At 65.6% G+C, this 57,671-nt stretch carries 44 protein-coding genes and 3 tRNA genes (1 of these 47 running past the window's edge); 30 read left to right on the top strand and 17 right to left on the bottom strand.

What is annotated here, in order from left to right; genetic code table 11:
* Positions 1-132: the 3' end of a peptidoglycan DD-metalloendopeptidase family protein gene (locus XnspCFBP7698_RS08005; RefSeq protein ID WP_199680118.1), read on the top strand. Its footprint begins 648 nt before the window's first position; 132 of the gene's 780 nt are visible here — the last part of the coding sequence; its start codon lies beyond the left edge, outside the window; its stop codon occupies positions 130-132.
* Positions 133-310: 178 nt separating this feature from the next.
* On the opposite strand, the gene XnspCFBP7698_RS08000 is transcribed toward XnspCFBP7698_RS08005, so the two are convergent.
* Both XnspCFBP7698_RS08000 and yhbY read right to left on the bottom strand, forming a co-directional pair.
* Complete coding sequence (locus tag XnspCFBP7698_RS08000; protein WP_104580127.1) at positions 311-685, bottom strand: Mth938-like domain-containing protein; 375 nt, start codon at positions 683-685, stop codon at positions 311-313.
* 16 nt (positions 686-701) lie between these two features.
* Complete coding sequence (gene yhbY / locus XnspCFBP7698_RS07995; protein WP_055844291.1) at positions 702-1,007, bottom strand: ribosome assembly RNA-binding protein YhbY; 306 nt, start codon at positions 1,005-1,007, stop codon at positions 702-704.
* Positions 1,008-1,072: 65 nt separating this feature from the next.
* Here yhbY and rlmE point away from each other — a divergent pair, with 65 nt between their 5' ends.
* The 16 genes from rlmE to XnspCFBP7698_RS07915 all read left to right on the top strand — a co-directional run bounded on the left by rlmE (position 1,073) and on the right by XnspCFBP7698_RS07915 (position 22,087).
* Positions 1,073-1,705 carry a 23S rRNA (uridine(2552)-2'-O)-methyltransferase RlmE gene (gene rlmE, locus XnspCFBP7698_RS07990; protein ID WP_047694093.1) on the top strand — a complete coding sequence of 211 codons (633 nt, stop codon included), beginning with the start codon at positions 1,073-1,075 and terminating at the stop codon, positions 1,703-1,705.
* Positions 1,706-1,763: 58 nt separating this feature from the next.
* On the top strand, positions 1,764-3,704 hold the full coding sequence (ftsH, locus tag XnspCFBP7698_RS07985; protein WP_047694095.1) for an ATP-dependent zinc metalloprotease FtsH: 1,941 nt from the start codon (positions 1,764-1,766) through the stop codon (positions 3,702-3,704).
* 128 nt (positions 3,705-3,832) lie between these two features.
* Positions 3,833-4,735 (top strand): dihydropteroate synthase, encoded by a 903-nt coding sequence (folP, locus tag XnspCFBP7698_RS07980; RefSeq protein WP_104580128.1) that lies wholly within the window; start codon positions 3,833-3,835, stop codon positions 4,733-4,735.
* Positions 4,735-5,718 (top strand): tRNA (adenosine(37)-N6)-dimethylallyltransferase MiaA, encoded by a 984-nt coding sequence (gene miaA / locus XnspCFBP7698_RS07975; RefSeq protein ID WP_104580129.1) that lies wholly within the window; start codon positions 4,735-4,737, stop codon positions 5,716-5,718. The genes folP and miaA overlap by 1 nt, the downstream gene beginning before the upstream one ends.
* Before the next feature lie 77 nt (positions 5,719-5,795).
* Positions 5,796-6,074, top strand: coding sequence for an RNA chaperone Hfq (gene hfq, locus XnspCFBP7698_RS07970; RefSeq protein WP_005915027.1), 279 nt, complete (start codon positions 5,796-5,798; stop codon positions 6,072-6,074).
* Positions 6,075-6,085: 11 nt separating this feature from the next.
* Positions 6,086-7,405, top strand: coding sequence for a ribosome rescue GTPase HflX (hflX, locus tag XnspCFBP7698_RS07965; protein ID WP_104580130.1), 1,320 nt, complete (start codon positions 6,086-6,088; stop codon positions 7,403-7,405).
* Positions 7,406-7,775: 370 nt separating this feature from the next.
* Positions 7,776-8,270, top strand: a complete 495-nt coding sequence (locus XnspCFBP7698_RS07960) for a CinA family protein (protein WP_039404219.1) — start codon at positions 7,776-7,778, stop codon at positions 8,268-8,270.
* Between the two features lie 265 nt (positions 8,271-8,535).
* Positions 8,536-11,058, top strand: coding sequence for a TonB-dependent receptor (locus XnspCFBP7698_RS07955; protein WP_104580131.1), 2,523 nt, complete (start codon positions 8,536-8,538; stop codon positions 11,056-11,058).
* A 577-nt stretch (positions 11,059-11,635) separates the two neighbouring features.
* Positions 11,636-13,312: a 2-polyprenylphenol 6-hydroxylase gene (gene ubiB / locus XnspCFBP7698_RS07950; RefSeq protein ID WP_047694107.1), complete on the top strand. Its 1,677-nt coding sequence runs from the start codon at positions 11,636-11,638 to the stop codon at positions 13,310-13,312.
* A gap of 78 nt (positions 13,313-13,390) precedes the next feature.
* Positions 13,391-14,020, top strand: a complete 630-nt coding sequence (gene lexA / locus XnspCFBP7698_RS07945) for a transcriptional repressor LexA (protein WP_104580132.1) — start codon at positions 13,391-13,393, stop codon at positions 14,018-14,020.
* A gap of 172 nt (positions 14,021-14,192) precedes the next feature.
* A complete protein-coding gene (recA, locus tag XnspCFBP7698_RS07940) occupies positions 14,193-15,227 on the top strand; it encodes a recombinase RecA (protein WP_039404226.1) in 1,035 nt (344 codons plus the stop codon).
* A gap of 250 nt (positions 15,228-15,477) precedes the next feature.
* Positions 15,478-15,966: a recombination regulator RecX gene (gene recX / locus XnspCFBP7698_RS07935; RefSeq protein WP_039563830.1), complete on the top strand. Its 489-nt coding sequence runs from the start codon at positions 15,478-15,480 to the stop codon at positions 15,964-15,966.
* Positions 15,967-16,067: 101 nt separating this feature from the next.
* Positions 16,068-18,716, top strand: a complete 2,649-nt coding sequence (alaS, locus tag XnspCFBP7698_RS07930; RefSeq protein WP_104580133.1) for an alanine--tRNA ligase — start codon at positions 16,068-16,070, stop codon at positions 18,714-18,716.
* A gap of 139 nt (positions 18,717-18,855) precedes the next feature.
* Positions 18,856-19,068 (top strand): carbon storage regulator CsrA, encoded by a 213-nt coding sequence (gene csrA / locus XnspCFBP7698_RS07925; RefSeq protein ID WP_003481884.1) that lies wholly within the window; start codon positions 18,856-18,858, stop codon positions 19,066-19,068.
* Positions 19,069-19,151: 83 nt separating this feature from the next.
* Positions 19,152-19,244 (top strand) — tRNA-Ser (locus XnspCFBP7698_RS07920).
* Between the two features lie 899 nt (positions 19,245-20,143).
* Positions 20,144-22,087, top strand: coding sequence for a methyl-accepting chemotaxis protein (locus XnspCFBP7698_RS07915; RefSeq protein ID WP_233548975.1), 1,944 nt, complete (start codon positions 20,144-20,146; stop codon positions 22,085-22,087).
* Positions 22,088-22,273: 186 nt separating this feature from the next.
* Here the strand turns inward: XnspCFBP7698_RS07915 and XnspCFBP7698_RS07910 are convergent, their stop codons facing one another.
* On the bottom strand, positions 22,274-22,975 hold the full coding sequence (locus XnspCFBP7698_RS07910) for a pirin family protein (protein WP_039563828.1): 702 nt from the start codon (positions 22,973-22,975) through the stop codon (positions 22,274-22,276).
* 136 nt (positions 22,976-23,111) lie between these two features.
* Here XnspCFBP7698_RS07910 and XnspCFBP7698_RS07905 point away from each other — a divergent pair, with 136 nt between their 5' ends.
* A complete protein-coding gene (locus XnspCFBP7698_RS07905; protein WP_104580134.1) occupies positions 23,112-24,056 on the top strand; it encodes a LysR substrate-binding domain-containing protein in 945 nt (314 codons plus the stop codon).
* Between the two features lie 44 nt (positions 24,057-24,100).
* The gene (locus XnspCFBP7698_RS07900) at positions 24,101-25,093 is read left to right on the top strand and encodes a DedA family protein/thiosulfate sulfurtransferase GlpE (protein ID WP_104580135.1); all 993 of its coding nucleotides are present in this window, start codon (positions 24,101-24,103) and stop codon (positions 25,091-25,093) included.
* Positions 25,094-25,338: 245 nt separating this feature from the next.
* On the opposite strand, the gene XnspCFBP7698_RS07895 is transcribed toward XnspCFBP7698_RS07900, so the two are convergent.
* The 9 genes from XnspCFBP7698_RS07895 to XnspCFBP7698_RS07855 all read right to left on the bottom strand — a co-directional run bounded on the left by XnspCFBP7698_RS07895 (position 25,339) and on the right by XnspCFBP7698_RS07855 (position 30,890).
* Positions 25,339-25,415: transfer RNA gene (locus XnspCFBP7698_RS07895), tRNA-Arg, on the bottom strand.
* 94 nt (positions 25,416-25,509) lie between these two features.
* Positions 25,510-25,586 (bottom strand) — tRNA-Arg (locus XnspCFBP7698_RS07890).
* Between the two features lie 40 nt (positions 25,587-25,626).
* A complete protein-coding gene (locus XnspCFBP7698_RS07885) occupies positions 25,627-26,526 on the bottom strand; it encodes an alpha/beta hydrolase (protein ID WP_104580136.1) in 900 nt (299 codons plus the stop codon).
* Positions 26,523-27,332, bottom strand: a complete 810-nt coding sequence (thiD, locus tag XnspCFBP7698_RS07880) for a bifunctional hydroxymethylpyrimidine kinase/phosphomethylpyrimidine kinase (RefSeq protein WP_184387129.1) — start codon at positions 27,330-27,332, stop codon at positions 26,523-26,525. Before thiD ends, XnspCFBP7698_RS07885 begins: the two co-directional genes overlap by 4 nt.
* Positions 27,333-27,415: 83 nt before the next feature.
* Positions 27,416-27,901, bottom strand: a complete 486-nt coding sequence (locus XnspCFBP7698_RS07875; protein WP_047694131.1) for a hypothetical protein — start codon at positions 27,899-27,901, stop codon at positions 27,416-27,418.
* Positions 27,901-29,298, bottom strand: coding sequence for a PhoH family protein (locus XnspCFBP7698_RS07870; RefSeq protein ID WP_104580138.1), 1,398 nt, complete (start codon positions 29,296-29,298; stop codon positions 27,901-27,903). The genes XnspCFBP7698_RS07875 and XnspCFBP7698_RS07870 overlap by 1 nt, the downstream gene beginning before the upstream one ends.
* An 82-nt stretch (positions 29,299-29,380) precedes the next feature.
* On the bottom strand, positions 29,381-29,863 hold the full coding sequence (locus XnspCFBP7698_RS07865; protein ID WP_104580139.1) for a peroxiredoxin: 483 nt from the start codon (positions 29,861-29,863) through the stop codon (positions 29,381-29,383).
* A gap of 37 nt (positions 29,864-29,900) precedes the next feature.
* Positions 29,901-30,251, bottom strand: coding sequence for a ribonuclease E inhibitor RraB (locus XnspCFBP7698_RS07860; protein WP_104580140.1), 351 nt, complete (start codon positions 30,249-30,251; stop codon positions 29,901-29,903).
* A gap of 12 nt (positions 30,252-30,263) precedes the next feature.
* On the bottom strand, positions 30,264-30,890 hold the full coding sequence (locus XnspCFBP7698_RS07855) for a glycine cleavage system protein R (protein ID WP_081419256.1): 627 nt from the start codon (positions 30,888-30,890) through the stop codon (positions 30,264-30,266).
* A 92-nt stretch (positions 30,891-30,982) separates the two neighbouring features.
* Here XnspCFBP7698_RS07855 and dapA point away from each other — a divergent pair, with 92 nt between their 5' ends.
* Together dapA and XnspCFBP7698_RS07845 are read left to right on the top strand one after the other, a co-directional pair.
* Positions 30,983-31,891 (top strand): 4-hydroxy-tetrahydrodipicolinate synthase, encoded by a 909-nt coding sequence (dapA, locus tag XnspCFBP7698_RS07850; protein WP_104580141.1) that lies wholly within the window; start codon positions 30,983-30,985, stop codon positions 31,889-31,891.
* A 16-nt stretch (positions 31,892-31,907) separates the two neighbouring features.
* The gene (locus XnspCFBP7698_RS07845; RefSeq protein WP_047694141.1) at positions 31,908-32,426 is read left to right on the top strand and encodes a hypothetical protein; all 519 of its coding nucleotides are present in this window, start codon (positions 31,908-31,910) and stop codon (positions 32,424-32,426) included.
* 113 nt (positions 32,427-32,539) lie between these two features.
* On the opposite strand, the gene fdxA is transcribed toward XnspCFBP7698_RS07845, so the two are convergent.
* From fdxA to XnspCFBP7698_RS07820, 5 genes are all read right to left on the bottom strand, one after another.
* A complete protein-coding gene (fdxA, locus tag XnspCFBP7698_RS07840; protein WP_039404267.1) occupies positions 32,540-32,863 on the bottom strand; it encodes a ferredoxin FdxA in 324 nt (107 codons plus the stop codon).
* 263 nt (positions 32,864-33,126) lie between these two features.
* The gene (locus tag XnspCFBP7698_RS07835) at positions 33,127-34,005 is read right to left on the bottom strand and encodes a 2-dehydro-3-deoxygalactonokinase (RefSeq protein ID WP_104580142.1); all 879 of its coding nucleotides are present in this window, start codon (positions 34,003-34,005) and stop codon (positions 33,127-33,129) included.
* Positions 34,002-34,913 (bottom strand): SMP-30/gluconolactonase/LRE family protein, encoded by a 912-nt coding sequence (locus XnspCFBP7698_RS07830; protein WP_104580143.1) that lies wholly within the window; start codon positions 34,911-34,913, stop codon positions 34,002-34,004. The genes XnspCFBP7698_RS07835 and XnspCFBP7698_RS07830 overlap by 4 nt, the downstream gene beginning before the upstream one ends.
* Positions 34,907-36,055: a galactonate dehydratase gene (gene dgoD, locus XnspCFBP7698_RS07825; RefSeq protein ID WP_039404273.1), complete on the bottom strand. Its 1,149-nt coding sequence runs from the start codon at positions 36,053-36,055 to the stop codon at positions 34,907-34,909. Before dgoD ends, XnspCFBP7698_RS07830 begins: the two co-directional genes overlap by 7 nt.
* The gene (locus tag XnspCFBP7698_RS07820) at positions 36,052-36,684 is read right to left on the bottom strand and encodes a 2-dehydro-3-deoxy-6-phosphogalactonate aldolase (protein ID WP_104580144.1); all 633 of its coding nucleotides are present in this window, start codon (positions 36,682-36,684) and stop codon (positions 36,052-36,054) included. The genes dgoD and XnspCFBP7698_RS07820 overlap by 4 nt, the downstream gene beginning before the upstream one ends.
* Before the next feature lie 415 nt (positions 36,685-37,099).
* Here XnspCFBP7698_RS07820 and XnspCFBP7698_RS07805 point away from each other — a divergent pair, with 415 nt between their 5' ends.
* The 9 genes from XnspCFBP7698_RS07805 (at position 37,100) to xylB (ending at position 57,514) form a co-directional block, all read left to right on the top strand.
* A complete protein-coding gene (locus tag XnspCFBP7698_RS07805; RefSeq protein ID WP_104580147.1) occupies positions 37,100-38,071 on the top strand; it encodes a LysR family transcriptional regulator in 972 nt (323 codons plus the stop codon).
* Between the two features lie 256 nt (positions 38,072-38,327).
* Complete coding sequence (locus XnspCFBP7698_RS07800) at positions 38,328-41,261, top strand: TonB-dependent receptor (protein WP_104580148.1); 2,934 nt, start codon at positions 38,328-38,330, stop codon at positions 41,259-41,261.
* 333 nt (positions 41,262-41,594) lie between these two features.
* Complete coding sequence (locus tag XnspCFBP7698_RS07795) at positions 41,595-44,318, top strand: TonB-dependent receptor (protein WP_104580149.1); 2,724 nt, start codon at positions 41,595-41,597, stop codon at positions 44,316-44,318.
* A 111-nt stretch (positions 44,319-44,429) separates the two neighbouring features.
* Positions 44,430-46,688: a cellulase gene (locus tag XnspCFBP7698_RS07790; protein WP_104580150.1), complete on the top strand. Its 2,259-nt coding sequence runs from the start codon at positions 44,430-44,432 to the stop codon at positions 46,686-46,688.
* A gap of 106 nt (positions 46,689-46,794) precedes the next feature.
* Positions 46,795-48,711 carry a sialate O-acetylesterase gene (locus XnspCFBP7698_RS07785; protein ID WP_104580151.1) on the top strand — a complete coding sequence of 639 codons (1,917 nt, stop codon included), beginning with the start codon at positions 46,795-46,797 and terminating at the stop codon, positions 48,709-48,711.
* Positions 48,712-48,722: 11 nt separating this feature from the next.
* On the top strand, positions 48,723-50,465 hold the full coding sequence (galD, locus tag XnspCFBP7698_RS07780) for a GH35 family beta-galactosidase GalD (protein WP_199680117.1): 1,743 nt from the start codon (positions 48,723-48,725) through the stop codon (positions 50,463-50,465).
* Positions 50,466-50,656: 191 nt separating this feature from the next.
* A complete protein-coding gene (locus XnspCFBP7698_RS07775) occupies positions 50,657-53,560 on the top strand; it encodes a TIM-barrel domain-containing protein (protein ID WP_104580152.1) in 2,904 nt (967 codons plus the stop codon).
* A 91-nt stretch (positions 53,561-53,651) separates the two neighbouring features.
* Positions 53,652-56,024, top strand: coding sequence for a glycoside hydrolase family 95 protein (locus XnspCFBP7698_RS07770; RefSeq protein WP_199680115.1), 2,373 nt, complete (start codon positions 53,652-53,654; stop codon positions 56,022-56,024).
* The gene (gene xylB / locus XnspCFBP7698_RS07765; RefSeq protein WP_104580154.1) at positions 56,021-57,514 is read left to right on the top strand and encodes a xylulokinase; all 1,494 of its coding nucleotides are present in this window, start codon (positions 56,021-56,023) and stop codon (positions 57,512-57,514) included. Before XnspCFBP7698_RS07770 ends, xylB begins: the two co-directional genes overlap by 4 nt.
* Positions 57,515-57,671 lie beyond the last annotated feature (157 nt).

Genomic DNA, 57,671 nt, shown 5'->3' with positions numbered 1-57,671 from the left:
GGCCAGAGCGTCAAGGCCGGCCAGCAGATCGCCGAAATGGGCCGCAGCGGCGCCGCCCGCGACATGCTGCACTTCGAGATCCGCTACAACGGCAAGCCGGTGGATCCGTTGCTGTATCTGCCGAAGAAGTGAATTGGGAGTAGGGAATAGGGAATCGCAACAGCGTTTGGCTGGGGCTTCGTCGGGGTAGTTTTGACGGCCGGCAACTACCGCATCTGAGAATTGGTCGAACGTTTGTTTGACAGTAAAAGCCTAGCCTGGCCCGCTGTTTCCGATTCCCGATTCCCGATTCCCGATTCCCGATTCCCGATTAGCCCGGCAACACCATCGCCAACGCCACCCGGCGGCCTTCGCTGGCCAGCACGTTATAGGTGCGCGCGGCGGCGGCGTTGGTCATCGCTTCCAGCCCGATGCCGCGGGTCAGGCAGGCGGCCAGCACCTGCGCGTCGGGGAAGCGTTGCTGATCGCCGGTGCCCAGCAGGATCACGGCGGGGTTCATTGCCAGCACCGCCTCCATGTGGCTGACCTGTAGCTGCGCCAGGTCCTGTACCGGCCAGCGCTCCACCAGCGCATCGGGCATCAGGATGAAGCTCTGCTGCAGGATCTGGTCGTTGACCTTGGCATGGCGGCCATCGGCCGCGCGCAGCGCATAGGCGTAATCGGGATGTTCCTGGCTCAGGGGCATAACGAACTCGTCTGGCTCAGCCGCGCGGCAGCACGATCTGGCGCTTTTCCTTGCTGGGGCGATACAGGATGGCAACGTGGCCGATCCGCTGCACCAGGGCACTGCCGGTCTGCCCGACCAGCTCGGCGATCAATGCATCGCGCGTCTCACGATCCTCGGAGGCGACCTTCACCTTGATCAGTTCATGCCGCTCGAGCACTTCCTCGAGTTCGGCCAGAAATGCCGGTGTGACCCCTTTGCCGCCAGTCTGCAGCAGTGCTTTGAGATCGTGGGCCTGGCCGCGCAGGAAACGGTTCTGGGCGGAGGTGAGAACAATGGACATGCAGGATCGAAGGGAAGCAAAGGGTGTTCAGGGTATCATGGCGACCCGTTCGGACCCCTTTGCCAATGCCTTCCCGCAGTAAAAGCAGCCAGCGCTGGCTCAAGGAACACTTCGCCGACCCTTACGTGAAGAAGGCCCAGGCCGAAGGCATGCGCTCGCGCGCGGCCTACAAGCTGGAAGAGCTGCTGCAGCGCGACCGGCTGCTCAAGCCGGGCATGGTTGTGGTCGATCTGGGCGCCGCGCCCGGCGGCTGGTCGCAGCAGGTGCGCAAGTCCATGGGCGACAGCGGCCGGGTGCTGGCGCTGGACATCCTGGATATGCCGGCGCTGGCCGGGGTGGACTTCCTTCACGGCGACTTCAGGGAGCAGGCCGTCCTATCGCAATTCGAAGCGATGTTGGGCGATGTGCCGGTGGACCTTGTTCTGTCCGACATGGCCCCCAATAAGAGTGGCATGGATGCGGTCGACCAACCGCGGATGATGCACCTGGCGGAACTGGCGATGGACTTTGCCGACACCCACCTCAAACCGGGCGGGGCGTTCCTGATCAAGCTGTTCCAGGGTGTGGGGTCCGACGACTACATTCGCGAGCTTCGCCGCCGCTATGACAAGGTGACGATCCGCAAGCCGGCGGCCTCGCGCAAGCGCTCCCCGGAAGTTTATGCGCTCGGTCAGGGCAAGCGTGTCCAGATCAAGTAAGCTGCCAATGACCACCGTATTTCAAGCATAAGAGTAGAGGGCACCGGAGCCAATGAGGATGAACGACTTGACCAAGAATCTGCTGCTGTGGGTGGTCGTCGCAGTTGTGCTGATGGTTGTCTTCCAGAGCTTCTCGCCGCGGATGGCGGGTGGCGTCGGTGCCGACTCGATCACCTACACCCAGTTTCTGAAAGAAGTTGACTCCGGGCGCGTCAAGTCGGTGGACTACACCGACGAGACCAATCTCGCCGTCAATGCGATCCGCTTCAAGCGCACCGACGGCAGCGAAGCCACCGTGTACGGTCCGCGCGACGACAAGCTGGTCGACGTGCTCTACAGCAAGAACATTGAAATGACCCGTCAGAAGCCGTCCACCGGGCCGGGCTTCTGGTCGCTGGTGCTCAATTTCCTGCCGGTCATTCTCATCATCGGCTTCTGGCTGTTCATCATGCGCCAGATGCAGGGCGGCGGTGGTGGTGCCAAGGGCGCGATGAGCTTCGGCAAGTCGCGCGCCAAGCTGCAGGGCGAAGACCAGATCAAGATCACCTTTGCCGACGTTGCCGGTTGCGACGAAGCCAAGGAAGAGGTCGGCGAGCTGGTGGACTTCCTGCGCGACCCGACCAAGTTCACCAAGCTGGGCGGCAAGATTCCGCGTGGCGTGCTGATGGTGGGCCCGCCGGGTACCGGCAAGACGCTGCTTGCCAAGGCGATTGCCGGCGAGGCCAAGGTGCCGTTCTTCAGCATCTCCGGCTCCGATTTTGTCGAAATGTTCGTCGGCGTCGGCGCCAGCCGCGTGCGCGACATGTTCGAGCAGGCCAAGAAGCACGCGCCGTGCATCATCTTCATCGACGAAATCGATGCAGTGGGCCGTCATCGCGGTGCTGGCCTGGGTGGCGGCCACGACGAGCGCGAGCAGACCTTGAACCAGTTGCTGGTCGAGATGGATGGCTTCGAGGGCGGCGAAGGCGTCATCGTGATCGCGGCCACCAACCGCCCCGACGTGCTGGACCCGGCGCTGCTGCGCCCGGGCCGCTTCGACCGCCAGGTCGTGGTCGGTTTGCCGGACGTCAAGGGTCGCGAGCAGATCCTGCGCGTGCACATGCGCAAGCTGCCGCTGGCCGACGACGTGGTGCCGATGGTCATCGCACGCGGCACCCCGGGGTTCTCCGGCGCCGATCTGGCCAACCTGTGCAACGAAGCGGCGCTGTTTGCCGCGCGCGGCAGCGAGAAGGAAGTCCGTATGGACCACTTCGACCGTGCCCGCGACAAGATCCTGATGGGCGCCGAACGTCGTTCGATGGCCATGAGCGAAGACGAAAAGACGCTCACCGCGTATCACGAGGCGGGCCACGCCATCGTCGGGCGCCTGGTGCCGGAGCACGACCCGGTCTACAAGGTCACGATCATTCCGCGCGGCCGCGCACTCGGCGTGACCATGTATCTGCCGGAAGGCGACCGTTACTCGATGAACCGTGTCGCCATCGAATCGCAGCTGTGCTCGCTGTACGGCGGTCGCGTTGCCGAAGAGCTGATTTTCGGCGGCGATAAGGTCACCACCGGTGCGTCCAACGACATCGAGCGGGCCACCAAGATGGCGCGCAACATGGTCACCAAGTGGGGCCTGTCCGACGAGCTTGGCCCGGTGGCCTACGGCGAGGAAGAGGACGAGGTATTCCTGGGTCGTTCGGTGACGCAGCACAAGAACGTCTCCGACGAGACCGCGCGCAAGATCGATGAAGTTGTGCGTTCGATCCTGGACAAGGCCTACAGCAAGACCAAGACCATCCTCACCGAGAATCTGGACAAGCTGCATGCCATGTCGCAGTTGCTGCTGCAGTACGAGACCATCGACGTGCCGCAGATCGACGCCATCATGGAAGGCCGCGAGCCGCCGCCGCCGGCCGGTTGGGGCAAGTCCGACAAGGACGGTGGCAACAACAACGACAAGGGCAGCCCGCGTCCGTTGCCACCGATCGCCGGACCCGCCGAGCAGATCTAAGCCAGTCAAACGCCGATCTGCAGATGCATCCATCAAGGCCGGGAAGCGATTCCCGGCCTTGATGCGTTATCAGGCTGCATCAAGGCCCATGTGCGAGCGATCGCAGCCACCCCAGGAGACACCGCCCGATGTTCGATACCGCCCTCAAACTGGATTGCGCCGGCCGCAGCCTGCGACTGGATGCGCCGCAGGTGATGGGGATCGTCAATGTCACGCCCGACTCGTTCTCCGACGGCGGCCAGCATGCGACCTGCGAAGCGGCAATCGCGCATGGGCTGTTGCTGGTGGAACAGGGCGCTGCGGTGCTGGATATCGGCGGCGAATCCACCCGCCCGGGTGCTACAGCGGTGTCGGTGGAAGAGGAGCTGCAGCGGGTGATTCCGGTGATCGAGGCGCTGGCGCAGCGCTCCGGCGTGCCGATCAGCGTGGACACCTTCAAACCGGAGGTCATGCGCGCAGCAGTCGCGGCCGGCGCCGGCATGATCAACGACGTCCATGCGTTGCGTTCGCCCGGAGCATTGGAAGCGGCCTCGGACCTGCGCGTCCCTGTGGTGCTGATGCATGCGCGCAGCGCGCCACATGCGATGCAGGACGCGCCGCACTATGACGATGTGGTCGGTGAGGTGCACCGGTTTCTGGCCGAACGCATCTTCGCCGCCGAGATGGCCGGCATCGACAAGCGCCGGCTGATCCTGGACCCGGGTTTCGGCTTCGACAAGACCACCACGCATAACCTCACCTTGCTGGCGCAGCTACAGCGACTGCAGGAATTCGGCCTGCCGGTGCTGGCGGGGCTGTCGCGCAAGCGCAGCATCGGCGAGTTGACCGGGCGCGAGATCGCCGCCGAACGCATCCACGGCTCGGTGGCGGCACATCTGATCGCCGCACAGCACGGTGCGCTGCTGCTGCGCGTGCACGATGTGGCGGCGACCGTGGATGCGTTGAAGGTGTGGAGCGCAATGGCGGCCATTCCCGTCCCGCGCGTCATTGCACCGGCCGCGCCGACGATCCGTTGGCCGGACGAGGACTGATGCCTGCCGACCGACGCCCGCTCGCGATTGCCCTGATGGGCCCTACTGCCAGCGGCAAGACTGCGCTGGCGCTGGAAGCTGCACAGTGCTGGGATGGGGAGATCGTCAGCGTCGATTCGGCCCTGGTGTACCGCGGGCTGGACATCGGCGCGGCCAAGCCCGATGCCGGCATGCGGGCAGCGGTGCCGCATCACCTGATCGATCTGCGTGATCCCTGGCAGGTCTATTCGGCCGCCGAATTTGCCGCCGATGCGCGCAAGGCGATCGACGACATCGTGGCGCGCGGCAAGTTGCCGATTCTCGCCGGTGGCACCGGGCTGTATTTCCGTGCGTTGCTGGAAGGCCTGTCGCAATTGCCCGAGGCCGACCCGGCGGTGCGCGCGTCCATCGCGGCCGAGGCCGAGCAGCTTGGTTGGGCCGGCTTGCACGCGCAGCTGGCACACGTGGACCCGGTTGCGGCGGCACGCATCCACGCCACCGACCCGCAGCGGATCCAGCGGGCGCTGGAGGTCTACCGCGTCAGCGGGCGGCCCATCAGTTATTGGCAGGCGCTACCGCCGGGTCCGCGGCTGCCGGTTCGGGTGCTGAAGGTGGTGCTGGCGCCATGCGAGCGTGCGGTGCTGCATGCACGCATCGAACACCGCCTGGACGCGATGCTGGCGCAGGATTTTCTGGCAGAGGTGCGGCAGCTGCGGGCGTTACCACAGATGCAGGCGGTGGCCGCACCGCTGGATCTGCCCGCAGTGCGCGCGGTGGGCTATCGCCAGGCCTGGGAGTATCTGGATGGGGCCGGCAGCCTGGCCGAGTTCCGTGACAAGGCGGTGCAGGCGACCCGACAGCTCGCCAAGCGGCAGCTCACCTGGCTACGTGGCGAGCTCGACGCGCGCTGGTTCGACCCGGAGCGTGATCGACATCAATTGGATGACGCACTTGTCGGCTTCCTCGCTCATCGTCCCGCTGTGCAGTCGCCTTCAGGCGTGTAACATCCCGTTTCCGGGGCCGGCTGGGGATGGCGGGTGTCGACCGGGACAATAAGAACAAGAACGACGAGGAGTTTTCGATGGCTAAGGGGCAATCTTTACAGGATCCATTCCTCAATGCGCTGCGGCGCGAGCGAGTGCCGGTTTCTGTGTATCTGGTCAACGGCATCAAGCTGCAGGGCACGATCGAATCGTTCGATCAATTCGTGGTCCTGTTGCGCAACACGGTGAGTCAGATGGTCTACAAGCACGCCATCTCCACGGTCGTGCCGGCGCGCAATGTGCGCGTGGGGCCGGGTGGTGGGTACGTGCAATCCAATGAAGGTAATCAAGCGGAAGATGACGACGTCGAGCAGTAATGGAGTAGTGCGTGTTTGATCGCTCACGCAAGGGTGAACACGCGCTGTTGATTCAGACCCATTCCGGTGGGCCTGCCGAGGACGATGTGCTGGAGGAGTTCGCCGACCTTGCAAAGTCGGCGGGCGCCACGGTGGCGGCAACGCTCACCGCGCGCATCGACAAACCCAGCCCGTCGACCTTGATCGGCAGTGGCAAGCTGGAAGAGGTCAAGGCGGCGGCCGAGGCCACCGGCGCGGATCTGGTGCTGGTCAACCACACCTTGTCGCCCGGCCAGGAGCGCAACCTGGAGCGCTACCTGGAGCGGCGGGTGATCGACCGCACCGGGCTGATCCTGGATATCTTCGCGCAGCGTGCGCGCAGCCACGAAGGCAAGCTGCAGGTGGAGCTGGCGCAGCTGCGCCACATGGCCACCCGGCTGGTGCGCGGCTGGACCCACCTTGAGCGCCAGCGCGGTGGTGCGATCGGCCTGCGTGGCCCCGGCGAAACCCAGCTGGAAACCGACCGCCGCCTGCTGCAGAAGCGCGTGGAGCAGTTGCAGAAGCGGCTGGAAAAGGTCGAGGTGCAGCGCAATCAGATGCGCCGCGCGCGTCTGCGCAGCGAATTGCCGCGCATCGCACTGGTGGGCTACACCAATGCCGGCAAGTCGACGCTGTTCAATGCCCTGACCGGCGCCGACGCCTACGCGGCCGACCAGTTGTTCGCGACCCTGGACCCCACCGTGCGCCGCATTGCGTTGCCGGGCGGCAGTGCGATCCTGGCCGATACGGTCGGCTTCGTGCGCGATCTGCCGCATGAACTGGTGGCTGCGTTCCGCTCGACCCTGTCGGAGGCGCGCGAGGCCGATCTGCTGCTGCATATCGTCGATGCGGCCGACCCGCTGCGCGAAGAGCGCATCCTGCAGGTCGACGAAGTGCTGCATGCCGTGGGTGCGGGCGATCTGCCGCAGCTGCTGGTGTTCAACAAGATCGACAGGATCGACGGCGCCGAAGTGCGCCACGACGCGCAGGACGGGATTCCCGACCCGGCGCGCCGCGAGCGCGTGTGGATCTCCGCGCGCGACGGCCGCGGTCTGGAAGAGCTGCAGCACGCGCTCGGCCAACGCCTGGATCTGCGTCATGTGACCGGGCAACTGCGGCTGCCGCCGTCGGCCGGCCGCCTGCGTTCCAAGCTGCACCAGCTGGAAGTGGTCCGCGGCGAGCAGGCTGACGAGGACGGCTGGTTGCTCGACGTCGACCTGCCGATGGTCGAAGCCGAGCGGCTTGCCGCAGGCGACGATGGCGCGCCGCTGCGCGCGATGCTGCCGGACCGCCGGGAAGACTGGGAAACCTAGGTCCTTCGTGTACGGCGGCCTGCGCAAGCCGCCTTGCCAGGTCATCGCCCGTGCGCTGATGGGCGAGCTGCGCACCAGTCTCCGCCGGCGCGGCTGCGGATCACCCGTGGTGGGCTGCAGCGGCGGTGCAAGCTGGAGCAGGGCGGTCTGGAAAGGATTGGCGTGGCGGCGGCGGATGGACGTCATATCGCCGCAGCGGCAGCGCAGTGAGCGAGCGCCGTTGTGCACGCCATGCCCTCGCTTCCGCTGCCAGGCAACACAGTGCGACTGAATCGCGGCTACGCCGCCGGGGCCGGCGCGCCGGGCCAGCCGCAGACAGGGGCGGCGAATTGGGCTAAAACGTCCGCTGCCTTCCTTCATCGCCGTGCCCATGTCCTTGTCCGCCGATTCCGAGTTGCAGCAGCTGGCCGAAACCCTGGGTCAGCAACTGCTTGCTGCGCGCGAGCGACTGGTCACGGCCGAGAGCTGCACCGGCGGCTGGATCGCCAAGGCAGTGACCGATGTTGCCGGCTCGTCGCACTGGTTCGATTGCGGCATGGCCGCCTACAGCTACGAGGCCAAGCAGGCCTTGCTGGGCGTGCGACCGCAGACGCTGGAAGTGCACGGTGCGGTCAGCCGCGAAACCGTGATCGAAATGGTCTCCGGCGCGCTGGTCAACTCCGGTGCAAGCATCGCAGTCGCGGTGACCGGCATCGCCGGGCCGGGCGGCGGTAGCGACGACAAGCCGGTCGGCACGGTGTGGATCGGCTGGAAGCGGCGCGGCGGCTACGCCACGGCGCAGCTGTTCCAGTTCGCTGGCGATCGCGATGCGGTACGGCGCCAGACCGTGGTGGCCGCGTTGCGTGGGCTGAGTGCACTGCTTTGATTCTGCGGGCGGGCATCTCGCGCGGCGGATCGCCGGCATTTCGATTTTAGTGTGAGCGTGGGCACTGCCGTTCTCCATTGCCGATGAGTCCTGCCGCTGGCGGCGCATGGCTTGCATGCATCCTGCGTGCGGCCCGCGTTCGTCGGGCGCTCCGCGCATTCCGCTGGTGGCACGCGACAGGGCGTCGAACCCGGTAAGGTGGCACCGCGCGCATAGCTGCGGTACTGGCTGCAGGCAGCGCACGCGATCTCGTCGGGGGACACTCATGGATATGCAACGGCACCACCGCACCGTGCTGGCGCTTGCCCTGTTGGCAGCGCTGCCCGCACAGCCTCTCTCGGCGCAGACCGCGCCTGATGAGCCGGCGACCCTGGCTGCGCTCAAGGTGACCGCGCAAAAGCGCGAGGAATCGCTGCAGGATGTGCCGGTGGTCGTGTCGGTCTTGCCCGAACAACTGCTGCAGGACAGCGGCGTGCACGACATCAAGGAACTGCAGGTGCTGGTGCCGGGCTTGATCGTGACCAGCAGCCAGAGCGCAGCGCAGACCACTGCACGCATCCGCGGCATCGGCACGGTGGGCGACAACGCAGGGCTCGAATCTTCGGTCGGCGTGGTCATCGACGGGGTGGCGCGTGCACGCAATGGCGTGAGCTTCGCCGACCTGGGCGAGCTGGAACGCATCGAAGTGCTGAAAGGACCGCAGGGCACCGTCTTCGGCAAGAACACCTCTGCCGGCGTCATCAACGTGGTCACACGTCGCCCCAGTTTCACCCGCAGTGCCGATGCCGAGATCACCGCGGGCAATTACGGTGCGCTCGGCGTGGCGGGCGCGTTCAACGACGCGCTGGGCGAGACCAGTGCGTTGCGCGTATATGCAGCCAGACGTCGTCGCGATGGCTTCGACCAGGTGGTGACCGGGGCCGGCCCACGTACCGCAACCGATGATGGCGACCAGAATTTGCGTACTGCGCGGGTGCAGTGGTTGTGGGAGCCCAGCGATGATCTGGACATCAATCTTGCCGCCGATGCCACCAGCCGCAAGGAAAACTGCTGCGTCACCGTGACCACCGAGCGTGGTCCCACCGCCGCCCTGATCGACGCGCTGGCGCCTGGCGGTCAGGGCACCAGCCCGCGTGCGGAGCCGCAACGCAGGCGCGCCTACAGCAACCGCAGCACGGCGCAGGACATCCGTGACAAGGGCGTGTCGGCGCAGGTCGACTGGACCACGCCCTGGCTGAACGATGCAGTGCTGACCTCGATCACCGCACTGCGCGACTGGAAGTCGGTCAACGGCCTGGATTTCGACTATGGCGCTGCCGATATCCTCTACCGCCAGGCGCGCGAGAACGAGATGCTCACCAAGTTCAGGACCTTCAGCCAGGAAATGCGCCTGGCTGGGTCCACCGAGCGCGTCGACTGGCTGGTCGGCGCGTTTTATGCCGACGAAACCCTGCACCGTAACGAGTCCTACCGGTTTGGCAGCGCCTACGAGCCCTACCTATCCAGCGTGCTGCTTGCACGCATCAATCCGGCATTGGCAGCACGCCCCGACGCAACGCGTTTTCTCGCAGATACGACCGGCCTGCCCGCCGGCAGCCTGTTTCGCGGGCAGGGCAGCCAGGACCGGTTTCGGCAGGACGGCACCAGCGCCGCGTTGTTCACCAACAACACCTGGCATGCCACCGATGCGCTGGATGTGGTGGTCGGCCTGCGCTACACCTACGAGCACAAGGCCTTGCGCTCGGCGTTTGAAAACCCCGATGGGAGCCCGGCCTGCGCGAGTTATTTTGCCGCCGACGGGCAGGTGAATCCGGCCGCGTTGCGGCGCATCGGCGCTGCGCTCGTCTCGCGCGGCGTGCCCGCAGCTGCAGTGCCTTCCATTGCGCCGCAGGTCATCGGCTTCAGCTGTCTGCCCTGGACCAATATCGCGCACGCCGGCCGCCTGACCGAACAGCGCCGCACCGAACGCGAGTGGTCCGGCACCGCCAAGCTGGCGTATCGCTGGAACGCATCACTGATGACCTACGCGTCGGCGGCGCGCGGCTACAAGGCCGGTGGTTTCAATCTCGACCGCGTGCAATCTTCCGACGGCCTGTCCAGCGGCGTGCAAGGCATCCTGCCGGTAGACGACACCTCGTTTCCGGGCGAATTCGTCGACAGCTACGAACTCGGCGCCAAGACCACCTGGCTCGGCGGCAACCTGCTGGTGAACGCAGCGCTGTTCTACCAGGACTTCAGCGACTTCCAGCTCAACAATTTTCTCGGCACCAGTTTCGTGGTTCGCGCCATTCCCACCGTGGTGTCGCGCGGCATCGATACCGAAGTGCTCTGGCAGGGCGCCTTGCCCGGGCTGATGGTGCAGGGCGGGCTCAGCTATGCAGACACCACCTATGGCGATGATGTGTTGCCCGATGCAGAGCTGGCGTTGCTGCCCGGCAGCCGAGCGAGCTTTGCACCGCGCTGGTCGGCCAACCTGTCGGTGACCTACGAGCATGCGTTGGGCAACCGCTTGACCGGTCGCGCCAACGTCGGAGCCAAATACAGCTCCGAGTACAACGCCGGCTCCGATCTGGATCCGCAAAAAGCGCAACCCGGTTACACCTTGCTCAATGCGCGGGTGGGCATCGGTGCAGACGACAAGCGTTGGCTGCTGGAAGCCTGGGCGGAGAATCTGGGCAACGAAACCTATCGACAGATCGTCATCGATACACCGTTGCAGGCCGGCTCCTGGAACGCGTTCCTGGGCGCGCCGCGGACCTATGGGGTGACCTTGCGGCTGCGTTATTGAGCGCATCGCAACACCGCGCCACTGCCCGCACGCGGTAGTCGGTGCACACGCGCAGTCCTGCCTGCCCGGAGCGACAGCAGGCCGCTGTGTTGCCGTCGAGCGGGCGCGGGCGCGGCCCCGAATGGGCCGAACCGGTTGCATCCGGCGGTCTGCGCTGTCCAGATCCGCCTGGCTGCTGCCTGCCGCGGTTTGTGAGTCGCGCCAAACCTGGCTCGGCCAAAGACGCGACAGCGTCGCCGAGATCGGCTACAAACAGGGTCTGCCTGCCGACCTGCGTGCCGATGTTGCTGCTGCTTTCCACTGCCGTTCCTGATGCGTGGCCGTCCGTTTTTTCTGGCGGCTGTGCCGCCGCTGCGGTGTGTTCTGCTGCGTTGCACGCACGCGGATGCAGCGGCCGTTCCGTTGTCGCCCTGCAGGCATGCGTTTCTGACGCGCGCTGCGTGCGTCCAGCGCCGGCGGAGACATGCTGGCGATGGCATCCAGCGCAGGCGAATAGACCGGATGCCCGCAGGTCGCCTGCACCGCCGCCGTTCCGCGCGCACGGTTACGCAGGCCGCTACATGCAGGCGGTGCACTGATGTGGGAAGCGCTGGGCACCGTCCGTGACCTCGGGCGTCTGCAGGAAATCGCCGCGGTCCTGATCCGGTATGGCTTCGGCGATGTGGTGCGCCGGATCGGACTGGCCGATGTGCTCGAACGTGCCGGCCGGTTGCTGCACTGGAACAACGCCGAAGGTCGCTTGCGCATGTCTGCGGCGGTGCGCGTACGGCGCGCACTGGAAGAACTCGGGCCCACCTTCGTCAAGCTAGGCCAGGTGCTGGCCACGCGCGTGGACCTGTTGCCGCCGGAGTGGATCGACGAGCTGAGCGAGCTGCAGAACGCGGTGCCCGCATTGCCGTTCGAGCAGGTCCGCCCCCAGCTGGTGGCCGCGCTGGGCGCCGAACCGGACACCGTCTTCGCGCGCCTGGACGAACACCCGCTGGCCGCCGCATCGCTGGCGCAGACCCACCGCGCCTGGTTGGCCGATGGCACGCCGGTGGTGTTGAAGATCCGTCGCCCCGGCATCGGCGACACCATCGATGCGGATCTGCGCCTGCTCGCGCGACTGGCCGATATCGTCGAGACACGCGCACCGGATCTCAAGCGCTATCGCCCGACCGAAGTGGTGCAGCAGTTCACCGTGTCACTGCGGCGCGAGCTCGACTTCGCCGCCGAGTGCCGTAATGCCGAGCGCATCGCCGCCAACTTCGCGCACGACCCGCAGGTGGTGGTACCGGCGGTGTACTGGCAGTGGACCTGCGAGTCGCTCAATGTGCAGGAATTCATCGACGGCATCCCCGGGCGCGACCTGCAGGCGGTCGATGCGGCGGGACTGGACCGCCGTGCGCTGGCGCGGGCCGGCGCCGGCATCGTGCTCAAGATGGTGCTGCAGCACGGCTGCTTCCACGCCGACCCGCATCCGGGCAACATTTTCTACCTGCGCGATGGCCGGATCGCGGTCATCGATTTCGGCATGGTCGGGCGGGTGTCCGAGCAGCGTCGGTTTCAGGTCGCACAGCTGCTGCATGGCATGGTCAGCTACGACGCCGACGCGGTCATCGACGTGTTACTGGAGTGGGCAGGGACCAGTCTGGATATCGACGAGGCGCGTTTGCAGCAGGACATCGGAGCCTTCGTCGACGAGTACCGCGGCGTGCCGCTCAAGGAGTTGCGCATCGGCGCGATGCTGGGCGACGTCACCGCGATCCTGCGAGATCATGGCCTGACGCTGCCGTCGGATCTAGCGCTGATGATCAAGGCCTTCCTCACCCTCGAAGGCATGGGGCGCCAGCTCGACCCGGACTTCGACATGGCCACCGAAGCGCGGCCCTATCTGGAGCGTGTGGTGTTGCAGCGTTATGCACCACGCGCCATGTTGCGGCGCAGCCGTCGCACCGTGACTGGCGCGATCGACCTGATCGGTGATCTCCCGCGCGATCTCAAGCGGCTGATCCAGGCCGCGCGGCGCGGCAAGCTGCAGTTGCAGGTGGAAACGCGCGCCTTGCGCGAGTTCGGCGACCAGGTCGACCGCGCTGCCAATCGCCTCACCATGGGCATCGTCACCGCCGCGCTGGTGATCGGCTCGTCGATCGTCATGAACAGCGTCGGCGGTAGCGCCAGCCGCTGGCTGCTCGGGCTGGGCGTCGGTGGGTTCATCGGTGCCGGCCTGTGCGGCATCTGGATCCTGTTCTCGATCTGGCGCAGCCGGCGATAGCAGAGCCGGTCATCGCAGCCGAACGACCGCAGCTTCTGGGTATTGCGTCGCGTGTCGTTAGTAGTAATACTACTAACCATGGACCTGACCGATACCCAGCAAGCCATCCTGGCCTTGATCGCCGAGCGCATCGAGACCGACGGCGTTCCGCCCTCGCAGACCGAAATCGCCCGCGCTTTCGGCTTCAAGGGCGTGCGCGCCGCGCAATATCACCTAGAGGCCCTGGAGCAGGCCGGGGCAATCCGCCGCGTGCCGGGACAGGCGCGCGGGATTCGGCTTGCCGGGCAGGGCGCGCAGCCGCGCACGCCGCCGGCGCGCGACGACGTGCTGCGCTTGCCCGTCCTGGGCCGCGTGGCGGCGGGCTTGCCGATTGGTGCCGATATCGGCTCGGACGACTTCGTCGTGCTCGACCGGGTGTTCTTCTCGCCCTCACCGGACTATCTGCTCAAGGTACAGGGCGACTCCATGCGCGACGAAGGCATTTTCGACGGCGACCTGATTGGCGTGCACCGCACCCGCGACGCCCGCTCCGGGCAGATCGTGGTGGCCCGGATCGAAGAAGAGATCACGGTCAAATTGCTCAAGATCGGCAAGGACCGGATCCGTCTGCTGCCGCGCAACCCGGACTATGCGCCGATCGAAGTGCTGCCGGATCAGGATTTCGCCATCGAAGGCCTGTATTGCGGGCTGCTGAGGCCCAATCGCTAAGGATTGCGCCGATGTGCGCTCTGGCTTTTTTCTCAGCCGGTAGCGCAGGATTCACCGCTGCCAGCGCAGGGTCTGCATCGTTAATCTGAGTGTGTCGCCGCCAGTCTCAGCCTGTGCGATACACCGCCGCTACATTAGCTCCACACCGAAATCACTGACAAGGATCACCCAGATGGATGAGAACAAGAAGCGCGCCCTTTCCGCCGCACTGAGCCAGATCGAAAAGCAATTCGGCAAGGGCTCCGTGATGCGCATGGGCGACCGCGTGATCGAGGCGGTCGAGATCATTCCGACCGGTTCGTTGATGTTGGACATCGCACTGGGGATCGGCGGCCTGCCGAAGGGCCGCGTCGTGGAAATCTACGGCCCCGAATCCTCGGGCAAGACCACGCTGACCCTGCAGGCCATTGCCGAGTGCCAGAAGAAGGGCGGGACGGCTGCCTTCATCGATGCCGAACACGCGCTGGATCCGATTTATGCCGCCAAGCTGGGCGTCAACGTCGACGACCTGCTGCTGTCGCAGCCCGATACCGGTGAGCAGGCGCTGGAAATCGCCGACATGCTGGTGCGCTCGGGCTCGGTGGACATCGTGGTGGTCGACTCGGTGGCCGCACTGACCCCGAAGGCGGAAATCGAAGGCGAAATGGGCGACCAGTTGCCGGGCCTGCAGGCGCGCCTGATGAGCCAGGCCCTGCGCAAGCTGACCGGCAACATCAAGCGATCCAACACATTGGTGGTCTTCATCAACCAGCTGCGCATGAAGATCGGCGTGATGATGCCGGGCCAGAGCCCGGAAGTGACCACCGGCGGTAACGCATTGAAGTTCTACGCCTCCGTGCGCCTGGACATCCGTCGTATCGGCGCGATCAAGAAGGGTGACGAGATCATCGGCAACCAGACCAAGATCAAGGTGGTCAAGAACAAGCTGGCACCTCCGTTCAAGCAGATCGTGACCGAAATCCTTTACGGCGAAGGCATCAGCCGCGAAGGCGAACTGATCGACATGGGTGTGGAAGCCAAGCTGGTGGACAAGGCAGGTGCCTGGTACAGCTACGGCGACGAGCGTATCGGTCAGGGCAAGGACAATGCGCGTGGCTACCTGCGCGACAACCCGCAGGTCGCTGCCAAGCTCGAAGCAGAGCTGCGCGAGAAGTTCCAGCCCGCCGAAGCGCCCCGCGAAGCAGGCGACGACGCCGAGAAGGAATAAGCGCAACCGCTGGCGGCCGGCTGCGACTGGTGCGTTGGCACTGCAGACGGCCCGTCGGGTTCGGTGATGGACTCGGCGGACTCAAGCGCTATCGATCGCTTTGTTGGCCAGCTGCAGGTGACGCGCCAAGTTTTTCTATCGCGAGGACGGCGGAGTCAGTGCCGTTGCTTCTCGCGGTAGATCTATCGAAGGCCAGGAGGGCAGGCGCCACGGAGGGCGCATTGATTCAGCGTTAGGGGGACACGTCACGATGGACGAGCAAGAACCCGCACCAAAGCGGGGACGCCGGTTCAAGGAGCAGACGCCGGTCCAGCGCGCACTCGGCCTGCTGGTGCGACGCGAGCATTCACGCAAGGAATTGAACCGAAAGCTACTGGCGCGCGGGATCGAGCCGGAGGCCGCACAGGCCGCGGTCGAGCGGCTCGCGGGCGAAGGTTGGCAGGATGACGCCCGGTTTGCCGCGGCGGTGGTCCGTAACCGCGCCGGGTCGGGCTATGGCCCGCTGCACATCCGTGCCGAACTGGGAACTCATGGCCTGGATAGCGATGCCGTCAGTGCTGCCATGGCCACATTTGAAGGCGATTGGATCGAGAACGCACGCGATCTGATCCGGCGCCGGTTTGGTGAAGAAGGGCCGGTCGATCTGCCGCAGCGGCGCAAGGCCGCCGATCTATTGGCCAGGCGCGGTTTCGACGGCGACTGTATTCGTCGCGCCACCCGCTTCGACCTTGAGGACTGAGGGCGTCAGGCCTGCTACCCTTCGTGGTTTCAGGTTGTTCCGCTCCTCTGCGCCCACATTTCATTGGGTGACCGGGACTGCCGCCCGCCCAATGCCAGCTCATGAACGCACCTGCCAAATTCAGCACTTCCCAGATCCGTAGTGACTTCCTCGCGTTTTTCGAGGGGAAGGGCCACACCATCGTGCCATCCGCGCCGCTGGTGCCGGGTAACGACCCGACCTTGCTGTTCACCAACTCCGGCATGGTCCAGTTCAAGGACGTCTTCCTTGGCGCGGAAAAGCGCAGCTATGTGCGCGCCGCGGACGTCCAGCGCTGCCTGCGCGCCGGCGGCAAGCACAACGACCTGGACTCGGTGGGCTATACCGCGCGCCACCACACCTTCTTCGAAATGCTGGGCAACTGGTCGTTCGGCGACTACTTCAAGAAGGACGCCATCGCCTGGGCGTGGGAGCTGTTGACCCAGGTCTGGAAGCTGCCGGCCGACCGCCTGTTGGTCACGGTGTATCACACCGACGAAGAGGCATTCGCCCTGTGGCGCGACATGATCGGCATTCCGGAAAGCCGCATCGTGCGCATCGGCGACAACAAGGGTGCGCCGTACGCGTCGGATAACTTCTGGCAGATGGCCGACACCGGTCCGTGCGGTCCGTGTACCGAGATCTTCTTCGACCACGGCGATCACATCGCCGGCGGCCCGCCCGGCTCGCCCGACGAAGATGGCGACCGCTTCATCGAGATCTGGAACCTGGTCTTCATGCAGTTCGACCGCCAGCCCGACGGCACCCTGGTGCCGCTGCCGGCGCCGTGCGTGGACACCGGCATGGGGTTGGAGCGTCTGGCCGCGATCCTGCAGCACGTCCATACCAATTACGAGATCGATCTGTTCCAGGCCTTGATCGGCAAGGCCAGCGCGCTGACCGGCATCACCGATCTTGAAAACAAGTCGTTGCGTGTGATCGCCGATCACATCCGCGCCTGTTCGTTCCTGATCGTCGATGGCGTGCTGCCTTCCAACGAAGGGCGCGGCTATGTGCTGCGGCGGATCATCCGGCGTGCGCTGCGCCATGGCTGGATGCTGGGTGTGCGCCAGCCGTTCTTCAGCAAGATGGTGCCGACGCTGGTCGAGCTGATGGGCGAGGCCTACCCGGAGTTGGCCGCCGCGCAGGAAACCGTGGCACGCGCCCTGTTGGCGGAAGAGGAACGTTTTGCCGAGACGCTGGACGCCGGCATGAAGATCTTCGACGACGTGGCGGCACGCTCGCAGGAGGTCATTCCCGGCGCCGATGCCTTCCGTCTGTACGACACCTACGGGTTCCCGGTCGACCTGACCGCCGACATCGCACGTGAGCGCGGCATGCGGGTCGATATGGAGGGTTTCGAGTTTGCGATGGAGCGGCAGCGCGAAACCGCGCGCGCGGCAGGCAAGTTCGGCGGCGGCGTCGCGCTACCCGCCGATCTGGTCGCCACCATGTCGCCGACCGTGTTCCTGGGTTATGAGGCGCACGACGCCGACGCGCTCAAGGTTGTCGCGCTGCTCAAGCAGGGCCGTCCGGTCGAGCGTGCCGAGGTTGGTGATGAGGTCATCGTGTTCACCGACCGTACCCCGTTCTATGCAGAATCCGGTGGACAGGTCGGCGATAGCGGGCAGTTGAGCAATACCGATGTATCGATCGAGGTTGCTGACACTCAGAAATTTGCCGGCCAGTTCCACGGCCATGTGGGACGCATTACCGAAGGCTCGCTCGCGCTGGGCGATGTGCTGGCCGGAGGCATCGACGTGCAACGCCGCGGCAAGACCATCCTCAACCATTCGGCGACGCACCTGCTGCACGCCGCGCTGCGCGAAGTACTGGGCACGCATGTACAGCAGAAGGGTTCGCTGGTGGCGCCCGATCGCCTGCGTTTCGACTTTTCGCACTTCCAGCCCATTACCGCGGAAGAACTCGCGGTAATCGAGCGCAAGGTCAACGCCGAAGTGCGTACCAACCACAGCGTCGAAGTGCACAACATGGCCATGCAGGAGGCACTGGATTTCGGCGCGATGGCCTTGTTCGGCGAGAAGTATGGCGAGAACGTGCGCGTCCTGAAGATGGGCGGCTATTCCACCGAATTGTGTGGCGGCACCCATGTCACCCGCACCGGTGACATCGGTCTGTTCAAGATCACCTCCGAGGGCGGCGTGTCCTCTGGCGTGCGCCGCATCGAGGCGGTGACCGGGCAGGGTGCCCTGGACTACGTGGCCGACGAAGAGCGCCGTTTGTCCGACGCGGCTAGTCTGCTCGGCGGCAACACCACCGAGGTGGTCGACAAGGTGCGCGCGCTGACCGAGCGTCAGAAGCGCCTTGAGCGCGAGCTGGAATCGCTCAAGGCCAAGCTGGCCTCCGGCGCGACGGCCGACCTCGGTGCCGGTGCGATCGACGTTGCCGGGGTCAAGGTGGTTGCCGCGCGCCTGGAAGGTTTCGACGCGAAGGCACTGCGCGATGCGATGGACCGTTTGAAGCAGCAGCTGGGCGATTCGGTGATCGTGTTGGCCGGTGCATCGGCCGGCAAGGTTGCGCTCGTTGCCGGCGTGAATGGCAGCCCAACTGGCAAGGTGAAGGCGGGGGAACTCCTCGGCCATATCGCCAGTCAGATCGGGGGCAAGGGCGGTGGCCGTCCGGATCTCGCCCAGGGTGGTGGCGAGGACGGGCCCGCCCTTGCGACCGCACTCGACGGTGTGCCCTCCTGGGTCAAGCAACACTTGGGCTGAACACTTGTCCTGCTATGCCTTGATGGCTGGCAGGATGTCCCGCTACCATTTCTGGTCTATTCCCTTTACCTAGGGCGCGTCTCACTCAGGAGGCCGTCGATGCTGGTGGGAAACCCACCGGTTCCAGGAGATTTGCAAAATGTTGATCCTCACTCGCCGGGTAGGCGAAACCTTGATGATCGGCGACTCGGTCACTGTTACCGTGCTCGGCGTCAAGGGTAATCAGGTGCGTATCGGTATCACCGCACCGAAAGATGTGGCTGTGCATCGCGAAGAGATCTATCAGCGCATCCAACGTGGGGACGAGCCGGTCGCCTCTGGCGCGCATCACGGCGACGATTCTTCGAATTGATCGTCATAAAGGGTTTACGTTAGCCCCTGTTACCCGGTATTCTTCGCGGCCTGCCACGGAAATCGCGGCAGGACGCAAAAACTGGAGCGATGCCCGAGCGGCTGAAGGGGCTCCCCTGCTAAGGGAGTATAGGGTCAAAAGCTCTATCGAGGGTTCGAATCCCTCTCGCTCCGCCAGTGTTCCGAACGCCTGCAAATCATTGATTTGCAGGCGTTTTTGTTTCTGGTCTGGGTGAAGCGCGTTCCGGCGTGCGATTGTCTGCGAAGCAGCACGTGGTAAAGCGGCGAATGGCAGATCGCGGATGAAGGCGCATCGATTTCGTTCTGCGTCCCGTCCAATTGGGCATCCCCAATCGATTCCCGTTGCCTTGGGCCTGCAACGCGGACTGCGTGGCGGTCATCGCAGCGAATGCATGATCTGGTCATCCGGGGTATCACTTTCCTCACTACTGCCATGCCGAACGCCGATCGCGCACAGCGACGACGTGCATTGCACTCACGTGTCGTTCTTGTGCGCCCCCCCGATGCGTGAGCACGCAATGCGCAGCTGTGCTGCGAAAAGCGCAGTCACGTCGCCGGGCGTGCAGGCGGCCTGCGCCTGGAAGTGACGGCCAACCAGTGATCCCAGGTGCCGGGTATCGACCGATGTGAGCTTTACTGCGGCTGGGTGCGGCAAACCCACTCCGTGTGTGCGCAGTGCTCATCGCTGGGATGCGTGCAACTCAGGCAATGGCTGATCTGACACGGCGACCTGCCCCTGCGCACATGCAGTGCATCCGAGATCCAGCTCGTGGGCTCGATCGCATCTGGATCCGGAGTTCATGGCATCGCCCATACAGCCCACGCTGTTGAAGCACGTCTACTTATCGATTGAGGCAGTGACGCCGGCAGCCAAGACGGCCGTCTGATGTCCCTCACGGTGAACCTGCCTGGCTGTGGTCGGCTCGCAGCTTGGCTGCATCTGAACCGCGCGAGACGCCGGTTGCAATTGCGATCAAGTAACCGGCACGCAGGTCGTTAAGGGGGTGACCCATATCTCGGATGTCGATGTGATGCGCCTATCGTTGCTTGGACGCCTGTTCTCTTCCTGGAGCCGTGGGCTGCAGCACAAGGCCAATGCGGTGGACCGGGTGATGGCGGTGATCGAATTCGATCTGGATGGCCGCATTCTCGAAGCCAACCAGAACTTCCTGTCGTTGATGGGGTACCGGCGCGAAGAGGTCGTCGGCCAGCATCACCGCATGTTCGTGACCAAGAGCGATCGCGACAGCGAGAGCTATCGCCAGTTCTGGGCGGCGCTGCGGCGCGGCGATTTCAACGCAGGGCGTTTCTGCCGTCTGGACAAGCACGGCCGCGAGGTCTGGATCAATGCCTCCTACAATCCGTTGCTGGACCGAGCGGGCAAGGCCTACCGCGTGGTGAAGTACGCCACCGACATCACCGAGCAGGTGCGGCAGACCGCCGATTTCGAAGGGCGGATCGACGCGATCGACAAGGTCATGGCAGTCATCGAATTTTCGCTGGATGGCACGGTGCTCGATGCCAACCAGAACTTCCTGCAGGTGATGGGCTATCGGCTCGATGAGATCCGTGGCAAACACCACGGCATGTTCGTGGATGCGCAAACGCGTCAGTCGGCTGCCTATCGTGCGTTCTGGGGCGCGCTTGGTCGCGGGGAATTCGACGCCGGTCGCTACAAGCGCATCGGCAAGGACGGTGCCGATGTATGGATCCAGGCGTCCTACAACCCCGTCCTCGATGCACTGGGTCGCCCATACAAGGTCGTCAAGTACGCCACCGATGTGACGCGCCAGGTGATCGATTCTGCCGATGCGGATGGCCGCATGCGCGCCATCGACAAGGTGATGGGGGTCATCGAGTTCGATCTCGACGGCCGCGTGCTGGCTGCCAACGACAACTTTCTGGCGATTCTCGGGTATGCGGCGGAAGAGGCGATCGGCAAGCACCATGGCGTATTTGTCGACGCCGCCTACCGTGCATCCGATGAGTACCGCCACTTCTGGGCGAAGCTGGCGCGCGGCCAGTTCGATGTGGGCCGGTATCGCCGCCTGCACAAGGACGGCAGTGCGGTGTGGATCCAGGCGTCCTACAACCCGATCCTGGATGTGTCCGGACGCCCGTACAAGGTGGTCAAGTACGCCACCGACGTGACCGACCAGGTGCGCTCGGCCGAACGCATGCGTGACCTCATGCGGCAGACCATGAGCATCGCGCAGAACGTGCAGCGCGAGTCGCATCATATTTCCGCCAGCAACCAGGACCTGGTCAACCGCGTGTCCACGCAGTCCAGCGCGGTGGCGCAGACGTCCGGCACGATCGACCAGCTGGCCGCGACGGTGCGCGCCAATTCCGACAATGCCGGCTCGGCACGACGCATGGCCGAGGAGTCGGCTGCCGTGGCGCGGCGCGGTGCGGACGTGATTGCCGACGTGGTCAAGACCACGGCCGGCATCCGTTCGGCCACCGACCGGATCGGCCAGATCATCGAGGTCATCGACGGCATCGCCTTCCAGACCAATATCCTGGCGCTCAATGCGGCAGTGGAAGCGGCGCGGGCGGGCGAGCAGGGCCGTGGCTTTGCCGTAGTGGCGACCGAAGTGCGCAGTCTGGCGCAGCGCTGCAGCGTTTCGGCCAAGGAAATCCGCTCGCTGATCGACAACGCGACCGACCAGGTCGGCGATGGCTCGCGTCTGGCCGAACAGGCTGGTGTCGTGATGCAGGATGTGGTGACCTCGGTGCTGCGCGTCACCGCGACCGTGGAGCAGATCGCGGCGGCCAGCCAGGAGCAGGCGCAGGACATTTCGACCGCCAACACGGCGCTGCAATCGATCGGCGTGCAGGCGCGCGACCAGGCACAGATGGTTGATGATCTGGCGCGATCGGCGCGCGTGCTGGAAGCCGATGCCGACGCGTTGTTCGCGCTGGTCAATGGTGACGACCCCGGCGCTGCGGCAGCCGGCGCACCGGCCGCTGCGGACATGAAGCCGCAGGCGGCCTAGGCACAAGGCGGTACATGGAGGCATCAGCGCGGCATGATGTCTGCCAGGGGCGTCAGACGTGGATGACAGGGCGAGCACACCCGCATACGACACAAAGCCCGCAGACGCGGGCTTTGTGTTTTGACGTGTGCCCCCCGCTCGATGCGGGCCGCGCAAGCCTGCGCGTGCCGCAGTGGCGTATGGCACTTACTTGGGTAGATCGAAGACCAGCACTTCTGCATCGCGGGCATCGGCCAGCACGATCTCCGGCTCACCGATGATCTGCACCGCATCGCCGGCCGACAACGCCTGCCCATTGATGCTCAGGCTGCCGCGCGCCACCTGCACGTAGCCGATACGCCCTTCGGCCAGCGGTTGTTGCAGGCGTGCGTCGCCGTCCAGGATCGAGGCATACAGGCGTGCATCCTGGTGCAAGCGGAGCGAACCGTCTTCGCCGCCGGGCGAGGCAATCAGGCGCAGCTGGTTGCGCTTGCTGTCGGCATCGAAGTGCTTTTCTTCGTAGCTCGGTTCGATGCCGTTGCGCTCGGGCATCACCCAGATCTGCAGGAAGTGTACCGGCTCGCTGGACGAGTGATTGAACTCGCTATGGGTCACGCCGCTGCCCGCGCTCATGCGCTGCACGTCGCCGTAGTGCAGCACCGAACCGGTGCCCATGCTGTCCTTGTGCTCCAGCGCTCCGCCCAGGACGTAGGAAATGATCTCCATGTCGCGGTGGGCGTGGGTGCCGAAGCCTTCGCCCGGGACCACCTTGTCTTCGTTGATCACTCGCAGCGGGCCGATGCCCATATGGCGCGGATCGTGGTAGCTGGCGAAGGAGAAGGTATGGCGCGAGGACAGCCAGCCATGTTCGGCGCGGCCACGGGTTTCGCTCTTGCGGACATTCAACATGATGCTGCTCCTTGAAAGATTCGAATTGGCGCTGGGGGCTGAATCGCTGTCCCAGCGGCTTGATGCGTAGTCTCTGCCTGTACGCGCGGGAGAAAAAGCGAGTAGATTTGGTCGCTATCATCGAAAAATTCGAATAATGAAAATCAGCCTCGAGGCCTTGCAGATCCTGGATGCGATCGACCGCCGTGGTTCCTTTGCCGCAGCGGCCAAGGTGTTGTTCAAGGTGCCCTCGACCATCTCCTACACGGTGTCCAAGCTGGAAGAGGACCTGGGAGTGCAGCTGTTCGAGCGGGTCGGGCCCAAGGCGACGCCGACGCAGGCCGGGCGCGAGCTATTGCGCGAAGGGCGGCATCTGTTGCGCGCCGCGCAGGAGCTGGAGGTGCGGGTGCGGCGGGTAGCCTCGGGTTGGGAGTCGGATTTCGCGATCGGGCTGGACGCGGTCCTGCCGGCGGCGTTGTTGCAACCGCAGATCCTGGACTTCTACACGGTGGCCGACAGCACCCGGCTGCGCGTGCTCAGCGAGTCGCTGTCCGGCAGTTGGGAGGCCTTGCTGGACCGGCGTGTGGACCTGATCGTGGCGGCCGGCGAGGGGCCGAGCGGGGGCGGCTATGTCGCCGAGCCGATCGGTACCTTGCGCTTCGTGTTCGCGGTGGCGGCCACGCATCCTCTGGCGGGCGCGCAACGACTGGGCGTGGCCGAGCTGGCCGAGCATCGGGCGATTGCCGTGGCGGACTCGGCGCGGCGTCTGCTGCCGCGCACAGTCGGGCTATTGTCCGGGCGCGATGTGCTGACCGTGCCGGACATGCACACCAAGCTGCTGCTGCAGCTTGGCGGTGCCGGCTACGGTTTCCTGCCCGAGCCGTACGCACGCGGCGCGCTGCACGACGGCCTGCTGGTCGAAGTGCCCGTGGAAACCCCCAAAGCCGACGAGACGTTCTACCTGGCGTGGCGGCCGGGCGAGGAGGGCGAAGCGCTGGGGTGGTGGCGACGTGCCCTGCGCCGCGACCACTTGTTCGCGCACTGGTTGCAGGCGCTCGCCGAAACGTATCGTTTCGTTGCTGCCAGGCAGCCGGTGGCATGAGCAAGGGCGGATAATGGCCGCTCGCCGTCGCGCAGGGTCCCCGCATGCAAGGCTTGATCGAACAGTACGGATTGGCGCTGGTGTTCGCCAACGTACTGGCATTGTCGCTCGGGCTGCCGGTACCGGCGTTACCGACACTGGTGCTGGTTGGGGCCGGTTACGCGCTGCGCGGTGGTAGCGATGCGTGGCTGGCCGGTCTGGCGGCGTGGGGCGTGTCGGTGCTGGCCAGCCTGCTGGGCGATCTGGCCTGGTATTTGGCCGGCCGTCGTTTCGGTAACCGCACCTTGCAGTCGCTGTGCCGGTTGTCGCTGTCGCGCGATACCTGCATGAAGCAGACCGAGCGGTTTTTCTCGCGCTGGGGTGTGCGGGTGCTGGCGGTGACCAAGTTCGTGCCGGGCCTGTCGATGGTGTCGGTGCCCATGGCCGGCGCGATGCGGGTACGGCCCGGCGCCTTCCTGCGCTACGACGCATTCGGTGCCTCGCTGTGGGCCCTGGTCGGGCTGGGCCTGGGGGCCGTGTTCGCCGATCAGGTGCAGGACGTGCTCGGCTTCCTGTCGGAGCTGGGCTCCGGAGCCGTGGCGGTGCTCGTAGCGCTGTTGGCGGGCTACGTCGGCTGGCGATGGTGGCGCCGCCACAGCCTGCTGCGGTCGCTGGACCATGCGCGCATCGCGGTGGACGAGCTGGTGCCGTTGCTGGATGGCGATGAGAGCCTGCGGCCCACCGTGCTGGATATCCGGGCACCGGGGTATCGCGACCTGCAGCCCTACACGATCCCTGGCGCGGTATTTGCCGACGAGCGTCAGCTTGCGCAGATCCTGGCCAGCGTGCCGCGCGAGCGCAGTGTGGTGATTTATTGCGCATGCCCGGACGAAGTGTCTGCGGCCTGGTTGGCGGGGCGGATGCGTGAGCGCGGCTATCGCGATGTGCGCCCGCTGCGCGGCGGACTGGATGCATGGCGCGACGCCGGGCATCCGGTGACCTCGTTGTTGCCGGTCGTGGTGGTGGGCGGCGCGGAAGCGGTGCGCGCCACGGCTTGATCGTCGTGTGCAGGCGTTCGACGTGCGAAGTGAAAGCCGATTGCGTCGGCAGCGCGAACGTTCGCACTGCACGGCGATGCGCGTGGCCATCCATGTCCCGGGTGTTGAACGCAACGGCGATCTTGTCCTGGTTTCCAGCGTCATGCCGCGGCTCGCCCTTGCGTGGTTGCAATGCCGGACGTGCAGGGCAGGGAGCAAACGACGGGCAAAAAAAAGACCAGCAAGCTGGTCGTTTTCTTCAAGATTGGTGCGCCCGGAGAGATTCGAACTCCCGACCGCCTGGTTCGTAGCCAGGTACTCTATCCAACTGAGCTACGGGCGCATATCTTGTTTTTGACTTGCCATCCGCTGCAACACAGCTGGACGTTTAACTGAAAAGACAGCGGTTCAATGCTGTCTTTTGTGGTTCCTGAAGATGGTGCGCCCGGAGAGATTCGAACTCCCGACCGCCTGGTTCGTAGCCAGGTACTCTATCCAACTGAGCTACGGGCGCCTCGTCAGGAGCGGAATTATGCGGATGCCCGACGTACTCGTCAATCCCTTTGTGAACTTCGATTGCCGTTGACCTCGACACCAAGGCTGCCAACGAGCGCGGCAGCTACTGCGGCGGGCGCCTTCATCCATGCGAAGTGATCGCTGCGCACGCCCAGCTGCGCATCCTGCAGGTGCTGCAGCCGGGCATGTGCCTGCGGCATCTTGCCCAGCAGTGCGTGCAACGCCGCCGGCGGACCGAAGTTGTCGCGTGCGAAGGTCAGTGCGGTGATCGGAGTGGTCAATGCACCCAGTGCATGTTCCAGGTCCCAGGTCGCGCCGGCGGCGCGATAGCGGTTGCTGCGGCCCACCTGTGCCCAGTCGGCGATCAGGCCGCGCGCTTCGGTCCCGCCGAAGCCAAGCCTGCGCCCATGCAGCACGCCTTGCAGCTTTGCCAGCCACGGCAGGGCGCGAAACGCCAACGGCAGGCCATAGCGCATGGGACGCGGGAAATGGCGCCAGTAGGGCGAGCCGCTGGCCACCAACCACAGCTGTGCGAGCGGTGAGGCATGCGTCGCCGGCGTGAGCAGCAGCGCGGCGTGGCAGCAGGCCAGTTGGCCGCCCAGGCTATGGCCGCCCAGGATGCGTGGAAGTTGCGGGTCGTGCCGATCCAGCAAGGCGTGGCTGGCCGGAAGATCCTCGGCCAGCAGCGTGCGGTAACCCCAATCGTGCTCGCGCGACGGGCGCAGGCTGCTGCTGCCATTGCCACGCCATTCGTGCAGATACACCGCGATGCCGGCCGATGCGAGCACCTGCGCGAACGGTTGATAATGCCGCGCCGCCACGCCCAAGGCCGGCAGCCATAGCAGCGCGGCCAGTGGCTGTGCCGGCGCGTAGCGCATTACCTGCCAGCGGTGCCCGTCGGCGGCGCTCGCGCTCATGGTGGTGCTGTGTACGCTCATGCGCCGTGCGCAGCGCCGAAGTGGTCGAGCACCAGCACATCGCTGTGCCCGGGGCGTTGGCCGAGGTGGATTGCGCGTGCCACGTAGTCGATGGCCGCTTCGCAGGCATTGAGGAGCGACAGGCCCTGGCACAGTTGTGCGGCGATCGCGGCCGACAGACTGCAGCCGGTGCCATGCGCGTCGACCTGCACACGTGGATGCATGAAGACATCCTGGGTGACGCCGTCATCGAAGCGATCGAACACACGTGCGCCTTCGTGCAGATGGCCGCCCTTGAGCAGCACCGCGTTGGCGCCCAGATCGAGCAGCGCGGCGGTGGCGTGCTCGGCGGCATCGGCGTCGTCGATGCGGCGGCCGGTCAATAGCTCCGCTTCGGGCGTGTTGGGGGTGACCAGCGTGGCCAGCGGCAGCAGACGGGTGCGCAAGGCATCCAGCGCGGCGTCTTCAAGCAGGCGCGCGCCGCTGGTGGACACCATCACCGGATCGAGCACCACGAATGGTGGGCGATGCCGTTCGAGCAGGTCGGCCACGCAATGGATGACGTCGGCATTGGCCAGCATGCCGAGCTTGACGGCCTGGATCTGGAAATCGGCAAAGCAGGCATCCACCTGCGCCTGCAGAAACGGCAGCGGCGGGATGTGCACGGCGGTGACGGCGCGGGTATGTTGCGCAGTCAAGGCGGTGATCGCCGATAACCCGTGCACGCGATGCGCGGCGAAGGTCTTGAGGTCGGCCTGGATGCCGGCACCACCGCCGGAATCGGAGCCGGCGATGGTCAATGCGGACAGCGTGCTGGGCGTGGTCATGCGCCGATTCTGCACGGTCCGATTGCAGCTGTGCAGAACCGGTGTCTGAACGCTGCCTGCGCCTGCCAGCGCTTACGGCAGGATCACGGCGGTGCCCCGTTCACCGCGATCTGCGAGAACGCGCCGGTCTGTGGGTCGTACAACGCGCCCCAGAACATGTTGCCGCCATCGCAGGCCTGGATCGCCTCGGTGGCCGGTTTCATCTGCGGCGTGTTCGGCAGCTTGAAGGCGTTGATGTAGATCAGCTGCTGGCCCCCGATCACCACACCCACGTACTGGCGGTCGAACTCGCGCGGCTCGGCGATGGTGGGCGTCAACGCGTCCTGCCGGGATTCGAGCTGTTCGATCTGCTGATGGTTCGGTGCCCAGTAGCCGGTGATCTGGCCCGGATGACGCGCCGGGCTGTCGCGCGAGCAGGTCTGCAGCACCTGCTCGGCCACGCCTTGGCGCGTGATGATCCACGACTGCCCGTTCTTGAGATTGGTCGGCACGCTGGATGGTCCCTGCGTGGTGGCGCAGCCGGCCAGCGCGAGCACGGCCAGCGCCAACGCGCCGCGAAATGCGCGCATCACAACACCTCCGAGGCGAAGTCGGCCAGGCGCGAGCGCTCGCCACGCCGTAGCGTGATGTGCGCGCTGTGCGGCCAGGCCTTGAAGCGATCCACCGCGTAGGTCAGACCCGAGGTCGTTTCGGTGAGGTAGGGCGTGTCGATCTGTTCGACGTTGCCCAGGCACACGATCTTGGTACCGGGGCCGGCACGGGTGATCAGCGTCTTCATCTGCTTCGGCGTGAGGTTCTGCGCCTCGTCCAGGATCAGATACCGCGACAGGAAGGTACGGCCGCGCATGAAGTTCATCGAACGGATCTTGATGCGGCTTGCCAGCAGGTCGTTGGTGGCCGCGCGCCCCCATGCGCCGCCTTCCTGATTGTGCGTGAGCACTTCCAGGTTGTCGGTCAGCGCGCCCATCCACGGCGTCATCTTTTCTTCTTCGGTACCGGGCAAAAAGCCGATGTCTTCGCCCACGCTGACGGTGGCGCGGGTCATGATGATTTCGCGGTAACGCTGCTGGTCCATGGTCTGCGCCAGGCCGGCGGCGAGCGCGAGAAGGGTCTTGCCGGTGCCGGCGGTGCCGAGCAGGGTGACGAAATCGATCTCCGGGTCCATCAAGGCATTGAGCGCGAAATTCTGCTCGCGGTTGCGCGCCACGATGCCCCACACCGCATGCTGGCCGCTACGGAAGTCGTCCACCAGACACAGCGTGGCCTTGCCGCCGCCGACCTTGGCCACACGCAGTTCCACTTCGTCTTCGCCAGGCAAATACAGGTACTGGTTGGGGTACCAGTCTTCGTCCTCGGCCAGCACGATCTCGTAGTGCGTGCGGCCGCGTTCGTTCCAGCTGCGCAGGTCTTCGTTGTGCTTCTGCCAGAAGTCTTCCGGTAGCTCGATGGCGCCGGTGAACAGCAGGCTGAAATCGTCCAGCGCGCGGTCGTTCTGATAGTCCTCCGCCACCAGGCCGCTGATGTAGGCCTTGATGCGCAGGTTGATGTCCTTGGACACCAGAATGACCGGCACGTCCGGATGTTCTTCGCGCAGCGCCAGCACCGAGGCCAGGATCTTGTTGTCCGGCAGCATGGCGCCGAAGGTGCGGCCCGGGTCGATCGGTTTGATCTGAAAAAACAGACGGCCGATCGCGGCCTGGCCCTTGAGCTGGATGCCCTGCGGGTGGCTGAGCAGGATGCCGGCCTGGATCTGCTCGGCGTTGGTGTTTTCCAGCAATTCGTCCAGGAACCGGCTGACCTGCCGCGCATTGCGGCTGACTTCGGAGGTGCCCTTCTTGGCGTTGTCGAGCTCCTCGATCACCTGCATCGGCAGGAACACATCGTGTTCTTCAAACTTGAACAGCGCGGTGGGATCGTGCATCAGCACGTTGGTGTCCAGCACGTAGATGCGCTTGCCTCGGGTCATTGGGTCTTCCAAGTGATGGAGCAGGGGCGAGCCATCACGCCTGCAGGTGCAGGGTGATGGAGGACGCGGGAGGCGAGGGGTGTCACTGTTTGGCGTGCGCCTTCACTGCAGTCAGCACGGCCTCGGCATGGCCGGCGACCTTGACCTTGCGCCAGGCCTGCACGACATGCCCCTCGGGCGACAGCAGGAAGGTGCTGCGCTCGATGCCGAGCACCTGTTTGCCGTACATGTTCTTTTCCTTGATCACGTCGAAGGCGCGGCACAGCGCTTCATCGCTGTCGCTGATCAACGGGAAGGTGAAGCCTTGCTTGGCGCAGAAGTTGTCGTGCGACTTCACCGAATCGCGCGAGACGCCGAACACCACGGCGCCGGCTTTTTTGAACTGCGGCAGCAGCGCGTTGAAGTCCAGGCCTTCGGTGGTGCAGCCGGGGGTGCTGTCCTTCGGGTAGAAGTACAGCACCAGCCACTTGCCGGCATAGTCGCGCAGGCTGGCCTGGGCGCTGCCGGAGAGCGACAGCGGCAGGTCGAAGGTTGCGGCGGGCAGTTGCAGTACGGCGTCGGTCATCGTTGCTCAGCCTCAGCGGGAGGGGCGTGCGGCGCGGTCAGGCCGGGCCGACATCCATCCCATCATAAGCAGCCACATGGAAACGTTTGGCGAGTGCGTCGAACTGCGCATTGCGCTGATTCAGCGACTCGATGGTGTGGTGCTCTTTCTTGTCCACATGCAGGAAATACGACTCCTCGTCGTCGCCATCGTCTTCGTCGCGCTCGCCGAGAAAGATATCGATGACGCGGTAGCCATCCTGGGTCAATTGCTCGGCGAGTTTCTGCAGCGGTTCCTGCGCCGGATCGGCAAAAAAATATTCCCAGCGCAGCGGGCCATCGAGGTTCCAGTCGGTCTCGGAGCGGATGTGGTCGAACATCTGTTTCAGCGCGTATTGGGCGATGGCCATGGTGCGTCTGCCTTAGAACTTCATCGGGTCCATGATCGCGTCGAGATTGAGGTGATCACAGAATTCCAGGAAATCATCGCGCAATGCGGCGATGTGCATGTTGGCCGGCACCCCGATCGTCACCTGCGCAGAGAACATCTCCGCGCCGGTCTGCATGGCGCGGTAGCGCGTGCTCTGCAGGTTTTCGATGGTGATGCCCTGGCGGTCGAAGAAGTCGGCCAGCTGAAACAGGATGCCGGGCTTGTCGGCGGCGATCACTTCGACGATGTAGGGCAGCAGGTTGGACTGGGTCTGCTTGGGGCCGGTGCGGTACCACACCAGCTTGAGGCCTTCCTCGCGTTCCAGCCGGGTCAGCATCGCCTCGAGCTTGGCGACCGAATCCCAGGAGCCGGTGGCCAGTGCAGTGACCGAGACATCGCGCCCCACCGTGGCCAGACGGGCGTCCACGAGATTGCAGCCGCTGTCGGCGATGCGGCGGGTGACGGGCAACAGGGGGGACTCCGGATGCGTCGTGTAGGCGTTGATCAGGAGGTGGTTTTCGGTCGGCAAAGGCCGGGGTGTCGAGTCGGTCAAAGGGGCTTCCGGCATTGCATCAGGCTGAATGGCCGCCCGGGCAGGCGCCCTGGCGGTGACCAGCATACTTGCCCGTGGTTTCGCGCCGCAAGTAACATGCGGGTGGTCTCAACCCGCGCCCGCGCGGGCCTTCCCTGTCACGTAAGAGCAGCAGAATCTTGTCCCTTTCCGGCATCATCACCGCGCTGGCGACCCCTTTCGGTCCGGATGGCGCACTCGACCTGGATGCCTGGCGGCGGCTGCTGGAGCAGCAGCTGCACGGTGGCGTGCAGGGAATCGTGGTCGCCGGCTCCACCGGCGAAGCCGCCGCGCTGAGCGACGACGAATACGACACACTGCTGCGCGCTGCGGTGGCGCAGGTGGCCGGCCAAGTGCCGGTGCTGGCCGGCACCGGGTTGTCCGGTACCGCCAAGACCATTGCGCAGACACGCCGCGCCGCCGCTCTGGGCGCGCAGTACGCGTTGGTTGTCACGCCGCCGTACGTGCGTCCGACCCAGGCCGGGCTGAAAGCACACTTCCTGGCGGTGGCCGACAACGGCGGCTTGCCGGTGGTGCTGTACAACGTGCCTGGCCGCACCGGCTGCGACCTGCTGCCGGAGACGGTGGCCGAACTGGTCGGGCACCCCAGCATCGTCGGCATCAAGGAGGCCCGTAGCGAGCCCGAGCGCATTGCCGCGCTGGTGGCACTGCGCAGCGAGAGCTTCGTGGTGCTCAGTGGCGATGACGGCAGCGCGGCGCACGCGATGCTGTCCGGCGCCGCGGGGCTGGTGTCGGTGGCATCCAATGCCTTGCCGGCAGCCTACCGTCGCCTGTGCAATCTGGCCCGCGATGGCCAGCGCGAGGCCGCCACCGCCTGGGATGCGCGCCTGAGCGAATATCACAGCTTCTGCGGGATCGAATCCAATCCCATCCCGGTCAAGGCGTTGCTGCAGCGCGCCGGGATCGGGCACGGCCTGCGCTTGCCGCTGCTGCCACTCTCCGCGGCGCACCAGCCTGCCGCCGACCGCCTTGCCGCCGACGCCATTGCGTTGGAAGCGCTTTCCAGCCGCGAAATGCTCGCGGCCTGACCCAGGAGATCTATCGATGCGTCATTCCGTTTCCCCCGTCCGCGTGCTGTCGCTCGCGTTGCTGGCGACCGCCACCGTCGCTGCCACGAGCGGTTGCAGCTGGTTTCACAAGGGCGCGCGCGGCGACTATGCGCTGGCCCCGGAAGCCCGGCCGCTGGAAGTGCCGCCGGACCTGAACCTGCCCGACACCTCGGGTGCGATGAAGGTGCCGACTCTGGCCTCCACCACGCAACAGAACACCAACACGCCGCCGTCGGCGAGCGCCAACAGCGGTTTCACCGTGGCCGGCGAGCGCGATGAGGTGTTCGCCAAGGTCGGCACGGCGCTGGCCGAGATTCCGGGCCTGACCATCGCCAGCAAGGCGCAGATGCTGGGTTCCTACGATGTGAGCTACGAAGGCTCCAGCTTCCTGGTGCGCGTGGTCAAGGTCGATGCGGGCAGCTACGTCTCGGCAGTTGATCCGCGCGGCATGCCGGCCACGGCAGCGGCACCGGTGGCGGTGATCAGCTCGCTCAAGAGCAAGCTTGGCGGCTGAGGCCGGTTCAGTTGGCTGGATAGCAAAACGGGCGCCCCTGGCGCCCGTTTTGCGTTATGCGGTGTCGGGTTGCGGCTGCGCCATGGGCGTCGCGCCGCATCTGATTGCGGCGATCAGCGCTGCAGTAGCGGCAGCTTGTTCGGCTTGCCATCCCATTCGGCCGCATCGGGAAGCGGTTCCTGACGCACGGTCAGCACCGGCCAGGCCTTGGCCAGCTCGGCATTGAGCGCGACGAAGGCTTCCTGACCTGCTGGCACGTCGTCTTCCGGGTAGATCGCATTGGCCGGACACTCGGGCTCGCACAGAGTGCAGTCGATGCACTCGTCCGGATCGATCACCAGAAAGTTCGGGCCGACGTGGAAGCAATCCACCGGGCAGACCTCGACGCAGTCGGTGTATTTGCACTTGATGCAGTTTTCGGTGACAACAAAAGGCATGGCGGAATCCGGCGTTTAGCCTGTCAATTCTAAAGCAGTCGGGGGACGGGTGTGGAGTGAATGATCTTTAGGGGTAGCGTGCGATTTTTGCTGCGGCAGCTGCGTACCGTCCTGCGCAAGTAGTGCCTGTCGCTTAGTCAGGTTGGCTGACGGCGGTGCTCGCTTTGTTTGGGTAAGTTCGTCGAGTTGGCTGTCTGCAGCCGTACCCTCACCCCAACCCCTCTCCCGTAGGAGAGGGGCTTCTTGCTCCTGCGTTTTTTCGGTCAGACCAGTCCGCGCTGCCTGGCCAGCGCGAACAACCCTGCCGCTGCCAGGTCTTCCGGATGCAGCTGGCTTTGGACGCCCAGATGCTGCAGCGCCAGGGCATACCGCTGGGCCAGCGCCGGGCTGCCGACCAGATGCACGATGGCGTGATCGCCGCGGTGCTCGCGCAGTTCGTGGCCGATCAACAGGCCCGAGAGGTAGGACGGCAGTGCCGCAGAGGACAGGCGTTCGAACAGGCCGAGCGTGCGGGTGCCGAAAAGGTGGTGGCTGAGGCCGCCAGCGTCGGCGCTGCGGTCGACACCTTGCAGGAATGCAGCGGCGTCCAGTTCGGCGTGATCGTCGTCCATCAGCTTGCCGAGGATGCTGTGTTGACGCAGCACGGCATACAGCTCGCCGGTCATGACAGTGGCGAACCCGGTCAGCTGGCCGTTGGCGATCCGCGCCCACTTGCTGTGCGTGCCGGGCAGGCAGGCGACATGCTCACCGTCGCCAAGTGCGGCGATCAGGCCGACCAGCTGGGTTTCTTCGCCACGCATCACGTCCGGCACGCCGTCGTATTCGCCGGTGCTCACGCCCGGCACGAACCACAACGTGCGGCCGGGCAGCAGGTCGTCTTCGCTGCGCATCGCCTGGGCGAGCGCGGCGGTGCCGGCTGGGCAGGGCAGATAGGGTTGTTCGACCCAGCCGTTGCGGCTGCCGATCATGCCCGACAGCAGCAGCGGGCCGTCCCAGCCGGCGATCAGCCTGGTGAGTACCTCGGCGAAGCGGCCCTGGCAGGCCAGGATGCCGTCGCTGCCGCGGCGTTGCTCCAGCACGGCGCCGGTGGCGTCGAGCAGATAGGCGCGCAGGCTGCTGGTGCCCCAATCGACGGCGATCATGCGCTGGCCACCCGGCTCTCGGGCAGGCCGGCGATGGCGACATCGCAGACGAACAGGCCGCCAGCGTCGGGCATGCGCGCGAGTTCATCGGCGCTGTGGTCCAGGCGCGAGGAGATCACGTGCAGGCGGTCCAGCGCAGCGCCGCCGAACGCGCCGCAGGTGGGGTGCTTGATCGGCAGGTGCACGATCCGGTCAACACTGCCGTCGGGGCGGTAGCGCACCACGCGGCAGGCACGCCATTGCGCGTTCCACAGGTGCCCTTCGCTGTCGATGATGGAGCCATCCGGCTCGGCGTCGTCGCGATCCAGGGTGGCGAACACGCGCGTGTTGCTGGTCTGCGCCGTCTCCGCGTCGTAATCGCAGCACAGGATCTGCGGGCGCACGGAGTCGCAGTAGTACAGCGTGCGGCCGTCCAGGCTGAAGCAGATCGAGTTGGGGATCGACACGCCCGGCAACGGCAGCGCACGCAGGCCGTGCCGCAGCGAAAACTGGTAGAACGCGCCGCGCGCGGCCTTGCTGTCGTGTTCGTCCATGGTGCCGAACACCAGATTGCCATGCCGGTCGACGCGGCCATCGTTGCTGCGCGTGAGCGGGTTGTCGGCTTCGATATCGGCCAGTCTTTCGAATGGCAGCAGGTCGGCATCGGTATTGTCCGGATCGACCACGCCAATCGCCTTGGCCAAGGCGACCAGCACGCGGCCGTCGTCCATCAGGCCCAGGCAGCCCGGGCGATCGGGCAGCGTCCAGTAGCGCGATTGCGCCGTGGCCGGATGATGCCGCCACAGGCGCTTTTCAACGATGTCGACCCAGTACAGCGCCTGGCGCTGCTCGCACCACAACACGCCTTCGCCATGCGTGCAGCGGCTGTCGACCGCCAGTACGGCGGTGTGTTCTGGCGTGCTCACCATTCGGCGATGCTGCCATCGGCATGGCGCCACACCGGGTTGCGCCAGTCCGGCGGGTTTTCGTTTGCGCGCTTGAGCATGTCTTCGTCGATCTCCACACCGAGCCCGGGCTTGGGCAGGGCGGCGATACTGCCATCGACACACTGAAAATCGTCTTTATTGATGACGTAATCGAGCAGGTCGGCGCCTTCGTTGTAATGGATGCCGATGCTCTGTTCCTGCAGTACCGCGTTGTGCGAGACGAAGTCCACGTGCAGGCACGCAGCCAGCGCGATCGGGCCGAGCGGGCAGTGCGGGGCGAAGCCGACGTCGTAGGCTTCGGCCATCGCGGCGATCTTGACGCATTCGGTGATGCCGCCGGCATGCGAAAGATCGGGCTGCACCATGCCGATACCGCCGGCACACAGCACGTTCTTGAATTCGAAGCGCGAGAACATGCGCTCGCCGGCCGCCAGCGGAATCGAGGTGCTCGCGGCCAGGCGCGGGTAGTACTCGGCCTGTTCGGCCAGTACCGGCTCTTCGACGAACAGCGGCTTGAACGGTTCCAGCTCGCGAAGCAGCGCCTTGGCCATCGGCGCGCCGACGCGGCCGTGGAAGTCGATACCGAAGTCGATGGTGTTGCCGAAGGCTTCGCGGATTTCGGCCACCTTGACCACTGCTGCATCGACCGCGCGGGCGCTGTCGATCAGCTTCATTTCTTCGGTGCCGTTGAACTTGAAGGTGTCAAAACCCAGCGCGCGGTAGTCGGTGATCTGCTGGATGATGGCGCCGGGGCGGTCGCCGCCGACCCAGCGATATGTCTTCATGCGGTCGCGCACCAGCCCGCCCAGCAGCTCGTACACCGGTACGCCCAGCGCCTTGCCCTTGATGTCCCACAACGCCTGGTCGATGCCGGCGATGGCGCTCATCAGGATGGCGCCGCCGCGATAGAAGCCGGCGCGGTACATGGTCTGCCACAGGTCATTGATGCGCGCCGGGTCCTTGCCGACGACATAGCCGGCCAGTTCGTGCACGGCAGCTTCCACCGAGCGCGCGCGGCCTTCGATGACCGGCTCGCCCCAACCGGTGATGCCCTCGTCGGTCTCGACCTTGAGGAACAGCCAGCGTGGTGCGGCGTGGTAGGTGGTGAGGCGGGTGATCTTCATCCTTGCAGTTCCTGGTAGGCCTGCACGAAGGCGCGTGCATGCGTCTGGGTTGTTTCGAGCGATTGCGCGGGTTTGTACAGTTCGCCGCCGATGCCGGCGCCGGCCGCGCCCTGGGCGATGAAGCCGGCCAGGGTCTGCGGGCTGACGCCGCCGACTACGTAGACCGGGATGTGCTTGGGCAGCACCGAGCGCAATGCGCGCACATGCGCGGCGCCATAGGTCGCTGCCGGGAACAGCTTGAGAATGGTGGCGCCCGCATCGATGGCGTCGAACGCCTCGCTGGCGGTGGCGAAGCCGGCCACCACGGTCAGCCCGCGCGACACCGCATGCCGGATCAGCGACGGGCGCGTGTTGGGAGTGACGATGAAGCGCGCGCCGATCTCTGCCAGGGTGTCGACGTCTTCATTGCGCAGCACGGTGCCGGCACCGATCCAGGCGCGTTCGCCATAGGTCTGCTGGGCCAGCGCAATGCTCTGCTCCCAGCGCGGCGAATTGAGCGGGATCTCGATCGCGTCGAAGCCGGCGTCGATCAGCGCGCCGACGTGGTCAAGCGTTTCTTCCGGCGTGATGCCGCGCAGGATGGCGACCAGGGGCAGGGCGAACAGGCTGGCGGTGGTATCTGAGGTCATGCGGTTACTCGCGATAGAGCGGAAAGCGGCCATTGGCGACCCGGTGGCCGGCAACGTCGGGGGAACTTGCGCACTGCGCGCGGCAACTGGCCGTCGCCGCTGCGCAATGCAGCAGAAAAACGCAGGGCGGGGAAGAGACGCCGCAACGCGCCGGATGCGGCGTGGCGCGCGCAGCACGCCTGGAGCTACGGCCCGCAAGTGGCCGGCAAGATGCCGTCATCGTCGTCCACCTCCGCGGTCATGGCGTGCGTGTTGCCACCTTGTCGAAGATGGGTCACGTCTGTTCTGGCCGCGCCCGGGAGGTAGGGGCTCCTGCTGCGGCGAGCGCTAGCCTCGCGCGGGGAGATATGTGCTGCAAATGAAATTTTCGGCATATTCTATTCCTCCGACGAATACACGGCCGCAACCGCACCTCATGGCAAATTCCGGTACCCCCTGGTTCAACGCAGCCCGGCTCAAGACGCGCCAACTCCTGCTGCTGCTGCATCTGCACGAACAACGCTCGGTGCTGCGTGCGGCCGAGGCCGCCAGCATGACCCAGCCGGCCGCCTCCAAGCTGCTGGCGGAAATGGAGGACATGCTGGGGGTGAAATTGTTCGAGCGGCATGCCCGCGGTGTCGAACCGACCTGGTACGGCCACGTGCTGATCCGGCGCGCCCGCGCGGCGATGTCGGAGATCGGCCGGGCGCAGGAAGAGATCGCCGCGTTGCGCGCCGGCCGCATGGGCCAGGCCTCGATCGGAACCGTGGTCAATCCGGGCACCAATCTGGTACCGCAGGCCATTGCCGAGGTGAAGCGCGAGTTCCCGGACATCCTGGTGCGGGTGGAGATGGACTATAGCCGCCCGCTGGTGGCCAAGTTGCTGGATGGGCAGCTGGACATCGTGATCGGGCGCATCCTCGGCCCGGAGGGCGTGGGCGAACTGGAGTTCGAGCCGCTGGCCGACGAGCCGCATTCGGTGATCGCGCGGGCCGGCCACCCGCTGGCCAGCCGGGCCGGCCTGCAGCATGCGGATCTGGTGCGGCATGGCTGGATCCTGCCGCCGGCCGACAGCGTGCTGCGCGCACGCCTGGATTCGATGTTCATGGAGCACGGCGTGCAGACGCCGACCAATGCCATCGAGACCTCGTCACTTCCGGTCACCTCGACCCTGCTGCGTGGCACCGACATGCTCACGGCCTTGCCGGTGGAGTCGGTGGCGCCGCTGATCCAGGCCAAATTGCTGACCGTGCTGCCGATCGAACTGGGCGTGCGGATGGAATCGTTCGGCATCATCCGTCGGCGCGATTACATCCTTCCGCCGGGTGCCGAACGCATCCTGCAGGCGTTGCGCACCACGGCGCGCCGGCTGTATCCGGGATTGCGCGGGCCAGAATCCCTTACCTAACAAGCTCTTCCATTTGTATTCCTTGGAGTAATACCAGCCTGTGAATTTTTCATTGGCTGGCGCTAGACCGCGCGCCTATATCTGTGCGTCAGATCGCACGCTGAAGCGCACGTGAAGTCGGGCAGGTGATCGGCGGCAAAGCCGCCATGCAGCGAAAGCGGGACTGGCCTCGGCGCCGGTCCCGATACGATCACGCGGGGCGTCTTGCGTCGCGACAACCAGTCTTCAGTCGTCTTGCGTCCTGGGAGGGATTCAGATGTCCAAGTTTTCAAGCCATGCCTCGGCAGGCACGGGCGTGCGCGCGTGCCGTACCCCACGTTTGCGTCATTCGGCCATGGCCGTCAGCATCGGGCTGCTGCTCGCTGCGCCGGCATACGCACAGCAGGCGCCGGCGGCCAGGGGCGCGCCTTCAGGCACCGCCGGTGCCAGCGCGGTGGACCTGGACACGGTGGAAGTGCGCGGCGTGCGCGCCAGCCTGATCAAGTCGCAGGTGATCAAGCGCGATTCCACCCAGATCGTGGATTCGGTCAGCGCCGAAGACATCGGCGCGCTGCCCGACCGCAGCGTCACCGAAACCCTGCAGCGCGTCAGCGGCGTGACCATCGACCACTTCGCCGCGCGCAGCGACCCGGATCACTTCTCCGCCGAAGGCAGTGGCGTGATGATCCGCGGCCTGACCCAGGTGCGTGGCGAGCTCAATGGACGCGACATCTTCAGCGCCGCCAGCGGCCGTGGCCTGAGTTTCGAAGACGTGCCGGCCGAGCTGATGGCCGGCGTGGATGTCTACAAGAATCCGTCGGCCGAAATCATCGAGGGCGGCCTGGGCGGCACGGTCAACCTGCGCACGCGCATGCCGTTCGACAACCCGGGCCGGATCGTCGGCGGCAACGTCGACGTCAACTGGGGCGACATGAGCAAGAAGTACAAGCCGTCGGCCTCGTTCCTGTTCAGCGATCGCTGGGACACCGGCGTCGGCGAAATGGGCTTCATGATCGATATCGCCCACTCGGAACTGGCGACCCGCTCGGACGGTATCCAGGTCGAGCCGTACGTGCGTCGTACCGACGATGCGGTGCTGGCCGGCAGCGGGCGCAGCGAGGTGTTTGTGCCGGGCGGGGTGAACTGGCGCCAGCTGGATTTCGAGCGCAAGCGCGACGGTATCGCCGCAGCCTTCCAGTGGAAGCCCAGCGACCAGACCGAGATCTACGCCCAGTACCTGCGTTCGCGCTACGACATGAACTGGCAGGAGCGCGCCGCGTTCTTCAACGACAGCAATAACAGCATCAGCCCGGCACCGGGCACCACCTTCCAGTACGACCAGGACGGCGTGTTCCAGCGCGGCTCGCCGGTGTCCAACTCCTGGCGCGGCCTGCTGACCGGCGATGGCGTTCGCTTCAATACCGACAACCGCTATTCCGAGCAGCGCACCACCACCTCGGACCTGTCGGTGGGCTTCAGCCATTACTTCAACGACAACCTGCAGATCAAGGGCGACGTGCAGCTGGTGCAGTCGGAGAACGACCAGCTCGACTTCACGGTATTCAGCGCGACCTATCTGCCTGGGCTGACCTATGACGTGTCGGGCAAGTATCCGACCGTGCAGATCGCCAACCAAGGTTTCACCCAGGACCCGTCCAATTATTTCTGGGCGGCGGCGATGGATCACCTGGGGCATAACCGCGGGCGCCAGCTGTCCACCCGCGTGGACCTGGAATACACCTTCCAGGACAGCAGCTGGCTGCGCTTTGCGCGCTTCGGCATGCGTGCCACCGACCGCAATCAGACCAACAAGAACTCCGGCTACAACTGGGGCGTGCTGTCGGACAACTGGGCAGCCATCCCCGGCAGCGCCAATGGCCTGGCCAACATGTCGCAGTACCTGCCCAACGAGTCGTCGCTGTTCACCTTCTCCGACTTCTTCCGCGGCGGGGTGAACGTGCCGACCACGCTGGTGGTGCCCAATGGCGGGCTGGTCAAGAACTACCGTCGCGCCTCGGAACTGCTGCAGCAGCAGATCGTGGCCCTGCGCGGCTTTGGCTGGGCACCGGACACCTACCAGCCGCAGGACACCAACCGCCAGTTCGAGCGCACCCAGGCCGCCTACGCGGCGCTGTACTTCGGTAACGACGAGGCCTGGGGCGTGCCGGTGGACGGCAATATCGGTGTGCGCATCGTGCAGACCAAGACCCAGGCCGAAGGCTTCGGCCAGTTCCAGGACCTGTCGGGCCTGAACGTCTCGCCCGAGCTGCAGGCCCGCTACACCGGGCAGTACTTCGACAACAACTCGCAGGGCAGCTACACCAACGTGCTGCCGAGCCTGAACATGCGCTTCCGTTTCACCGACAGCCTGCAGTGGCGTATCGCCGCCTCCAAGGCGATGGCGCGCCCGGACTACACCCAGCTGCAGCCGTACGTGCTGCTCAACGTGGAGACCGACGACGCCGGCAATGCGACCAACTTCGTCGGTACCGCAGGCAATCCGACCCTCAAGCCGATGACCGCCAACCAGTTCGACACCGCACTGGAGTGGTATTTCGACAACAGCGACATGCTGTACACCACGCTGTTCTACAAGAAGGTCAAGGACTACTTCTCCACCCAGACCCGCAGCGAGACCTACGATAACCGCGAGTGGCTGGTGACCCGGCCCTACAACACCGACGAGGGCACCATTCGCGGCGCCGAAGTGGGCTATACGCAGTTCTTCGACGAATTGCCGGGCTGGATGAGCGGATTCGGCATCAATGCCAACTTCACCTTCGTCGACAGCAAGGGCGGCGCCAACACCGCCATCGACCCGTACACCCGCACCACGGTGGAAGGCGTGGAGCTGCCGCTGGAAGGCCTGTCGCGGCGCAGCTACAACCTGGCCGGCATCTACGAGAAGGGCCCGCTGTCGCTGCGGCTGGCCTACAACTGGCGCTCGCGCTACCTGCTGACCACCAGCGACGCGGCCACCCGGTTGCCGACCTGGGCCGACGACTACGGCCAGCTGGACGGCTCGTTCTTCTACCGCTTCAACGAACACCTGCAATTGGGGATCCAGGCCAACAACCTGACCAATACCGAGACCAAGGTGTTGATGGGGCCCACCTCCTACGAGGGGGGCGAGGTGGATACGCGCCTGTACACCCGCAGCCAGTTCGTCAACGACCGGCGCTACTCGCTGGTGCTGCGCATGAATTGGTAAGTGCGCACGGTCACGGCCCGACTGTGCAGCGATCTGCACGGTCGGGCCCGTCAGGTATGAATCCGCAGGTTCGGCCCGTGATGCCGGACCTGCCGGGTTTTCCGGTGTTGCTATAGTTTTAACGAATAGCTTTCCAGGAATATTTCATTGGTGTGGCATGACGGCCGCGCCCTATGCTCCCGCCGCAGCCGCAGGTCCGCCCGCCAGGGCAAACCGCGCATCCGCCTACCCGGTGTCCCGGGCGCAGATACGGGCCAGCAACAACGACGGGCAGGGCGTTCGCGCACCGGCCCGCTAAAAACAAGCAGTACATGCGTCCTGGGAGGGAGCACCATGTCAGTGCAACATCGCCACATTCCGGCAGGCCGGGCTGTGGGTCAGCGTTCGATCCGTGATTTCCGCCGCTCCGTGATGGCCATCAGTGTGGCCACCTTGTTGAGCGCGCAGGCCTATGCGCAGGATGCGACCACCACTGCCGCACCGGCATCGGATGCGACCACCCAGCAGCTGGACACGGTGCAGGTCACCGGTACCCGCAGCAGCGTCACCAAGGCGCAGCTGGTCAAGCAGAACGCCGAGCAGATCGTCGATTCCATCGTTGCCGAAGACATCGGCAAGCTGCCCGACAACAACGTCGCCGAAGCGCTGCAGCGCATCTCCGGCATCCAGATTTCGCGTAACTACGGCGAAGGCAGCTCGATCGCCATCCGCGGCCTGACCCAGGTGCGCACCGAGCTCAATGGCCGCGACATCTTCACCGCCAACGACGGCCGTGGCCTGAGCTTCGAAGACGTGTCGGCCGAGTTGCTCGGCGGCGTCAACGTCTACAAGAATCCGTCTGCCGACATGATCGAAGGTGGCCTGGGCGGCACCGTCGACCTGCGTACGCGCCTGCCGTTCGACTATGAAGGCCGCAAGATCGCCGGCAGCGTCCAGTACAACTATTACGACTTGGCCGACGACGGCAAGCCGGCGTTCTCGGGCCTGTTCAGCGACCGCTGGCAGACCGGCATCGGCGAGATCGGCATCCTGGTGAACTACTCGCAGCAGAAGAGCCCGTTCCGTCAGGACACCATCTCGATCGAGCCGTGGTACACCCAGACCGACCTGCCTGGCTACGAAGGGCAGGGCGTGTCGGTGCCGCACGGCGCCGGCATCAACACAACCGTCGGTGAGCGCGAGCGCAAGACCGGCGCGTTTGCCATGCAGTGGCGTCCGAACGATTCGGTGGAGGTCTACACGCAGGTGCTGCGTTCGGACTACGACTTCAGCTGGCACGATTATTCGTTCTTCGCGTTGACCGGCGCCAACAACATGCAGGGCTTGCCCGGCATCCAGGTCAACAGCCGCAACGAGTTCGTCAATGGCTCGTTCCAGAATGTGCCGACCGAATCCAATACCAGCCTGACCGAGCGTCACTCGGTTACCACCGATTACTCGCTGGGCGCCAAGTGGACGGTCAACGAAAAGCTGACCCTGAGCACCGACTTCCAGTACGTCGATGCCACCACCAAGGGCACGCGCTACATCATCGCCACCGGGCAGGACACCAGCCCGCAGTTCAATGTCGATTTCCGTGGCGATCTGCCGCGCCTGTCGGTGACCGACGCCAGCGGCGCGGAAGGCTACCTGGCCGACGTCAACAACTACGACGGCTGGCGCTGGCACCTGGACAACAAGGACGACAACACCGGCACCGAGTTTGCCTGGCGTTCGGACATGGATCTGGCCTTCGACAGCGACTTCGTGCGCAGCTTCAAGGCCGGTGTGCGTTATACCGACCGCGATGCCGAGACCAAGGGCAACGTGTGGCGCTTCATGTGCATCAACGATTGCTCGGGCACGCCGTTCTCGCAGTTCCCCAGCATCGGTCTGGTGGCCAACCCCATCACCGACTTCTTCCGCGGTGAGAGCAGCACCTTCGGTCGCACGCTGACCGCGTCGGATGCAGCGGTGGCCAATTACGAGCAGAGCCTAGCCACCTTTGGTGCCAGCCCGCTGGAATTTGCCCCGAACAACATCAACACCCAGAACGAGAAGACCTACGCGGCGTACGGCGTGTTGCGCTTCGGCGTGGATGGCGACATCCCGTTCGACGGCAACATCGGCGTTCGCGTGGTGCGGACCGAAGTCGGCTCGCGCGGCGTGCGCACCGGTACCGATGCCGAAGGCGGCGGTCTGATTCCGGTGGATGCACAGCAGACCTACACCGACGTGCTGCCGAGCTTGAACCTGCGCTGGATGCTGAGCGATCAGCTGCAGTGGCGTTTTGCGGCATCGCGCGGCATTTCGCGCCCGACCTTCGACCGCCTGAACCCGAACCTGAGCCTGAGCACCGGCACCTCGTCCAGCGGCGCCTCGACCTTCACCGGCACCGCGGGCAACCCGAGCCTGGAAGCGGTCAAGGCCGACCAGTTCGACACCGCGCTGGAGTGGTACTTCGGCCAGGGCTCGATGATGTACGGCACCCTGTTCTACAAGAAGGTGGAAGGCTTCATCGCCAACGCCGTCTTCAACGAGGTGTACGACGGACAGGTGTGGCAGATCACCCGCCCGGTCAACGGCGATGCCGGCAAGATCCGTGGTGCTGAGCTGGGCTATACGCAGTTCTTCGACTTCCTGCCGGGCTGGCTGAGCGGCTTCGGCCTGCAGACCAACTACACCTACGTCGACAGCGAGGCGCCGAGCCCCACTGCCACCGACACCAACGGCCAGGCGCTGACCGTGCCGCTGGAAGGCCTGTCCAAGAACAGCTACAACGCGATCCTCAGCTACGAAACCTCGCGCTTCCAGGGCCGTGTGGCCTACAACTGGCGCAGCGACTGGCTGGTGACCACTGCGGGCAACGGTACCGGCAATCTGCCGGTCTACAACAAGGGCTTCGGCCAGCTGGATGCCTCGCTGCGTTTCAACATCAATGATGTGTGGTCGATTTCGCTGGACGGCGTGAATCTGCTCGATACCCGTCGCGAAAGCTACCTGGGTAACGAGTCGCGCTACCGCGACTTCGTGATCAACGATCGTCGGTATGGCCTGACGTTGCGGGCCAGCCTGTAGAACGCGCCGTAGGAAGTGCGTCTCCGGTCCGGCGAGCTGTGCAGGCAGCTCGTTGGACCGGTGTTTTTCCTATCGATGGCCACGCCATCGATCGCGAGGGGAGCCGGAGGAATGATCGCCGTGATCGATCCGCCTACTAAGCGCCGCCTTTTCGCAGCACATGCGTGGCTGACTGCTGTTTGCCTGACGCTGGTGTTGCTCTTCATGACGTCCACCGTGGCTGCGGCCGAGCCCGCCACACCAGGACCCTATCAATGGCGTAGCGTCACCATCGGCGGTGGCGGTTTTGTCACCGGCGTGCTGTTTCATCCCGCCGAGCGCGATCTTGCCTATGCCCGTACCGATGTCGGCGGTGCGTACCGCTGGGACGCGCGAACGCAGCAGTGGGTGGCACTGACCGACTGGTTGGGCGCCGACGACTGGAACCTGATGGGGATCGATGCCTTCGCCATCGATCCTGCCAACCCCAAGGCCATCTACCTGGCTGCCGGGACCTACATGCACGAGCGTGCCGGCAATGCAGCCGTGCTGCGCTCGTTCGACCGCGGCCGCAGCTTCGCGCGCGCCGATCTGCCGTTCAAGCTCGGCGGCAATCAACTGGGGCGCGCCAACGGCGAGCGGCTGGCGGTGGACCCGCACGATGGCCGTGTGCTGTTGCTGGGCTCGCGCGATGCCGGCCTGTGGCGCAGCACCGATCGCGGCGCGCACTGGGCGCGGGTGGAGGGATTTCCGGCCGAGGCATTGGCCGGCGCCACGGCACGCAACCATGTCGGACGCGAACAGGCGGTGGGGATCGCCTTTGTGGTGTTCGACGCCGCCAGCGGCCGCGCCGGTGCTCCCACGCCGCGGATCTACGTCGGCGTGTCCACCGCGCAGACCAGTCTGTATGTTTCCGAGGATGCCGGCCGCAGCTGGTCGGCGGTGCCCGGGCAACCGCAGGGGCTGCGTCCCAGCCATATGGAAGGCGGCCGCGACGGGCACTGGTATCTGAGCTACGGCGATCAGCCCGGCCCGGATTTGATGGCCGGTGGTGCGCTATGGAAATACACCCCCGCGCAGGCGCGCTGGAGCGAGATCAGCCCGATCGCGCAACCGGCCAATGGCGACGGCTTCGGCTGGGGCGCGGTGGCGGTGGATCCGCAACAGCCGCAGGTGCTACTGGCAAGCAGCTTCCGTCGCCGCACGCCGCGCGATGAGCTGTTTCGCAGTGTCGATGGCGGCCAGCACTGGACGCCGCTGTTGGCCGAGGCGGTGTTCGATCACAGCGCCGCGCCGTGGACCTCGCATGCGCGTCCGCACTGGATGGGCGCGTTGGCCGTCGATCCGTTCGACAGCAACCACGCCCTGTTCGTCACCGGTTACGGCATCTGGGCCTCGCGCAATCTGCAGGACTTCGCCAATACGCACCAGCCACTGCAGTGGTGGTTCCAGGACAGCGGGCTGGAAGAGACCGTGCCGCTGGATCTGCTCAGCCCGATGGCCGGTGCCCATCTGCTCAGCGCGCTCGGCGATATCGATGGATTTCGCCACGACGATCTGGACAGCGCGCAGCTGCAATACGCAGGCCCGCGTCTGACCAATGGCGAAAGCATCGACGCCGCCGGGCAGGTTCCGATGACGGTGGTGCGCAGCGGCACGGTGCGCGACCGTCGCAACAACGAGATCCGCGCGCTGACCTCGCGCGACGGTGGCGCGCACTGGGAGGCGTTCGCCAGTGAACCGCCGGCCGGGCAGGGCGCAGGCACCATCGCGATTGCGGCAGACGCCTCGCAGGTGATCTGGGCGCCGCAGGGCGGCGGCAACTGGCGCACGGCCACGATGGGCAAGCAGTGGCAGCGCGTGCAGGGGCTGCCGGACACTGCGGTCGTGGCGGCCGACCGCGTCGATGCGCAGCGCTGGTATGCCGTCGACACCGCCAGCGGGGGCCTGTATGCAAGTACCGATGGCGGGGCCAGCTTCCGCAACACCGGGCAGCAGGTCGGCAATCCGGCACGCGATGAGCGCGCCCGCCCGCAACTGCGGCCCGATCCATGGCGTGCCGGCGTGGTGTATCTGGCCAGCCCCTCGCTGGGCGTGATGCGGTGGCAGGACGGACGCCTGCAGACCCTGTCCAGGCCCGACGAAGCGCGCTCGCTGGGCATCGGCAAGCCGCTGCGTGACGGTGCGCCGCCGGCGCTCTACCTGGCCGGCCGCGTGGACGGCGTGGATGGCGTGTTCCGTTCCGAAGACGAAGGCGCGCACTGGCTGCGCATCAACGACGACGCGCACCGCTTCGGCAAGCCCTATAGCGTCACCGGCGACCCACGACTTCCCGGTCGGGTGTATTTCGCCACCGGTGGGCGTGGCATCTTCTACGGCGACCCACGATGAGCGCTGCATGCCTGCGCGCGTCATCGCGCTGTCGTACCGTGACCGCCTTCATTCCCCGCCGAACCGTTGCGCGCCGACCGGCCGCGCCGACCCTGGAGATCACCGCATGACCGTTCCTTTCGTCCGCCGCGCATGCCTGCTGGGTCTGGTCCTGGCCAGCCCGCTCGCGCTGGCCCAGCCGACGCTGCCCTTGCTGTTTGCCGATGGCGCGGTGTTGCAGCGCGACCAGCCGATGCCGGTGTGGGGATGGGCGACGCCGAAGGCGACCATCACCGTCAGCTTCGACGGCAAACGCGCCACCGCCAAGACCGATGCGACCGGGCAGTGGAAGGTCCGGCTGCCCGCGCACACCGCCGGTGGCCCCTACGTGCTGCGTGTGCAGGGCGACGGTGGCGACGTGCAGGTGCGCGATGTGCTAGTGGGCGACGTGTGGCTGGCCAGCGGGCAATCGAACATGGAATGGCCGCTTGCCCAGGCCAGCGATGGCGCACAGGCGGTGGCTGCGGCCAACGACCCGCAGCTGCGCCATTTCAAGGTGCCAAAGTCGTGGTCGGTGCAGCCGGAAGCACGCCTGACCGGCGGCGACTGGAAGGCGGCCACGCCGGCCAATGCCGGTGAGTTCACCGCCGTGGGCTACTTCTTCGCCAAGGAGCTGCGTGCCAGCACCGGCGTGCCGATCGGCATCGTCAACAGCACCTGGGGCGGCAGTGCCATCGAAGCATGGATGGATGCGGCGTCGCTTGGTTTGAATGCCGACCAGAACCAGGGCGCGATCGAGGCGATCAAGCAACGCGACGCCGCCGCGCAGGCCGCCACCGGCAAGCGCATTGCGCGCTGGCCCAAGGTCGACGGCGATATGCCGCAATGGCGCGAATCTGATTTCGACGACAGCGACTGGGACAGCATCCCGACCACCCAGCAATGGGAAGCCAGCGGCTATGACGGCATGGACGGCATCGCCTGGTATCGCACCACGGTGACCCTGAGCGCTGCCGAGGCCAAGACCGGCATAGCGCTGGGCGTGGGCCAGATCGACGACTCGGACATCACCTACGTCAACGGCCAGCAGGTCGGCAGCACCGAGAAGCAATGGAACCTGCCGCGCGTCTACCGCGTGCCGGCTTCCGCGTTGCATGCCGGTGTGAACCACATCGCGGTGCGCGTGGAAGACCTCAGCGGCGGTGGCGGCATGCATGGCCCGGATGAGCAACGCTTTGTGCAGACCAGCGCCGGCGCCAAGCGCGCGTTGAGCGGCTGGAAGTTCCGTCCCGCCGCGGTGCGGGTGTCGTTGACCGACAACAAGAACCAGCTGCCCACGCTGCTGTACAACCAGATGATCCACCCGCTGCAGCCGTTCCCGGTCAAGGGCGTGATCTGGTACCAGGGTGAAACCAATGCCACCGACAGCGGCGCGGTGAAGTATCGCGAGCAGTTCGCCGCGATGATCCAGCAGTGGCGCGCCGAGCGTGGCGACAAGACGCTGCCGTTCCTGTGGGTACAGCTGGCCAACTTCAAGGCCGGCGGCGACAAGGGCGAGCTGAGCCCGTGGGCGCTGCTGCGCGAGTCGCAGTCCAAGACCTTGGCGCTGCCGGCGACCGGGCAGGCGGTGATCATCGATATCGGCAACCCCACCGACATCCATCCCACCAACAAGCGCGATGTGGGGCATCGCCTGGCGCTGGCCGCGCGGCATGTGGCCTATGGCCAGACGCTGGTGTACAGCGCGCCGGTGTTCAAGCGGGCGAGCTTCGATGGCGGCAAGGCGGTGCTGAGTTTCGACCTGCAGGGCAGTGCGTTGCAGGTGCGCGGCGGCGGTGCAGTGCAGGGCTTTCGCATCGCCGGTGCCGATCAGCGCTTCCATCCGGCCACTGCGCAGATCGACGGCGACCGCGTGACCGTGCGCAGCGATGCGGTGCCTGCACCGGTGGCGGTGCGCTACGGCTGGAGCGAGAACCCCGACGACGCCAACCTGGTCAATCGCGACGCCCTTCCTGTTTCCCCCTTCCGCACCGATACCTGGTGACACGGAGTCTTATGTCCATGCATTCCCCCGTTACGCGTGTGATCTCTTCTTCCACTGGGCGCCGTTGTCTGCGTCCGCTGCTGCTGTCTGCGTTGACACTGGCGCTAGCGGCCTGTCAGTCCGGCGAGCAGGAGACCGCTGCAACATCCGGCGCCACCACACCGGCCGCCAACACCGCCGCCGCGCCGGCAGGCGGCGCAGCAGCGCCGGCCACGCAGACGCCGATGCCGCAGTTCGTCAGCAAGGACGGCAAGCATGCGTTGATGGTCGACGGTGCGCCGTTTTTGATCCTCGGCGCGCAGGTCAACAACTCCAGCAACTATCCCGGCGTAATGGACAAGGTGTGGCCGGCGATCCAGGTGCTGGGCCCCAACACCGTGCAGGTGCCGATCGCCTGGGAACAGGTGGAGCCGGAAGAAGGCAAGTTCGATTTCTCCTTCGTCGATACGCTGCTCGCCCAGGCGCGCGAACACAAGGTGCGCCTGGTGCTGCTGTGGTTTGCAACCTGGAAGAACAACGGCCCGCAATACGCGCCGCATTGGGTCAAGACCGACAACCAGCGTTTCCCGCGCGTGGTGACGCGCGAAGGCAAGTCGATCGGCTCGCTGTCGCCGCATGCGCAGGCCACCCTGGATGCCGACCGCAAGGCGTTCGTCGCCTTCATGCAGCATCTGAAGAAAGTTGACCCGCAACACACCGTGATCATGATCCAGCCGGAGAACGAGGCGGGCACCTATGGCAGCGTGCGCGACTTCTCGCCGATGGCGCAGAAGCTGTTCGACGGCCCGGTGCCGGAGGAACTGCTCAAGCGCTTGAACAAGCAGCCCGGCAGCTGGGCGCAGGTATTCGGTGCCGATGCCGATGAGTTCTTCCATGCCTGGTCGATCGGCCGTTACATCGACCAGGTGACCGAAGCCGGCAAGGCCGAATATCCGTTGCCGATGTACGTCAACGCCGCGCTGCGTGGCCCGTTCAATCCGGGCCAGCCCGGCCAGTACGCCAGCGGCGGCCCCACCGACAACGTGCTGGATGTGTGGAAGGCCGCCGGCCCGCATATCGACCTGCTGGCGCCGGACATCTACATGCCCGAATACCGCATGTACACCACGGTGCTGGAGCGTTACGCGCGGCCGGACAATGCCTTGTTCGTCGCCGAAACCGGCAACCGCCCCGAGTACGCGCGCTACCTGTTCCCGACGCTGGGCCATGACGGCATCGGCTGGTCGGCGTTCGGCATGGATTACACGCGCTATTCCAACTACCCGTTGGGTGCCAAGCACGTCAACGAAGAAACCCTGGCGCCGTTCGCGCTGGGCTTTGAGCTGGTCAAGCGCGGCATGCGCCCGTTCGCCAAGGCCGCGTCGGAAGGCAAGCTGCACGGCACCGCCGAAGAACCCGGCCAGGCCGTGCAGGAGCTCAAGCTCAACGACCGCTGGAGCGCCACCATCACTTACGGTGTGCCGCAGTTCTGGTTCAAGGGCGAGCCGCCGGGCAACCCGGAGCCGATCGGTGCTGCGCTGATCGCCGAGCTGGGCCCGGACGAGTTCCTGGTCACCGGCTACCACGCGCGCGTGACCTTGCACCCGGCCAGCGAAGCGACCGCCAACATGATTTACGACCGCGTCGAAGAGGGCGTCTACGAAGGCACGGAGTGGAAGTTCGAGCGCAACTGGAATGGCGACCAGACCGATTACGGCGTCAATTTCTCCAGCGCGCCGCAGCTGCTCAAGATCAAGCTCGCCACCTTCAAGTAAGCGTGGGTGACACCCGCTGCGCCGGCCTCATGCCGGCGTGGCAGATGCGACCGACGCGGCATGGTGCACCGATGCACCTGGCCGCTACCACGCCCACCGGACGACTGCCTGCAACGCGGTTGACCACACCATCATCAAGACCACGCAGCGCTGCCCCCGCAGCCTGTTTCGCAATTCAATAGGGAGTGACCATGCAAACCACCATCCGTTCCGCCGGCACCGTGCCTGCCAACCGGCGTACACCGCTGGCCCATTGCCTGGCGTTGTCGCTGGCCCTGCTGGCCAATGCCGCGCATGCGCAGGAAGTGCGCAAGGCCGCCGATGGCGTCACCGTGGTGCCGAGCGCCAAGGGCGCTGCGCCGGTGCGTCTGCAGGTGGTCGATAGCGGCATCATCCGCGTCAGCGCGGACCCGGACGGCGACTTCGCCCGCAGCCCCAGCCTGATGCGCGTGCCGGTGCAGGGCGACACCGCCTTCCAGGTAGCCGAGCAGGGCGACAACGTGCAGCTGAAGACCGGCAAGGTCACCGCCACTGTCTCCACCGTCGATGGCCATGTCAGCTTTGCCGATGCCAACGGCAAGCCGGTGCTGTCGGAAGTGGCCGGCGGGCGCAGCTTTGCCCCGCTGAAGGTGGAAGGCAAGCAGTACCTGAGCGTGCGTCAGCGCTTCCAGTCGCCTGACGACGAAGCGCTGTACGGCTTCGGCCAGCACCAGCAGGGCTGGATGAACCAGAAGGGCCGCAACGTCGAGTTGCAGCAGAACAACCTCGACATGGCGGTGCCGTACCTGGTCTCCAGCCGCAACTACGGCCTGCTGTGGGACAACAACTCGATCAGCCGCCTGGGCGACCCGCGTGGCCTGCAGCCGCTGTCCCAGACGCTCAAGTTGTACGACGCCAAGGGCAAGCCGGGCGGCCTGACCGCGCGCTACGCGATCGATGGCAAGCAGGTGCTGGAGCGCCGCGAAAGCGAGGTGAACTACCAATACCTCAGCAACCTGGCCAAGTTCCCCAAGAAGGCGATGTCCAAGGACAAGAACAGCCGCATGCAGGTCACCTGGGAGGGCGAGATCGAAGCGCTCACCGCTGGCGAGCACACGTTCTCGCTGTACCTGAGCGAGTACGGCAAGGTCTACGTGGACGGCAAGCTGGTCATCGATCGCTGGCGCCAGAACTGGAACCCGTGGAATCACGAGTTCACCCTCGACCTGGAGCCGGGCACGCGCCACTCCGTCAAGGTCGAATGGGACATGATCGACCCCAGCTACATCGCGTTGCTGCATCGCGACCCGCTGCCCGCGACCGAGGCGAAAGACCTGTCGCTGTGGTCCGAAGCCGGCCAGATGATCGATTATTACTTCGTGTCCGCCGATTCGTACGACCAGGCCGTGGCCGGCTACCGCGAGCTCACCGGCAAGTCGGTGATGCTGCCCAAGTGGGCCTATGGGTTCTGGCAGAGCCGTGAGCGCTACAAGAGCCAGGACGAGCTGGTCGGCGCGGTGGCCGAATACCGCAAGCGCAAGCTGTCGCTGGACAACATCGTGCTCGACTGGTCGTACTGGCCGGAAAACGCCTGGGGCTCGCATGATTTCGACCCCAAGCACTTCCCGGACCCGGATGGGATGGTCAAGGCCGTGCACGACATGCACGCGCAGATCATGATTTCGATCTGGCCCAAGTTCTATCCCACCACCGCCAACTACAAGGAACTGGATGCCGCCGGTTTCATGTTCAAGCGCAACGTGGAAGTGGGCGAGCTGGACTGGATCGGCAAGGGCTACAAGAACTCCTTCTACGACCCGTACTCGGAAAAGGCGCAGGCCATCTACTGGCGCCAGGTCAATGAAAAGCTCAACAGCAAGGGCTTCGATGCCTGGTGGATGGACGCCGACGAGCCGGACGTGCACTCCAACCTGGACATCGCCGAGCGCAAGGCACGCACCACGCCCAATGCACTGGGCTCGTCCACCGAGTACTTCAACTCCTATCCGCTGCCGCACACCCACGGGGTGTACGTGGGCGATCGTGCGGCCGACGACAAGCGCGTGTTCATCCTGTCGCGCAAGGGCTATGCGGGTACCCAGCGCAATGCGGTGGCGGTGTGGAGCGGCGACATCGTCTCGCGTTGGGACGACATGCGCGAGCAGATTTCCGGTGGCGTGAACATGGCGCTGTCGGGCCTGCCCAACTGGACCTTCGACATCGGCGGATTTTCGGTGGAGAAGCGCTACGAGAACCAGGACCCGGCGCATCTGCCTGAGTGGCGCGAGCTCAACACGCGCTGGTTCCAGTTCGGTGCGTTCGTGCCGATCTTCCGCTCGCACGGCCAGTTCCCGTACCGCGAAATCTGGAACATCGCCCCGGAAGGCACGCCGTTCTACGAAAGCATGGCGTACTACAACCGCCTGCGTTACGCGTTGCTGCCGTACATCTACAGCCTGGCCGGCGATACCTACCAGCGCGATGGCGTGATCATGCGCGGCATGATGATGGACTTCCCCAACGACGCGAAGGCGCGCGATATCAACGACCAGTACCTGTTCGGCCCGGCATTCCTGGTCGCACCGGTCACCAGCTTCGGCGCCACCTCGCGGCAGGTATATCTGCCGGCCGGCACCAGCTGGCTGGATTTCGCCACCGGCAAGCGCTACGAGGGCGGCCAGAGCATCGAAGCCGCCGCGCCGATCGAACGCATGCCGCTGTTCGTGCGTGCCGGCTCCATTGTGCCGACCGGCCCGGTGCAGGAATACGTGGACCAGATCCCGGATGCGCCGCTCACCGTGGTGGTCTACACCGGCGCCGATGGCCAGTTCTCGCTGTATGAGGACGATGGCAAGGGCTATGGCTACGAGAAGGGCGAGTTCAGCCGCATTCCGCTGGTCTGGAACCAGGCCAAGGGCGAGCTGAGCATCGGCAAGCGCGAAGGCAGCTGGACCGGCATGCAGGCCAAACGCACCATCAACGTGCGCTTCGTCGATGGTCCGCGCGACGACGCCGGCGCACTCGCGCCCAAGACCGACACCACCATCCAGTACGACGGCAAGCCGGTCAGCGTGTTGCAGCGCAAGATTGCGTCCGGCAAAGCGCGTCGTCGATGATCGCAGGCTGTCTTCAGTCGATGAGCAAGCAGATGCCGGAACGCCGCAAGGCAGTCGCGGGCGGTTCCGGTGATGCAGCACGGCGGTGGCCGTGCTGACCCGTCGCGAACTGTGCAAGGCAACCGGGGCCGCGCTTGCGGTCCTGGGCGCCGCACCGGTGGCTGCACAGGCGGCGCGTGCTGCAACGGCCGGCGGCTTGCCAGCGGTGGCTCCCGCTGGTGCATTGCAGCTGTGGTATCGCGAACCGGCCAGTGAATGGGTGGAGGCCTTGCCGGTGGGCAATGGCCGTCTGGGCGCGATGGTGTGGGGCGGTATCGCCCACGAGCGCCTGCAACTCAACGAAGACACCCTGTATGCGGGCGGCCCCTACGATTCCACCAGCCCGGATGCATTGGCGGCGTTGCCGCAGGTGCGCGCGCTGATCTTCGCCGGGCGCTATGGCCAGGCCGAACAACTGGCCGATGCCAAGCTGCTCTCGCGCCCGCTCAAGCAGATGCCGTATCAACCGCTGGGCGATCTGCTGCTGGATTTCGATCGTGCCGACGGCATCAGCGAGTACCGGCGTCAGCTCGATCTGGACACCGCCGTGGCCACCACCACATTCCGCTCCGGCGGCGCGGTGCACACGCGCGAGGTGTTCGTTTCGGCGCAATCGCAGTGCATCGTGGTGCGTTTGTCGTGCGACCGGCCACGCGGCATTTCCCTGCGCGTGGGCATCGACAGCCCGCAAAGCGGCGAGGTCACCGCGGAGCAGGGCGGTTTGCTGTTCAGTGGCCGCAACGGCAGCTTCGCCGGCATCGAAGGCAAGCTGCGGTTTGCATTGCGGGTATTGCCGCAGGTGAAGGGCGGCACGGTCACCGCGTTGCGCGACCGTCTGCGCATCGAAGCGGCCGATGAAGTGGTGCTGCTGCTCACCGCCGCCACCAGTTACCAACGCTTCGATGCGGTCGATGGCGATCCGCTTGCATTGACCGCAGCAAGTTTGAAAAAAGCAGCCAAGCTGGATTTCCCGGCGCTATTGCGTGCGCATCTGGCCGATCATCAACGCCTGTTCCGGCGTGTGGCAATCGACCTGGGCACCAGCGACGCGGCAAGCCTGCCCACCGGCGAACGCGTGCAACGCTTCGCAGGCGGCAATGATCCGGCACTGGCCGCGCTGTATCACCAGTACGGCCGTTACCTGTTGATCTGCAGCTCGCGGCCCGGCACCCAGCCGGCCAACCTGCAGGGCATCTGGAACGACCTGATGCAGCCGCCGTGGGAAAGCAAGTACACCATCAACATCAACACCGAGATGAACTACTGGCCCAGCGAGGCCAACGCGCTGCACGAGTGCGTTGAACCGCTGGAATCCATGCTGTTCGATCTGGCCAAGACCGGCGCGCATACCGCCAAGGCGCTCTACGACGCGCCCGGTTGGGTGGTGCACAACAACACCGATCTGTGGCGCCAGGCCGGCCCCATCGATGGCGCCAAGTGGAGCCTGTGGCCGATGGGCGGGGTGTGGTTGCTGCAGCAGCTATGGGACCGCTGGGATTACGGCCGCGACCGCGCCTATCTGGCCAAGATCTATCCGCTGTTCAAGGGCGCGGCGGAGTTCTTCGTTGCCACCCTGGTGCGCGACCCGCAGACCGGCGCGATGGTCACCAACCCCTCGATCTCGCCGGAAAACCAGCACCCGTTCGGCGCGGCGGTGTGTGCCGGGCCGACCATGGATGCGCAGCTGTTGCGTGACCTGTTCGCGCAGTGCATCGCCATGAGCAAGCTGCTCGATGTGGATGCGGATTTCGCCCGGCAGCTGACCACCCTGCGCGAGCAGTTGCCGCCCAACCGCATCGGCAAGGCCGGCCAATTGCAGGAGTGGCAGCAGGATTGGGACATGCAGGCGCCGGAGATGCAGCACCGGCATGTTTCGCATCTGTATGCTCTGCATCCGTCCAGCCAGATCAACCTGCGCGATACGCCCGAGTTGGCCGCCGCAGCCAGGCGTACGCTGGAAATCCGTGGCGACAACACCACCGGCTGGGGCATCGGCTGGCGCTTGAACCTGTGGGCGCGGCTGGCCGATGGCGAGCATGCGTATCGCATCCTGCAATTGCTGATCTCGCCCGAACGCACGTATCCGAATCTGTTCGACGCACATCCGCCGTTCCAGATCGACGGCAATTTCGGTGGTACCGCCGGCATCACCGAAATGCTGTTGCAAAGCTGGGGCGGCAGCGTGTTCCTGCTGCCCGCATTGCCCAGCGCCTGGCCGCGCGGCAGCGTGCGCGGCCTGCGTGTGCGCGGCGGTGCCAGCGTCGATCTGGAATGGGACGCCGGTCGCTTGCAGCAGGCACGGGTGCACAGCGATCGTGGCGGGCGTTATCAACTGTCCTACGCCGGGCAGACCCTGGACCTGGAACTGGGCGCAGGCCGCACCCAGCAGGTGGGACTCAACAACAACCGATTGGTGAAGCAATGAGCTTGTACGTAGGACTGGACGTGGGCACGCAGAGCGTCAAGCTGGTGGCCTACGACGCGCAGGACCGCGCCGTGGTCGCCACCATCGCAGCGCCGATGGAGCTGATCAGCCGCGACGACGGCACCCGCGAGCAACAGGCGCAGTGGTGGATCGATGGCATCGCGCATTGCTTTGCCCAGCTCGACGGCGAGCAGCGTGCGCGCGTGCGCGGCATTTCCGTCTCCGGCCAGCAGCATGGCTTTGTGCCGGTGGCCGCCGATGGCAGCGTCACCGCACCGGTCAAGCTGTGGTGCGACACCAGCACCGCGCTGGAATGCGACGAGATCATGGATGCGGTCGGCGGCGCGGCAGGCAGTGTCGCAACCGCCGGCAACCCAATCATGGCCGGCTACACCGCCTCCAAGTTGCCGTGGACGCGCAAGCACCGTCCCGAGGCGTACGCCGCAATGACCACGGTGATGCTGCCGCACGACTACATCAACTTCTGGCTCACCGGCGAGCGCTTTGCCGAAGTCGGCGATGCCTCCGGCACCGGCTGGCTGGACGTACGCACGCGGCAGTGGTCCGAGCGCATGCTCGGTGCGGTGGATGCGCAGCGCGACCTGCGTGAGGCATTGCCGCCGCTGGTGGAAACCGGCGCGGTCTACCCATTGTCCGATGCCGCGGCCGAGGCGTTGAACCTGCCGGCCGGCGTACGCGTCACCACCGGCGGTGGCGACAACATGATGGCTGCCATCGGCACCGGCAACGTGGTGCCGGGCCGCCTGACCATGAGCCTGGGCACCAGCGGCACCTTGTTCGCCTACGCCGATCACCCGGTGGTGGACGACGAGGCACGCTGGGCGGCGTTCTGCTCGTCCAGCGGCGGTTGGCTGCCGCTGATCTGCACGATGAATTGCACCGTCGCCACCGAAGCGGTGATGCGCATGTTCTCCATCACCCGCGACCAGACCGAAGCGATGATCGCCGACACTGCGCCGGGCGCCGACGGCCTGGTGTTGCTGCCGTTCTTCAACGGCGAGCGCACGCCCAACTTGCCCGATGCACGCGGTTGCCTGTTCGGCATGGATCTGCACAACACCACTGCCGCGCATTTCTATCGCGCCGCGATGGAAGGGGCGACCTACAGCCTGCGCAACGGCTTCGACGCCTTCGTGGCGGCCGGCCTGCAGTTCGACACCATCCTGCTCACCGGCGGCGGCAGCAAGAGCGCGCAATGGCGGCAGATGGTAGCCGACGTGTTCAACCTGCAGGTCGTGGTGCCAACCCAGCCCGAAGGCGCGGCCTTCGGTGCCGCGCTGCAGGCCCTGTGGGCCTGCGACCGCGACGATGGTGGCGATGCTTCGCTGTCGGACGTGGTGCTGGAGCACCTGCAGGTGGACGACGCACTTGCCGCGCGGCCCGACCCGCAGCGCGTGGCCCAGTACCAGCAGCACTACCAGACCTTTCTCAAGCACCTGCAGGTCGTCAGCCCGCTCTACGCTGGCTGAGCGACACGCCTTTTTCTACAACTCCCCCAGCAGCAAGGACATCACACCCCATGAGCAACACCGTTTTCATCGGCGCGAAGGAATATTTCCCCGGCATCGGCAAGATCGGCTTCGAAGGCCGCGACTCCGACAACCCGCTCGCGTTCAAGGTCTATGA

The organism is Xanthomonas sp. CFBP 7698 (genome assembly GCF_003600855.1).
Classification (GTDB): Bacteria; Pseudomonadota; Gammaproteobacteria; order Xanthomonadales; family Xanthomonadaceae; genus Xanthomonas; species Xanthomonas cannabis.
The sequence above is the reverse complement of the archived record's forward strand: the minus strand, read 5'-3'. Positions and strand labels throughout refer to the sequence as shown.

What these genes read in the sequence shown, in the direction of transcription:
- XnspCFBP7698_RS08000 (WP_104580127.1), bottom strand. Translation starts at nt 685, where the DNA reads ATGCCCCTGAGCCAGGAACATCCCGATTACGCCTATGCGCTGCGCGCG.
- yhbY (WP_055844291.1), bottom strand. Translation starts at nt 1,007, where the DNA reads ATGTCCATTGTTCTCACCTCCGCCCAGAACCGTTTCCTGCGCGGCCAG.
- rlmE (WP_047694093.1), top strand. Translation starts at nt 1,073, where the DNA reads ATGCCTTCCCGCAGTAAAAGCAGCCAGCGCTGGCTCAAGGAACACTTC.
- ftsH (WP_047694095.1), top strand. Translation starts at nt 1,764, where the DNA reads ATGAACGACTTGACCAAGAATCTGCTGCTGTGGGTGGTCGTCGCAGTT.
- folP (WP_104580128.1), top strand. Translation starts at nt 3,833, where the DNA reads ATGTTCGATACCGCCCTCAAACTGGATTGCGCCGGCCGCAGCCTGCGA.
- miaA (WP_104580129.1), top strand. Translation starts at nt 4,735, where the DNA reads ATGCCTGCCGACCGACGCCCGCTCGCGATTGCCCTGATGGGCCCTACT.
- hfq (WP_005915027.1), top strand. Translation starts at nt 5,796, where the DNA reads ATGGCTAAGGGGCAATCTTTACAGGATCCATTCCTCAATGCGCTGCGG.
- XnspCFBP7698_RS07960 (WP_039404219.1), top strand. Translation starts at nt 7,776, where the DNA reads ATGTCCTTGTCCGCCGATTCCGAGTTGCAGCAGCTGGCCGAAACCCTG.
- XnspCFBP7698_RS07955 (WP_104580131.1), top strand. Translation starts at nt 8,536, where the DNA reads ATGGATATGCAACGGCACCACCGCACCGTGCTGGCGCTTGCCCTGTTG.
- ubiB (WP_047694107.1), top strand. Translation starts at nt 11,636, where the DNA reads ATGTGGGAAGCGCTGGGCACCGTCCGTGACCTCGGGCGTCTGCAGGAA.
- lexA (WP_104580132.1), top strand. Translation starts at nt 13,391, where the DNA reads ATGGACCTGACCGATACCCAGCAAGCCATCCTGGCCTTGATCGCCGAG.
- recA (WP_039404226.1), top strand. Translation starts at nt 14,193, where the DNA reads ATGGATGAGAACAAGAAGCGCGCCCTTTCCGCCGCACTGAGCCAGATC.
- recX (WP_039563830.1), top strand. Translation starts at nt 15,478, where the DNA reads ATGGACGAGCAAGAACCCGCACCAAAGCGGGGACGCCGGTTCAAGGAG.
- alaS (WP_104580133.1), top strand. Translation starts at nt 16,068, where the DNA reads ATGAACGCACCTGCCAAATTCAGCACTTCCCAGATCCGTAGTGACTTC.
- csrA (WP_003481884.1), top strand. Translation starts at nt 18,856, where the DNA reads ATGTTGATCCTCACTCGCCGGGTAGGCGAAACCTTGATGATCGGCGAC.
- XnspCFBP7698_RS07910 (WP_039563828.1), bottom strand. Translation starts at nt 22,975, where the DNA reads ATGTTGAATGTCCGCAAGAGCGAAACCCGTGGCCGCGCCGAACATGGC.
- XnspCFBP7698_RS07905 (WP_104580134.1), top strand. Translation starts at nt 23,112, where the DNA reads ATGAAAATCAGCCTCGAGGCCTTGCAGATCCTGGATGCGATCGACCGC.
- XnspCFBP7698_RS07900 (WP_104580135.1), top strand. Translation starts at nt 24,101, where the DNA reads ATGCAAGGCTTGATCGAACAGTACGGATTGGCGCTGGTGTTCGCCAAC.
- XnspCFBP7698_RS07885 (WP_104580136.1), bottom strand. Translation starts at nt 26,526, where the DNA reads ATGAGCGTACACAGCACCACCATGAGCGCGAGCGCCGCCGACGGGCAC.
- thiD (WP_184387129.1), bottom strand. Translation starts at nt 27,332, where the DNA reads ATGACCACGCCCAGCACGCTGTCCGCATTGACCATCGCCGGCTCCGAT.
- XnspCFBP7698_RS07875 (WP_047694131.1), bottom strand. Translation starts at nt 27,901, where the DNA reads ATGCGCGCATTTCGCGGCGCGTTGGCGCTGGCCGTGCTCGCGCTGGCC.
- XnspCFBP7698_RS07870 (WP_104580138.1), bottom strand. Translation starts at nt 29,298, where the DNA reads ATGACCCGAGGCAAGCGCATCTACGTGCTGGACACCAACGTGCTGATG.
- XnspCFBP7698_RS07865 (WP_104580139.1), bottom strand. Translation starts at nt 29,863, where the DNA reads ATGACCGACGCCGTACTGCAACTGCCCGCCGCAACCTTCGACCTGCCG.
- XnspCFBP7698_RS07860 (WP_104580140.1), bottom strand. Translation starts at nt 30,251, where the DNA reads ATGGCCATCGCCCAATACGCGCTGAAACAGATGTTCGACCACATCCGC.
- XnspCFBP7698_RS07855 (WP_081419256.1), bottom strand. Translation starts at nt 30,890, where the DNA reads ATGCTGGTCACCGCCAGGGCGCCTGCCCGGGCGGCCATTCAGCCTGAT.
- XnspCFBP7698_RS07845 (WP_047694141.1), top strand. Translation starts at nt 31,908, where the DNA reads ATGCGTCATTCCGTTTCCCCCGTCCGCGTGCTGTCGCTCGCGTTGCTG.
- fdxA (WP_039404267.1), bottom strand. Translation starts at nt 32,863, where the DNA reads ATGCCTTTTGTTGTCACCGAAAACTGCATCAAGTGCAAATACACCGAC.
- XnspCFBP7698_RS07835 (WP_104580142.1), bottom strand. Translation starts at nt 34,005, where the DNA reads ATGATCGCCGTCGATTGGGGCACCAGCAGCCTGCGCGCCTATCTGCTC.
- XnspCFBP7698_RS07830 (WP_104580143.1), bottom strand. Translation starts at nt 34,913, where the DNA reads ATGGTGAGCACGCCAGAACACACCGCCGTACTGGCGGTCGACAGCCGC.
- dgoD (WP_039404273.1), bottom strand. Translation starts at nt 36,055, where the DNA reads ATGAAGATCACCCGCCTCACCACCTACCACGCCGCACCACGCTGGCTG.
- XnspCFBP7698_RS07820 (WP_104580144.1), bottom strand. Translation starts at nt 36,684, where the DNA reads ATGACCTCAGATACCACCGCCAGCCTGTTCGCCCTGCCCCTGGTCGCC.
- XnspCFBP7698_RS07805 (WP_104580147.1), top strand. Translation starts at nt 37,100, where the DNA reads ATGGCAAATTCCGGTACCCCCTGGTTCAACGCAGCCCGGCTCAAGACG.
- XnspCFBP7698_RS07800 (WP_104580148.1), top strand. Translation starts at nt 38,328, where the DNA reads ATGTCCAAGTTTTCAAGCCATGCCTCGGCAGGCACGGGCGTGCGCGCG.
- XnspCFBP7698_RS07795 (WP_104580149.1), top strand. Translation starts at nt 41,595, where the DNA reads ATGTCAGTGCAACATCGCCACATTCCGGCAGGCCGGGCTGTGGGTCAG.
- XnspCFBP7698_RS07790 (WP_104580150.1), top strand. Translation starts at nt 44,430, where the DNA reads ATGATCGCCGTGATCGATCCGCCTACTAAGCGCCGCCTTTTCGCAGCA.
- XnspCFBP7698_RS07785 (WP_104580151.1), top strand. Translation starts at nt 46,795, where the DNA reads ATGACCGTTCCTTTCGTCCGCCGCGCATGCCTGCTGGGTCTGGTCCTG.
- galD (WP_199680117.1), top strand. Translation starts at nt 48,723, where the DNA reads ATGTCCATGCATTCCCCCGTTACGCGTGTGATCTCTTCTTCCACTGGG.
- XnspCFBP7698_RS07775 (WP_104580152.1), top strand. Translation starts at nt 50,657, where the DNA reads ATGCAAACCACCATCCGTTCCGCCGGCACCGTGCCTGCCAACCGGCGT.
- xylB (WP_104580154.1), top strand. Translation starts at nt 56,021, where the DNA reads ATGAGCTTGTACGTAGGACTGGACGTGGGCACGCAGAGCGTCAAGCTG.